Source organism: Hymenobacter sp. BRD67, assembly GCF_013256425.1.
Taxonomy (GTDB): Bacteria; Bacteroidota; Bacteroidia; order Cytophagales; family Hymenobacteraceae; genus Hymenobacter.
Genome location: NZ_CP053904.1, coordinates 57,672 through 115,342, shown reverse-complemented (window position 1 = coordinate 115,342; position 57,671 = coordinate 57,672). Strand labels below are relative to the sequence as shown.

Sequence of the window (57,671 nt, the reverse complement as noted above, 5' to 3'; positions counted from 1 at the left end):
CCGTTACGTAGCGGGGGCAGCACCAACGTTTGTACGCGACTCGTTAATGAGGTCCTGAGCTTGCTGGCCATTGAGGACAGCTAATTCTTTACGAACCTGCTGCACACCACCATACACGTCTAATGAAATTCGGGTCTTTCCCTGCTGGCCATGCTTGGTTGTGATGAGTACGACACCATTGGCAGCCCGTGAGCCGTAGATAGCAGAAGCGGAAGCATCTTTTAGGATTTCCATAGATGCGATATCATTGGGGTTGATATCTGCCAGCGCATTCGTCTGCTGATTGCCTACGCCAATATCAGAGTAGCTACCAGTATTAATCGGCACGCCATCAATTACGTACAGGGGCTCACTACTAGCCGTGATAGAATTAGCGCCGCGAATACGAACAGATACCCCACCACCCGGCGTGCCTGAACTAGACGTAACCTGAACGCCAGAGGCCCGACCTTGCAGAGCTTGGTCAAGGCCAGTTACCGGCTGGTCCTGAAACTGCTTGGCATCTACGGTCGCTACTGCTCCAGTGACAAGAGCCTTGCTTTGAGTACCATAACCTACTACCACAATTTCGTTAAGTTGCTTGCTGTCAGCACCCAAGGCAATATTTACTACTGATGCACTGCCAATAGCTTGCTCCTGAGTAGTAAATCCAACGGAACTAACAACCAAAACACCACCCGTATTTGGTACATTAAGCGTGAATTGGCCATCGGCATTAGAAGAAATACCGGTTGTTGTTCCCTTAAGTAATATGGTTGCACCCGGTAATCCTTCACCGGTTTTTCTATCTGTTACTCGTCCCGATACTGTCCGCGTTTGGGCCAGTACTGCTTGAAACAGAGTAACTATGAGCAATAAGCTCAGTAGTAGACCTTTTTTCATGTAGCGAATGGTAATAAAAAAGTGACTAAAAGGGAATGATGATGTGAGGTCACGAAAGTAGTGAGTAGCAAGTAATAAAGCTCCAGCTTATTTGCAATTTTTAGATTTTTTTATGAAAAATCTTCTAAAAAACTGACCTTGTTCTTGACGCTATTCGAAAATCATCTGGTATGCCATGCTTCTGCAGTCAGAGGTGTATAGTACCAGAGTATGATGCATTTTTCGGGTTGGGATTTTGTAGTCTATGGGACTATACAGCTACAAGCCTTTTTACTGCCTATAATCAGGTCAAATAACTCAAGACCATACGTGGCTTGACATCACACGACTTTGCCTGTGTTCAGTGGCAAAAGGCCCCTGCTAGCGTTACCCGTGACCCGACCCAATTCATGATGGGACCATGCAGTTAATTCAATAGAAAATATATTATATTAGAATTTAACGCATTTATACCAATATAAAAGGCCCTCACCTGCAAGCAGGTGGGGCCTTTTATATTTTTAGCAGCTAGCTGCTAAGGGAAAGCTGCTATCGACTAGGGCTGCACGCGTACCCGCGCCGGCTGCGGAATGATAGTCGTACCGTCCGACAAAGTCATCAGAAAGTAGAACTGAATCTCCGTTGGCGTTTGCGAAGCGGTGGTAGTAGGCGCAGGCAGGCTAACCGGAGTAGTGGTAGTGGTAGCCGGACCAGCGGAAGCCCCATTGGCCTGCCGGAAGGCCAGATACTGTGCCAGAGTAGAGCTGAATGTAATCGTATTGGTATTATTACCAGCAATGGGAGTCACAACACGATTAGCACCAGTACCCGTAGCGTTATAAGCGAACGCGGCACCCGCTCCCGACATGGTAATGTTATTTAGCTGGGTCAGCGAGCTGCCGGCCGCAACGGCAGTGGTCGTCACCTTCGTGATTTCCTTGATGGTAGGCCCACCGGCCGGAATCTGGAAATCGAAGTGGAAGGCCCCCCCATTACTAATGGAGGCATTCACGATAGGAAAGCGCTCGAAGTAATCGTAGTTGGTTACCGTTACCGGAATGGTCGCCACCAGGTCGCCCAGGGGGTTGATATTCATGCTGTCGTACTTCTTTTTGCAAGAAAATGAGCTTGCAGCCAGAAGTAACAACGTGACTACTTTAATTAAATTATTCTTCATATCAAGAGCTGAGAAAGAAGGAGTGGGTAGGAAGATGTGCGCTTAGCGCACATCCCACCATACATGCACGTTGGTTTTTACGAAAGCCGGAGCGTTGGCCGCGTTGTTGCTGAGTTCGGAGGTAGGATACGGGAAACGCGAAGGAATCGTGTTCTGGTCGTCCGGGCTAGCATTAGGTTGAACCACTGCCAGGCGTGGGTAGCCGGTACGACGATAGTCGTTATAGGCTTCGTACCCATTACCTACCCAGGCAATCCACTTTTGCGTGATAATCTGGTCGAGCATTCGGGCATTACCTCCCTGTAAAGTAGCAATGCTGGGGTTAGCTGCCAGATAAGCAGTTACCTGAGCAGCCGTTAAGCCTACTTTGGTCATCGAGGCAGTAATGCCTTCGGTGTAGTACCGCTGGGCGTTAACTACATCGTTCTGACTCAGGTAATACTCAGCCAGAATAAACGCCCGCTGGAAGTTGGTTATCATCCGGATGGGCGCTTCTCCCTTCGTGGCAATCTGATACACGCCAGCCGTCGAACGGTTAGCTTGTACAGGAGTCCCGGCACCGCTGTTATTTTGATAGCCGGTGAAGGTATAGAAGGTAGCACCGGCGGTAGCTGGGGCACAAGCGGGTTAACCGGTATTTTAGTGTTCGTGCCCGAAGTATTTACCGTAGCAGTCTGCGTAGGCGTATTCGTGAAGAAGAACGGCAGGCGCGGGTCGCTCTTCACGTTCATGCTGTCAAGCAGGCGCTGGCTCAGGAACTGGTCAGCCGGCCGGTTTACGTAGTTAAAGTAGTAAATCGGGTTCTGGTTACCAACTGCACTGCCAAAAGGAACTTGGAAGTCGTCGGTGTTCGAAGTGATGTAAGCATTGGTACCCTTCGCCAGCACTTCGGCGATAACTGCATTAGCCAGCGTAGGATTTTTACGGCTGATAGTATTAGCCAGCTTGAGTAGCAGCGTGTTTCCCATACGGTTCCACTTGGCCAGGTCACCCGAATAAACCGGGTCATCGACCGCCGAAGGCGTTACAGCCGAGGTTTTAGCCAAGTCGGCCAGGCCTTCGCGCACCAGGTCAAACAGGCTCTGAATGCCCAGCGTAGCGTTACCCTGGTAGATGTCCTGCTGGGCATCGAAGCGTGGCGAAAGATTGTTAAGCGCCAGGCCTGCCTGCGAATAAGGCACATCTCCCCATAGGTCGGTGAGGACAGCAAAAGCGTACGCCTTGTGCAACTTGGCAATACCGGAGTAAGCGGGGCTGGAAGTGTTCGCAGCAACCGTAATCAACCCATTGGCATTGTATATCGTGCCCTGATAATACAGGTTCCAGGCGGCATCAGCAAAGCCCGACTGCTGCAGCTGATAGTTATCAACGTTCGCAATCTGGTTGCCGACACCTGCGTAATGCTGTATCAATACGGAGCTGGTCCGGTCAACATCGTTGCCGGTGTTGAAAGCGTTTACTACTTCCAGGTTAGTAAGTACCACACCGGGAGGAGCCGTTTCAAAGCTATTCGGGTTCTGGTTTACATCCAGAAACGAGTTAACCTTGCACCCCGTGCTGGCCACCACCAAAGCAGCGGCCAGCGTTAAGAGTTTATAATTATGTTTTTTCATGAAATAAAAAGCAAAGCAGATTAGAAGGTAAGGCGCAGGTTCACACCATAGTTGCGCGTATTTGGCGCACCTTGCAGCTCGAGGCCGCGAACCGTGCTGCCGCTGGCGCTGCCACCGTTGCCAGCGCCCTGAGTGCTAACATCCGGGTCGAAGTTGCAGTTCGGAGCGTAGTAGAAAAGGTTACGACCCGTGAGCGAGAGGCTGGCATTGCCGAAAGGAGTGCTTTCGAGCAGCGACTTCGGCAGCGAATAGCTCAGCGTTACTTCGCGCAGACGGTAAACCGTGGCATCGTACACGTTATTCTCGCTACCCGAGCCGTTCGACAAAGAAGCCCAGTACGTCTGCGCATCGATTTGAATGTTGTTGGGTACATAGCCCGTTGTGCCATCCGCATTCTTCACTGCAATCACACCCGGCAGCTGACGGGGCAGGTTACGGTCGTTAACCGCCGTTTCGTAGAGCATACCCCGGATTTTCTCTACGTAGTTGGTGTAAGAGAAAATGCCACCGCCCTGGTTGGTATCAATCAGGAAAGACAGGCCAATGCCTTTGTAAGAGAAGCTGTTCGTGATACCGGCCGTCCAGGCTTGGTTGGGGTCGCAGATGGGCGAAAGGCCGGTGCTCGAAGCAAACGCGCCGGTAGCCGGGTTGATGAGGTACTGGCCGTAATACTGGCTGGTTACATCCGTTACACGGGGAGTAACGGCCGAGCCCAGAATAACGCCGTAGGGCTGGCCTACTACGATAGAAGGCTGAATACCCGTGAAGTAGTCGGTATTGATGCTGGACTGGGTAACACCGGGCGCAATCGAAACCACTTTGTTACGAATGCGGGTGAAGTTACCCGTGATATCCCAACGGAAACCTCCCGCACGTACCGGGTTGATGTTTACCAGGGCCTCGTAGCCTTGGTTGTCCATGCGGCCCACGTTCGTAACGCGAGCAGCCAGACCAGTTGAGCCAGCAGTAGTTACCTGGAAAATCTGGTTTTCGCTGATGGTTTTGAAGTATGTCAGGTCGAAGGTGACGCGGTTGTTCCAGAAACCCAGGTTGGTACCAAACTCATACGAGCGGGTGAACTCGGGCTGGAGCGTCTGGCCACCACCAGCTACGGTACTGAGGCTATAGCCAGCGTAGGTTCTCGAAGCACTGGAGTTGTTGGGGCTGGTCGAGAAGGGGAAGTTTACGTTGGCAACGTTGTTGCCATATGCCCCCACTACGTAAGGCGTGTTCAGGTCGTACACCGGAGCATCCTTACCCACTTTGGCATAGTTGGCGCGAACCTTTCCATAGGAGAAGAATTTCGACTGAATCTTAAGCGCATCCGTGAATACAAAGCCCAAGGTGGCCGAAGGGTAGAAGAACGTGTTGTTCGCAATCGGCAGCGTCGACGACTGGTCGGCGCGGCCGGTCAGCTCCAAGAACAGGTAGTTGTTGTAAGACAACGACAGCTGACCATAGTAACCAAGCAGACGACGCAGCGACGAGCTCTCACCCGTACCGTTCGAGAATACCGTAGCTACGCTGGAGTTTGGGAAGCCCCCAAATACTAGGTTGTCGGCCTGCGATTGGATAGTTTGGCTACGACGCTGGTTGATGTTCTGGCCCAACAGCAGGTTAGCGTTGAAGCCTTCGGTGAAGATGTTATCCTTCTTGAGGTTGATGAGCAGGTCACCATTAAGTTCGCTCCGGAAGAACGAGGCATCCTGCACCTCACCGGATGGTACCCGCGTTGCACCGATAGCAAACACCGTCTTACGGCGGTCGGTGTACACGTCATAACCGGCGCGATACTGGATACTCATCCAGGGAGCAACATCATAGCTCAGGTTGGCCGTGTTGATGAAGCGCGTTAGGTTAGAGTTAAATGAGTTAGAATAAACGCTGAAGTAAGGGTTTTCCGTACCATAAACCGGATTCGCACCGGTGTAGTTAGAGCCCAGGAATAAGTTGTAGCCGTTAGCGTTTACATAAGGCAGCCCCTGCAGGTTGTAGCTGCGCGGCAAGCTGGACAGGCTGGCGAAAGCCGAGCCACCGTTGCCCTGCTGCGGGCCGTTCTGGGTAGTCTGAATGAAGTTGACCGAACCACCAGCACGCAGCTTGTTGGCCAGCGTAGTGTTACCGCCCAGCTGTACGCTCGTCCGATTGAGCGAAGAGTTTGGCGTGATACCAGCCTGGGTCGTATTTACTACGTTGAGCGATACGTTCTGCTCAGCAGTACCACCCTGGATATTTACGCCATTGGTGAAAACGTGACCCTGACGGTAGAAGTCCTGGATATTGTTGTAAGGTTGATAGTTAATCGGAATAGGTTTGCCGTTAGCATCCAGGGCCAGGCCCGAAGCCGAGCCGGCGAGCAGGCCGTTAAACAGCGTAGGCGTAGTACCGTAAGCCGGACCGAACGAGGCAGAGGAACCAAAGTTTGGGTCGCCGGGTGAAGTCATGATGTTACGTCCACCAGTACCCTGGCCATAGTTGTTCTGCAGCTTCGCCAGGCCATATACGTTTTGCAGGGTATAGCCCGAAGTTACCGTTACTTCCGTTTTCTTGTTGGATGCGCCATGCCCACCCTTGGTTGTAATGATGATAGCCCCGGAAGCTGCCCGCGAGCCGTAGAGGGCCGCCGCCGCCGGGCCTTTCAGAATGCTGACGCTGGCCACGTTCTCCGGGTCAATGTCCAATGCCCGGTTGGAGGTCTGAGCTGCGCCCAGTGAGCCGTAGCCACCGGCAGCGCCAAGGTCAACCGTGTTGCTAATCGGAATACCATCTACCACAAACAGCGGCTGGTTGGTACCCGAGAACGAGGTTACGCCGCGGATGTTGATGTTGGTAGAAGCACCCGGCAGGCCGCTGGCCGTCTGTATGGTTACGCCCGACACCTTGCCCTGCAGGGCGCTGAGCACGTTAGGCTCTGATTTTTGTGACAGCTGGTCAGCATTAATCTGCTGGGTAGCATAGCCCAGCGAGCGGGTATCCTTCTCAATACCCAAAGCCGTTACTACTACTTCGTTCAACTGCTTTACATCGGCACCCAGGGCAATGTTGAACTGGGTTTCTTTGCCGATAATGCTCTCCTGCGGCACGTAGCCGATAGAGCTGAATACCAGTGTGCCATTCGTTTCCGGTACCGTAAGGCTAAAGGAGCCCTCCGAGTTGGTAGAGGTTCCATTGGTAGTTCCTTTCAGCAGTACTGTTACTCCCGGTAAGCCTTCACCGGTCTGTCGGTCAGTTACCCGTCCCGATACCGTTCGCGTCTGAGCCAGCACCGTATGGAAGAGGGTAAGCATGAGCAGCAAGCTCATGAGTAAGGTTTTTTTCATTGAAAATAAAGAAGGTGAAAAAGATAAAAAAGGCTTTGTGCTGTACGGCACAGAAAAATTGGTGTGGCAAGTTAATCAGATAGCGTCAAAGTACGTAAGGTATTTTCTATGCGCCTGCCATAAAGTTAAACAATAACTACCACACGCAAACGCAAGAAATTGACTTTCAGAAATATAATTTCAGAGCATCAAAAAAAATCTTTGGGTGCTTCATGTTTCGCAGTTCATTTTTTTTTCATAAAAAAGAGTTTGGCCGAAGTAAAGGGCAAGCTTAAATAATTATATATAATATTATTTATATTACTTATTTAATACCTACGCATTTTATTACATACAGCTCATAAACACAAAAGCATTGCTTGGTTAAGCAGCGCTTTTGTGTTTATGAGCTGTATGTAAAACTTATCCCAGAAAATCCTGGTGGTCACCTTAGCACCACCAATGGGCAGCATAGCTAGTGCTATTAATATTCTGCTCATCATACGGATAGGGGAGACGCACTGGCATTGCAGATACGGTACCCGCCGTCGCTCCGCCTTTGGTTACCCGCCCCACCAACCTGAAGCGAACCTGCTGAGTTAACTACGCTAGTTCACTGCCCATTCCGGCCAGACTGCCCCACCCGTGTTTTTCAAGCTGGATAATTGCAAACCGCTCAACTATCTAGCTCTAGATTAGTCAAAAGAAACCCCTGCTTCTGAGCTCAGAAGCAGGGGTTTGTGCTGGGCTGCAAGAAAGCTAGTACTTATCCCAGAAAATTTTGGTAGAAACTACGTCGCCCCAATTGCCGTCGCAGCCGCTTGGCGGTTAGCGTTGTTCAGGTTCTGCTCGCTATTCGGGTAGAAGTAGCGCAGCGGAATACCCGAGCCTTGGTAGGTGACAGCTGGCGCTTGCAGCTTAGGATAATCGAGGCGACGCCACTCCGTCCAGGCCTGGGTAGGCTGGTTGTAGAGAGCAATCCACTTTTGAATTCCAATTTTTTGTTTAAAATCACCCGTTGCCGTGGCATAGGTCACGCTGGGTTGAGCCAAATAGGCCGGAGCATCTACGCTCGGGTTGCCCACACCAGCTATGTTTTCCCAGTAAGTAATGGAAGCCGTAACAGCGTTGTTGTACAAGTCAGAGGCAGAACTGCCGACATTGATGCCACGGGCGGCAGCCTCAGCCAGCAAAAACTGCACTTCATAATAGGACAGGAACATTGCGGGAAGGGTGGGCTGGTGAAGAATCACGCCAGGGTTCGACCACAAGCTGTAGTTAGTGGCAGGCCCGTAAGGTGCTCCTGCGTAAGTAGCTTTCCCACCTACCGGCTGGAAGTAAATCGGTAACCGCGGGTCACTAGTAGGCACCAACTGTTTATCAATAAAAACGTTCGTACCTACATAGTCGTAGCGACCACTCTGCACCAAGTCCTCATAGAGGGGATTCGTATTAGGGTTAGTGGACTCAAACGCTAGTTGGGCAGCGTCACTATTTGAGTGAAACACATTGGGGGCAGCCTGCTGAACCAAGGTACTAGCCCGAGCCGGGTCTACATCGTAGGTCGTCATGGCTAAGCGCAGCTTCAGCGAGTTGGCATACCTAATCCAGCTTGGAATGTCCCCATTGTAAATAAGGTCGGCCGAACCCAGGCTGCCGGCGGTAGGATTCGCTTTAAGCGCAGCGATATCAGCATCAAGGCGCTTGAGCAAGTCGGTATAGATGGTAGCGGCGTCATCGTACACCGGCGTTTTATTGTTTATATCCAGCGCCTGGGTGTAAGGTACGTTCCCAAAGGTATCCACCAGGTTATGCCAGGCGTGAACAGCTAGCACATCTACACAAGCCAACTGATTGGCCTTGGTACCCGCATCAATACCACCGTTTGCCGAAATCAGTCGCTTCGCCTCATTAAGGTTACCAAGCGCGCCTTGATAGTAGGCAGTCCAGACGTTATCCGGAATAGTACGGTTGGCCAGGTTATAGGTGGCCTCGTCGTTGTAGGTTGTCTCCGTCCAGTACTGCACCAGCAGCCGGGAAATATAGCCGTTTTGGTTAGTGCTGCTCAGGGAGCGAGCCAGGCTGCGCTCGGCCGAAGTAACCAGGTACACGCCCGGCACCGCGCTAGGACTTTTCAAGTCAACGTTAGGCAGCGTTTTGGCACAGGACGCGGCCAATAACAATGCCGGGATGGCCAGAATTAAAGATTTCTTCATGATAGATAGCAAGGAAGATTAAAAGCTGAGACGAATGTTAGCCCCTATCGTGCGCATAGCCGGGTAAGCTCCCGACTGGAAACCTTGGCCAGCAAGACCATTGCTGCCTCCGCCCGCCAGTCCGCCACCGCCGGTAGCCAGGTCTTCGGGGTCGGCATCAGGCAGGTTCTTGTGGATAATCCACAGGTTCCGGCCCACGATAGAGAAATCAATCCCTTTCACAGCAATTTTACTGAGCAAGGTGCTCGGCAAGGCAAACGTCAGTGCCACCTCCCGAAGTTTCACGAAGCTCGCATCATATACAAATCCGGCGTTCGGGTTGTGCACGTAGCCATACAAACCGTAGTCGGCGTTGTTAACGCGGACTGTATTAGGCGTACCATCAGCCATTACGCCGGGCTGAATGATGCCGCCGCCGGTAGCCAGGGTATTGCGCGAGGGGTTGCCCAAGTCGTTGTTACCGGCTGTTTCGGCGGCCAGGCCGGTGGCCAGGCCATAGGCGCGGTCGAGCGAGTATATCTGTCCACCGGTGCGGATGTCAATCAGGAAACGCAACGACACCGCCTTATAGGTAAACGTATTGGTGATGCCTGACCGCCAGCGCGGGTTAATATTACCGATGTTGGCATTAGCCGTCGTCGTTTGCAGGTACTGCCCGTTGGCGCCTACCGTGCGCTGCCCATTCGTATAGATATAGTCGGTACCGCGCAGCTGCCCTACTGGCTGCCCAACGGTCGCGTTCAGCGACACCCCTTGCTGGTAAGTAGCGAGCTGGAGGTTATCGAAGCCGGCGGGCAGTGAAAGCAGTACGTTCTGGTTGTGAGTAAAGTTGGCGTTCACCGTCCACTTAAAGCCTTCGGTTTGCACCGGCGTAACGAAGGCGCCTACCTCCACCCCACGGTTACGAATCTCGCCGGCGTTCACTACCTGATACAGGTAGCCAGTAGTGGCGGGTACGTTCACAGGCAGAATCTGGTCGAACGAGCTTTGCTGATATACCGTGGCGTCGAAGCCCAACCGATTCTGCAGGAAAGCCAATTCCAGACCAGCTTCGTAGCTGCGGGTGCGCTCCGGCCGCAGATCAGCGTTGTTACGCGTGGTAGGCAAACGATAGACCGGGCTGGTACCAAACACCGGCTGCGACGTATAGGTAGAGTTTACATACAACGCGGGGGCAAAGTTACCCACCTCCGCGTAGTTGATACGGGCCTTACCGTAGGACAGCCACGGGGTTTTGTCTTTGAGCGCTTCGGAGAATACGTAGCCCAGCGCTACCGAGGGATAATAGTAAATGTTATTGCCGGTAGGCAGCGTCGAAGCCAGGTCGCGGCGCACCGTCAGGTCCAGGAACACTTGATTCTTGAAGCCCAGCGTGGCGTTAGCGTACACAGCATCTACCCCGTAGTTGGTTTGCGTTTCAGGAATAGACGGGATAGGCGAGGCGCTGTTGTTGAGCGAATAGAGCCCGGGAATAACTAACCCCCCGTTAGTGGTACCCTGAATACTTGTCGTACTGATACGCAGCATGTTGGTACCAATTAGACCGTTGAGCGAGAAGGTCGGCGACAGGTCAAATTTAAAATTGCCAATCAGGTCGTAGTTGAATTCGCGACGGGTAGCGTTGTACCGGCTGTAGTAAGGCACGTAAGAAGCCTGCGTGCTACCTACGGCCGAGCGCTCTTCCTGTAGCTGGTCGTAGCTGTCACCCGTTACGCGGCCCAGCACATTAAACCAGTTGGCGAATTTATAATTAGCCACTACGTTGCCGAAGGTGCGGTAGCGCGTGTCTTGCTCGTAGTTCTGGTAGCGCACCCAGTAGGGGTTGTTCCAGTAAATGGCCGACAAGTCGCCGCCCGAAGGGTTAGAGAAGTTCCAGGTTACGTTGCCGTTATTGATGCCGCTGGCTGGGTTGTTGGGGTCTTGCCCCATATCATAAGCCTGCTTCAGCTGCTTCATGTCCACGTTCATCTCCCACCACTGGCGGAAGTTGGTCATCAGGTTCTCGGAGCCGTAGCCTGTGCCATAGCGGCCGAGGCCAGCCGTGCGCGAGAAGTTAAGGTTGGTGCTGACTGTCAGCTTAGACGACAAGTTGAGCGTACCGGCGAAATTGAGCTGGTCCTTACGAACATCGCTATTCGCCAGGTAGCCTTTGTCATTGTTGTCGGTGAAGCCTATCTTGAACGTACCGCGGTCGTCACCCCCGTCCACAAATACGCTGTTCAGGGTCGAAACGGCGGTCTGGAAGAAAGTGGTCGGGTCGTTAGCCGCTGCAACCCACGGCGTGGCTTTACCGAAATTGGCCATGCCCGGCACATAGGAATCCCACTGCCGTACCATCAGGTTCGGGTTGAAGGCGGCCCCGTAGGAGGCATCTTCGTAGGTAGGTACAACTAAAGCGCCGCTGCCGTCCACATCGAAGCGGTTATTCAGATTCGGGTCGGTGCTGGGATTCGAGTAATAGCGGCCATAGCCGGCGCCATACTGCTTTTGATAATGTATAAAGGTGCTTAGGTCAGCGCGACCAACCGTTGTGGTCGTGTTAACTGTTACCCCCAGCCCCGTCTTACGGCCCCGCTTAGTCGTAATCAGGATAACGCCTTGCGCCCCGCGCGAGCCGTAAAGGGCCGTAGCAGCCGAACCTTTAAGCACGGTCACGGTAGCAATATCGTCGGGGTTTACATCCGAGGCCGCATTACCGTAGTCATAGCCAGTAGCCGAGCCGCCGCCGGTGCTGGTGTTGCTGTTGCTAATCGGCACCCCGTCAACCACAAACAACGCCGAGTTATTACCGCCGAGCGACTTAATACCACGAATAACAACGTTGCTGGAGCCGCCCAAGGCGTTGCTTTGCACAATGTCCAGACCGGCTACTTTGCCCTCCAGTCCCCGTACGGCGTCCGGGTTGCGGCCTTGCGTTACTTCGCCCCCTTCAATCTGGGTGGCAGCGAAAGCCAGCTGGTTGCGGTTCTTCTCCACGCCCAGGGCCGTTACGACTACCTCATTGAGCTGTTTTGTGTCCGTAGCAAGCGCTACAGAAACAGTATTTACGCCCGTGATAGTGGCTTCCTGGGTAGCGTAACCCACGAAGCTGTACACTAGTGTAGTGGCCGTTGAAGGCACACTTAGGGAATATGCCCCATCAGCATTTGATGACGTGCCGATGGTAGGCATGCCCTTCACGATGATAGTAACCCCTGGCAAGCCTTGACCGGTGGCGCGGTCGGTTATCTTACCCGAAATGTTTCGGTCTTGTGCCCAAGCTTGATGGCAAAAGCCTGCAAGAAGCAGAATGACCCAGAATAAGTGTTTACTCATGGTGGAAAAGTGTAAGTGGGTGTCTCAAAATTTGATTTTGTGAAACGGATGAGGCAAGTATAAGCAAAAAATAACAGCCAAGAGGGCCTCCTGAACCAGCCATCCCAGCCATTACGAAGTTGTTAATTTATCAATACCAAACCTTTTAGCAAGTGAATCAAGTACTTACGGCTGATTTTAAAATGTATAGAATATTGGCTTCGGGCAGCTAAAAAAACACAGGTTAAGATGCATGACTACTATTTTTTTCGGTCATCTCGGCAAAATTGCCCTCTTGCACAAGCAAAAAAAATCCTCACCGATAGGGCGAGGATTTTTTAATGAATTTATTATGAAGCAATTAGTTTAATTAACTCTGCATCAGAAATCCTTTAATATATTCATCTAAATCTCCATCCAGCACATTCTGCACGTCGGTGCGCTCAATGCCGGTGCGCAGGTCTTTGATGAGCTTATAGGGATGCAGCACGTAGTTGCGAATCTGGGAGCCAAAGTCGATGCGCTTCTTGGTGGCTTCCACTTTATCGCGCTCCAGGTTGCGCTTGTCCATCTCCTGCTGATAGAGGCGCGACTTGAGCATGCGTAGCGCATGTTCTTTATTCATGAGCTGCGAGCGCTCAATCTGCACGGCGATGATAATGCCGCTGGGCGCGTGGGTGAGGCGCACGGCAGTTTCGACCTTGTTCACGTTCTGGCCGCCCGCGCCGCCGGCCCGGAAGGTATCCCAGGAGATATCGGCCGGGTTTATCTCGATGTTGATTGTATCATCGACCACGGGGTAGGCAAACACGGAGGCAAATGACGTGTGCCGCCGCCCACTGCTGTCGAAGGGCGACATGCGTACCAGCCGGTGCACCCCGATTTCGCTCTTGAGATAGCCATAGGCAAATGGCCCGTCGATTTCGAGCGAGGCCGACTTGATGCCCGCGCCTTCGCCGGGCTGGTAGCTCAGCTGCTTCACCGTAAAGCCTTTGCTTTCGCCCCACATGATGTACATGCGCATGAGCATCTCGGCCCAGTCCTGGCTTTCGGTGCCGCCGGCGCCGGGGTTTATGTCAATGATAGCCGGCAGCTGGTCTTCCTCATCAGAAAGCATCCGCTTGAACTCCAGCGCCTCTACCTTCTTTTGCGTGGCGTCGTACTCGGCTTGCAGCTCGGCCTCGGTGGCTTCGCCTTCCTTATAGAAGTCGTAGAGCACTTCGGTATCGGCCATGGACTGCTGCACGGCTTCGTAGTCGTCGGTCCAGGTTTTGAGGCCTTTGATTTCGCGCAGCTTGGTTTCGGCGGCCTTGGAATCGTCCCAGAAATCGGCGGCCATTGTTTCGGCTTCCGCCTTGATTACCTGTCCTTTACGGTTATCGTAGTCAAAGATACCTCCTCAGAGCCTCGACGCGGCCCCTCAAGTCCTTTATCTGGTCTTGGGTCATGTAGTGTATGGGTGATGTAAAGCACTGGAAACAGCTGCCAACGCAAAGGTCGGCAGAAAGCGAGTGTCATTGCGAGCGCCACGCAGTGAAGCGCGGCAATCTTTCCTCATCGCTAGGTTATTTCTCCTAACGACCAAGGAAGGATTGCCGCGCTTCACTTCGTGGCGCTCGCAACGACAAATAATATAGTATAAATACTATATTATACAGCCACCATCCAGCCGTGCGGGTCGGGGGCCTGGCCATTGCGAATGGCGTCGAGGGCCACTCCTACCCGGCGCGAAAAGGAAGCGTCGGTCAGCGCGGGCAGGTCGTAGTCGTGGCCTTCGTAGCCCATAGTGGCAATAGTGGCAATGGTAGCAGCCGTGCCTACGCCAAAGGCTTCGGTAAGGCGGCCGGCGGTCAGCGCGTCAATTATTTCGCGGCCCGATACGCGGCGCTCTTCCACGGGCAGGCCCCAGTCGCGGGCCAGCTGCAGCACCGAGCGGCGCGTGATGCCGTCGAGGATGGAGGTGGAAAGCGCGGGCGTAGTCACTTTACCATCAATCATAAACATTACGTTCATGGCGCCCGACTCTTCGACGTACTGGTGCTCGGAGGCATCGGTCCAGATGAGCTGATGGTAGCCTTCCTGCTGCGCCAGCTTGCTGGGGAGCATGGCCGCGCCGTAGTTACCGGCATTTTTGGCGTAGCCCGCGCCGCCGGCGGCGGCCCGCACGTACTTCTGCTCGAAGCGCACCCGCACCGGCTTGGTAAAAAACGCCGCTACCGGGCAGGTGATAATGCCAAAATGGTAGGTATCGGAAGGCCGCACGCCCAGCGCCCCGTCGGTGGCAAACATAAAGGGCCGGATATAGAGCGAGCTGCCGCTCATGTCGGGTACCCAGGCGGCATCGAGCTTCACGAGCTCGCGCAGGCCCTGCATAAAAATATCTTCCGGAATGGTCGGCATGGCCATGCGCTCGGCCGAGGCGTTGAGGCGCTGCCAGTTGTCGAGGGGCCGGAACAGGGCCACGCTGCCGTCGGCCTGGCGGTAGGCCTTCATGCCTTCAAAAATGGCCTGCCCGTAGTGCAGGGCCGAGTTGGCGGGGCTGATATTCAGCGGACCGTAGGGAACGATACGCGGCTGCTGCCATTCGCCCCCGGTAAACTCTACCGTCAGCATATGGTCGGCGAAGAGCTTGCCAAACTCCATGTTGGCCGGGTCGAGCTTGGTGAGCCGCGACGCGGTGGTGGGCTGTACGTCGATGGTTAAGGTATCCAGCATAGCGAATCGGGAAAAAGCTTAAAATCGGCGGCCTGGCAACAGGCCGTCAGTGGGTGGGATGGGGAGAGAAGAAAAAAGAATAGTATACGTAAGCAACTGCTAACCTAGACACGCGGTTTCCAGGTAACCTCGGCCACACCGAGCGCGTGCGCCATAGCGCGGCTGAGCACAAAGAGGTAATCGGAGAGCCGGTTGAGATACATCACCACGAGGTCTTCCACCGGCGACTCTTCCCGCAGGTGAATAACCAGCCGCTCGGCGCGGCGGCACACGCAGCGCGCCACGTGCCCAAACGAGACGGACGCATGCCCGCCCGGCAGCACAAACTCGCGCAGGGGCGCCAGCACCTCATTGAGGCGGTCCATTTCCGCTTCGAGCAAGGCCACGTCGGCGGCGTGCAGGTCGGGCAGGCGCTGGCGCTGGTCTTTACCAGGGTCAGTGGCCAGGTGCGAGCCGATGGTGAAGAGGCGGTCCTGAATTTCCTTTAGAAAGTCGCGGTACGGTGCGTTTACTTCCTGGTCGCGCAGCAGCCCGATGTACGAGTTCAGCTCATCTACCGTGCCGTAGCAGTCGATGCGCAGGCTCGACTTAGGCACCCGCGTACCGCCAATGAGTGAGGTAAGGCCCTGGTCGCCAGCCTTCGTGTAGATTTTCATTTAACAGGCAAGGTTTAGTAGTCAACTGTGCTTTAAAGCGGTTTCCAAGTCAGTATACGGGGCGGGCTGCCGGCTCAACCTATACACTTACCTGGAAACCTTTCTAGCATTAAATATATCTTAAAATACTTATATATTTTATTTTAAAACAGCTAACCTCTCTACCCAGGTAACCAGGAAAAGGCAGGAAGCATGCTCGGCTTTTCTGAGCGGCTTTACTGACTAAAGGAATTGATGGCTGGTTGCGTCACACTATGATTGGAGTCGTCCGTTTCGATGAGGCCATCGCGCAGGCGCACAATGCGGTGGGCGTAGTGCGCGATATCCTCTTCGTGGGTTACCATAATAATGGTATTGCCCTTGGCATAAAGCGCCTCAAACAGCCCCATGATTTCGTAGCTGGTTTTGGAGTCGAGTGCGCCCGTAGGCTCATCGGCGAGCAGCACGCTGGGGTTATTAACGAGCGCGCGGGCGATGGCCACGCGCTGGCGCTGGCCGCCGCTCAGCTCATTGGGGCGGTGGCCGGCGCGGTCGGCCAGGCCTACCGAGCGCAGCGCCTCCAGGGCCCGCTCGTTGCGGTCGCGCTTGCTCAGGCCGGCGTAGATGAGCGGCAGAGCCACGTTTTCGAGCGAGGTGGAGCGCGGCAGCAGGTTAAAAGTCTGGAAAACGAAGCCAATTTCTTTGTTACGCACCTCGGCCAGCTGGTTGTCGCTCATGCGGCTCACGTCCTGCCCATTGAGAATATACTGGCCCTGAGTAGGCGTATCGAGGCAGCCCACAATGTTCATGAGCGTACTCTTGCCCGAGCCCGAAGGCCCCATAAACGCCACGTACTCGCCGCGCTTGATGTCGATACTCACCGAACGAAGCGCGTGGATGTGCTCAGTCCCCATCACGTATTCCTTGGCGATGTTGGTGGTCTGGATGACGAGGGGGATGGAGTCGGTGAGGAGCATACAGCAAAAAGTAAATTAGCGAGCGGGCACCGGCGGCTGGTCGAATGACGCGGCCGCCGCCGCATGGGCTGCCTGATGGGCCGCAAATTGGCTCAGCAAGTTAGCGTAGGCCGCGGGGCTGAGGTGCGGCCGCAGCGGCCCGAGCGCCGACTGGCCGAGGTCAGCCAGCCCCGCATCGGCGGCGGCCAGCACGTAGGCTTGCCGCAACGGCACGGAGGCCGGGTTTTCGGTAAGGCCCTTATTGAGCGCGTCGTAAGCATCGGTGTACGCTTTTTGGGCGGTGAAGTAGCGGGCGGCAGCCAGCACGGCTGTTTCGTTGAAGGGCGTTTCGTTGACAATGCGCGTGTAAAGCTTGCGCTCAACGGCAGGTTGGTGGCGCAGCCCGGCGAGCGCAGCCTGGGTGTAGAGCAGCGAGCCTTGTGGCAATGCCCAACGGTCCTTATTCTTCACCCAGTCTTCGGCTCGCCTTACCTCATTCGCCATCAATTCGAGTTGGTTGGCCTGGGCTAGGTCAGTTAACTTTCTCGCTAGCCAACGTGCCGTTTCTACTTCACCATCCTCCGCTTCATATTCATTAACCTTATAAAGCAGTTTGTTAACAAACTTTTTGGCGGCCGAGTCTTGGACTGAAGCCATAGCCCGGCGAAAGGCAAGGGTAGAGTCAGGTGATAAAGGAATAATGAAGCGGGTGAATAGCTGCGCCGGGACAGCTTCTTTAAAGCCACTTTGCACTGCTCGCCCAAATTGCGCCGTTGCCGTGGCGTACTGCTGCTGCTGCAACTGCCACAGGCCCAATATATACTGATAATACCCGGCCGTGGGCGTACTGCCCGCCGTAAGTGGCGCCAGCGTTTGGCGGGCAGCCAGCTCCTGGCCGGCCGCGTGGCGCAGCAGCGCCTGCAGAAAAAGCAGCTGCTCGTAGTAGGCTTCGTTGCCCGCCCGCGCAGACAGTCGGGCCAGCGCTAGGACCATATGCTGACAATCGGCCGGCCTGGCCGCCCGGATGGTTAGCAGGGCCGTTTGATAAAGCTGGGCAAAACTAGCCGCGTCGAGGTCAGCAGCAGGAGCCGGCAGCGCGGGCAGCGGGGCGGGCGCGTGGGTCAGGAGCTGCACCAGCTGCTTGTTGGCCAGCAAGGCCGGCTCATCAGGCGTGGCTGGCGAGCTGGCGGCCAGCTTTTGGGCAGCCGGCCCCAGGCCCTGGCTAAGCAGGAAGGCAAGCTGATTGGTACGGCTCACGTAGCTGCCCGGCTTCAGCTGCTCGGCTTTATCAAGGTAAAACGCCACCGAATCGGTAAGCGCCGAGCGGGTAAATAGCTGCGCCATATCGGAGGTGAGCGCAAAGCGGCGCGGCGCGGCCCGTCGGGCCTGGCGCAGTACCTCCAGCGCATCCAGAAAATCGGTAGGCTCGCTGAGCAGGGCGTTCAGGTGCAGCGACACCTTTTCGTCGGGCCCGCGAAGCAGCGCCCGGCGCAGCGCATTCAGCTCGTTCTGGCGCTGGCTCCGGAAACGGTACAGGGCGGCCCGCCCCAGCTGCGCCGGGCGGTTGAAGCGGTCAAGCACGTCGCCGCTTTCGGCGTAGTAGCGCTCGGCCAGCAGGGCCAGCGGCAGGTCATCGGGCCGGGCCTCGCTCTGCTGGCGGGTGAGGTCGCCGAGCTGGTTGTACTGCCCGGCCTGCACCAGGTTGAGCAGGGGCCAGTTGCTGCGCAGCTCATATAAAAACAAGCTGCCAATACCTAGTATATACACCAGGTAAAAGGGCAGCCGGCGCGGCTCAAATACCACCCGGTACACGCGCAGCCGCTGCCGGATAAGCGTACCAAAATTGACCAGTACATAAAGAAAGAAGGCCGCGCCCACGGCCAGTAGCGTCTGCCCACTGAAGGTACGGGCGGCGGTGAGCAGCGGGGTATTGGCCGTGGCCAGGGCGTAGCTCAGGGCGCCCGCAGACGCAGCCACCAGCAGCCAGTAAAGCGGCCGGGCAGCCGCGTAGGGCAGCCAGCCGGCGTAGCTGGGCGCCCGCTCGCGCAGGCCCAGCCCGCCCATCAACACGGCCGGCAGTAGCAGTAGCAATGGGTCGAGGTGCAGGCCGGCACCCAATGCCAGCGTACTATCATTCCAGCAATAAAGCGCCAAAGCCCCAGGTAAAGCAGGCTGGCCAGCCCGAAGGGTAGCAGTCCAAACCGACTTTCGGGGCGTTCGGCCTGGGTGTTAAACCATAGTAAAGCCCGAATATTCTCCCCTCCTACCCATAGTACCAGCGCCGCTACCAGCACCGCGCCGGCCGGCGTAGCGTAGGCGGCCAGGTGCAGCGCCGTTTCGGAGAGCGGCAGCCTGGTACGGGCCACCACGAGCGCCGCCAGCCCAGCCACTAGTCCGCTAAACAGTGCCACCCGCCACCTAGCCCGCACCTGCTCGCCAAAGGCTTGCAGCCCCAGGGCAGCCCCGCCCAGCACTGCCAGCATGAGGTATAAGAAGTACTGCCGGGTATCGTCAAAAATGCCCAGCGCGTCCACATTCAGCGACATGAGCAGGAAGATGACGGGCATCGTACCGGCCAGAAAGGCGGGCCGCCGCAGCATACTCACTACGGCCAGCCACCCGGCCAGCGCCATACCCAGCACCGCCAGCCACAGCGCCGCCGCCAGCGGCTGGGTATAGGGGCCGCCCACCTCGTGCGTCAGCGTAGTAATAAAGCCGTTGACGGGCACCGGCAGCCGGGCCGGACCTACGACTACCGAGTCGAGGGTGAGGGGCACCGGGGTCAGGTGCGGCACCAGCCGGATGGGCAACACGGCATTGTCGCCCGCCACATAATAATATACTACCCCAGCAGAGCCAGCCCGGCCAGGAGGGCGGGCAGCCCCGGCAAGCGGCGCAAAAAGGCAGAATCAGGCAAGAGTTGGCAGCATTACAGGTAGAAAGCAACAGGGCGCGGGCGCCCACCCACGCTAATCCAGTACCTTGGGCACGCGGAAGTAGTCCGAATCTTTGCGCGGGGCATTGCGCAGGCCATCCTGGTGGCTTACGGTATTGCGGGCCTCATCATCGCGCAATACGTTGATTTCGTGCGACAAATGAACGAGCGGCGCTACGCCTTCGGTATCAACCTTCTCCAGCTGGGCCACCCAATCTAAGATTTTATTGAGGTCCGTGAGCATCTGACCTTCGCGGGCCGGGTCAAATTCGAGGCGGGCCAGGTGCGCCAGGCCGCGCAGGGTTTCGAGGTCAGCTTTCATTTAGTAGGGGTAACAAATGATGAGGCAATGGATAAGGAGAAAAATCGAAGTAGCGGGCAGATAAGTCGAAGTATACCAAACAACTACCTATCCCTCCTTACCTGTCACCAAAATTTACTGGGTTCCGGAATGCCCCGGCCTTCGGGCACGAAGTCATCGGCAATCTGGGCAGTCACTTTCGCTTTCAGGGCGGGTATGTCTTCCTGGGTAAGGCCCTTGGTACTAATAGGCTCGTGAAACACGACGCGCAGCCGGGCATGGCGCACCCGCAGGCCGGCAACCGAAGGCATAAACTTGTGGTTCAGGGCATGCTTACCGGCACAATCGGCACGCCGGTAGCAATAGCCAGCTGAAACGCGCCATCCATAAAGGGCAGCAGCTCCTCGCCGGGTTTGGGTCCGATGGTACCTTCTGGGAATATGGCCAGCGGCCGGCCATTCAGCAGTCCCTGCCGGGCCTGCGCCATGGCCCGGCCACGGCTTACTAGACTGCGGCGATTTACTGTAATATATGTTTTAGCAAATATTGGACCCCAGAATGGAAACTTTGCCAGCGTGTCTTTCCCCATCATATTCAGGAAGCCCGGAATTGTGTAAAAGAGCACCATAATATCAATGTAGGAACCGTGATTGGCTACATAAATGCACGGCTGAGGTACCGGTGCGGAGCTTTCGTGAATAATCTCCAAAGGCACGCCCCACATAAGCATGGAGAATTTGGCCCAGTTGCGATTGATAGCGTGCAGGTAAGGCTGCCACTCGGGCCGGCGCACTAAAATGAGCTGCAGCGGATAGGTGACGAAGAAAGGAACTACAAACCAAATCGTGGCCCAGGTGGTGTAGAGCCGATGACCAAGGTAGCGCAGGAAAGCTGGCATAAAGGCAAATTTACGGTGAATGATGAACACTGAGTAATTACCCGAGAGTTCTCACCGTAACTCGTCTCTCTCCTGCTGTTGGCTACTACCTCTTGAGGCCAGCGCCTTCTCGGCCTTCAGCAAGCCCGCCACACTGATAGCATCAGTAATGCGGTCGGCCATTACCAGCTCAATGGCCTGCGCCAGCGGCAGCTTCCAGAGGCGCAGGTCTTCGGTTTCTTCGGGCTCCCACTCGCTTTGGGTCAGGTCTTCGGCCAGAAACACAAACCCCTCTTCGTCGGTAACCGAGTTGGACGTGTGCAGGCGGGCGATGCGCGTCCAGCGGGCCGCCCGCAGGCCGGTTTCCTCGCGTAGCTCGCGCTGGGCCGATTCAAGCACGTCGAGCTCGACGGGGCCGCCGCCCATCGGGATTTCCCAGCTGTACTCGTTTAGCGCGTATCGGTACTGGCCCACCAGCCAGGTATTGCCTTCCGCATCGAGCGGCACAATCCCGATGGCTTTATTTTTCATGGATACCACGCCGTACACCCCCGGCCCGCCTGTGGGGTTGATAATCTGGTCTTCGCGCACCCGAATCCAGGGATTCTGGTACTTCACTTCCGAGCTCAGCGTTTGCCAGGGGTTGTGCGTTTCGTCGAGGTCATCAGGGGGCTGCGAATAAGTCATCAGGCGCGTGGCTAAGTGGAATACCGGCAAAAATAGCCCCGGCCGGCGGCCCGGCTGCCCAAACCCCGCGCCAAGCCGGGCCGTACTACGCTCAGCCCGGCGGCCACTCACCTTCCGGCCGCCGGGCTTGCTTCTATGGCTGATAAGACTCAAAAGCCCGCCGACGACTCGCTGCTTAATCTCAAGTTTGCCCAGGCCGAAGCCGACCTGGCCGCTAAAACCGGTGGCCTTGGCCCCATTACCAACGACTACATCTCGACCGACGAGGATGACGAAATAAGCCGGGCCGATGGGCCGCTCGATAGCCAGGGTCAGCGCCGGGGCGAAAACGACGCGCCCCTAAAAGGTGACTCCGCCGGCGCGCATAGCTAACCTCCCCTGTATGCATTTCATCGATAGTAGCCCAACCTGCCACCGCCCCCTGAGCACGCGCATCTGGCTTCAGCTGCTGGCCCTGGGCATTGCCATTGGCCTGCTGATGCTGAGTGGCTGCCGCGCCGGTGGGCCGGGTACGCCGGCCCGCACCGTATCGGCTTTTTTTGCCAAATACCGCGACCGGCCCGGCTTCCGCACCACCGAGTGGTCGGCCGACCTGCTACAGCGCCTGGCGCTCGTGCGGGTGGGTAAGCTACTGGGCGGCAATGACCTTACAAATGCCATCACGGGTATCCGCACGGCGCGGGTTATGAGCTTTACGCCCACCTCGGGCAGTGCGCAGGGCCTGGTACGCGAGGGCCTCAATAATGAAGTGAGTGGCCTGCTGCAAGCCGAGCGCTACACCTCACTGGTCAATTCGAATGGCGGAGCCGCCACCTACCAATATGTGGTAAAAGCCTCAGGCGACCAGGTAAGTGAGCTGGTCGCTACCGGTGCCCTACCCGATGCGCTGGGCTCGTTTGTATTGGTGCAGGTGCAGGGCAACTTTACCCGCTCTCAAGCCGAGGCACTGAGCAAAGTGCTGCCCGAAGTAGTGCAGCAAACGGCAGGAAAATAAGCGCGCTAATGCCACTAGCCGAAGCTTTTGCATAAAAAAGTCTCGCTCATGCTACTGAGCGAGACTTTTTTATATATTTCTTATATTATATATCAAACTTAATACCCTGCGCCAGCGGCAGCTCGGTGCCGTAGTTGATGGTATTGGTTTGGCGGCGCATGTATACTTTCCAGGCGTCAGAGCCCGATTCGCGCCCGCCACCGGTTTCTTTTTCGCCGCCAAAAGCGCCGCCGATTTCGGCTCCGCTGGTGCCGATGTTCACGTTGGCAATGCCGCAGTCGGAGCCCGGCGCGGCCAGAAAGGCTTCTGCCTCGCGCAGATTCAGCGTAAAGATGGCCGACGACAGGCCCTGCTTCACGCCATTTTGCAAGGCAATGGCTTCCGTCACGTCCCCGCTATATTTGATGAGATAGAGAATGGGGGCAAACGTTTCGGCCTGCACCGTGGCATAGTGGTTTTCAGCTGCTACCAGCGCAGGCAGCACGTAGTGGCCGCCGTGCAGCTCGGCGCTACTTACTACCTGGCCGCCAGCCAGCAGCGTAGCGCCTTCTTTCTGCACGCTTTCAAGGGCCGTGGTAAAGAGCGTCACCGCATCGGCATCGATGAGCGGGCCTACCAGCGTGCCGGCCTGTAGCGGGTGGCCCACCGGCAGCTTGGCGTAGGCAGCCAGCAGGCGCTGCGTTACCTCCTCATAGATACTTTCGTGAATAATGAGGCGGCGCGTGGTAGTGCAGCGCTGCCCGGCCGTGCCCACCGCCCCGAAGACAATGGCTCGCATGGCCATATCCAGGTCGGCCTGCGGGGTAAGAATAATGGCATTGTTACCGCCCAGCTCCAGCAGGGCGCGGCCCAGGCGCTGGCCTACGGCCGCGCCTACCGCCCGGCCCATGCGGGTACTGCCCGTGGCCGATACCAGCGGCACGCGCTCATCGGCAGCCATAGCGGCGCCTACGTCGGCGTGGCCCAGCACCAGGTTGAAGACGCCTTCCGGAATATCGTTTTTTTCTAATACTCCGCGAATGATGTGCTGCACGGCCACGGCGGCCAGCGGCGTTTTCTCCGAAGGCTTCCAGATGCTGACGTTGCCACACACGGCGGCCAGCATGGCATTCCAGCTCCACACCGCCACCGGGAAGTTAAAAGCCGAAATAATACCCACCACCCCAGCGGGTGGTACTGCTCGTACATGCGGTGGGCCGGCCGCTCCGAGTGCATGGTGAGACCGTGCAGCTGCCGGCTCAGGCCCACGGCAAAGTCGCAGATATCAATCATCTCCTGCACCTCGCCCAGGCCTTCCTGCAATATTTTACCCATCTCGTAGCTTACGAGCTTGCCCAGCGCCTCTTTGTGGTGGCGCAGCTCGTTGCTTATCTGGCGCACGATATCGCCGCGCTGAGGGGCCGGCACCAGCCGCCATCTCAGGAAGGCCTGCTGGGCAGTTTGCACCACGGCGTCGTAGTCGGCTACGGTAGCCAGGGTTACGGCCGCGATGCGCTGGCCATCGGCTGGCGACACAATAACTTTTTCCGGGCCAGTGGTAGTACTCCACTGGCGGCCCGTGCTGGTGGCAGGGTTTTGGGGCTTGATGCCGAGCTGCCGCAGCACATCCCGGATGCCATGCGGGTCGGCATGGGGGTGGGCTACGGTTACATCGGGCTGGGTGGCTTCTTCCAGAGCTTGCTTCATGGGGTGGGAATATGGGACTGCGTCTGCCAAAGGTAGCAGCGCCGGCCAAGTGTGGGCCGGCACTGGCCCGGCTCAGCCGCCCGGCCTCAGGACTGCTGTGCCAGCCAGGCCAGCGCCTCGCTCTCCTGATTGAAGTAGCAGTAATGCCCGTCTTGCAGCGAACCTAGGCGCATATTCTCTTTCAGGGCCGGGTTGGTGCGGGCCAGCTCCTGGTTGACCATGGCGAAGTAGGCCAGGGCTACCGGTCGGCCCAGCACCAGGGGCAGCTGCGGGCCAAACTCCTCCCGAAACCACAGGGCGGCGTCGGTATCGATGGCTACGCGGCGGCGCACATCGAGCAGCCAGTGGCAGCAGTTGTCGTGGGCGATGGCAGCGGCCAGCAATGCGTGGTAGTGCGCCTTCAGCTCGTCGAGCGTCACCGGGCGCAGCCAAAGCCCGATGAGCATCCGCTGCTCGGGGCGATATTCCAGCGAGAAGCTATCGGGAGAATAGGTAGTAGCGTGGGGTACCATAGCAGCAGCAAAATGGAACGACAGGCATAAAGATAGCCCCTACGCCTTGAGGTGCGCCCGCAGCTTGCCCTGAAACGGGCGCCCGGGCAAAGCTGCTGCCAGCAGCGCTTCGACAGCTGCCTTTTATGCCTTCTCCTGCTGGCGGTGATACAGCAGCCAGTCACGGGCCGCGCCCTCGTTGTTAAAGAAGTAGGGATAAAACTCTTCCTGAGCCTGCTGACGCAGGCGTACCTGGGTGGCAATGCTTTCGATATCGGCTCGGTTTTGCTCGGTCGCTACGCAGGCCAGAAATACCGGCCGACCCAGTACCTGCACCACCTGCTGCGACAAGAGGTTATCAAACCACTTCTGAAAGGTAGGCGGGTGCCAGGTGCGCTCACGCAGGTCGAGCAGCCAGAACCGGCAGTGGCCAGCTTTGAGGGCTGCTTCAACCAGCAGCTCAAATACTTCCGGAAGGTCGGGGTCGGAATGGTTGCGTCGCCAGCGGCCTACGAGCACTTCCTCTTCGGCCTCATAAGTAATGGCAAGCGACTCAGCAGGGGAAGCAGGCATAGCACAACGGAGCCGAATTCAGGCAATAAGCAACAAGGTACGACCAGTTCAGGCACGGGTCTTATTTTCAGCGTAAAAAGCATTTGTTACATATAATTTTTTCTATATTTAAAAAACATTCAACTAACCAAAAAACCCTTTGCCAAGCATTGGCAAAGGGCTTTTTGGTTTTAAGCTGGCTCACTTTCTACTCGCGGCCGATGGGATAGTACGCCTTGCGGCCATCGGGATACACCCCTTCTACGAGGGCGCCCGAGTTATCCTTGGCCTGGTCGAGGTAGGCCTGCACGTCGGCGGGCTTGCGCACCACGTTCTTATCAATGCGCGTGATGATAAAGCCATCGGCCATGCCGGTTTCCTTAAAATTGCTGCCTTTGATACCCGAAACCTGGGCACCGCCCTCGATACCGAGCATATTTTGCAGCCGCGAGGCTACCGGAGCCACTTTGGCGCCCTCGTAGCTAATAGCAGCATCGGCGGGTAGTTCGTGCACTACGGCCGTCGTATTGGCGGCATTGTAGAGCGTAGCCGTGGCTACCTCCTTGTTGCCGCCGCGCAGATACCCTACCTTAATGCGGTCGCCAGGACGGAAGCGGGCTACCTGCTCCTGCAGCTGCGAGGCCGTGTTTACGGGCACGCTGTTGATATCGGTAATAATATCGCCGATTTTCAGGCCGGCCGCCGCGGCAGCGCTCTTCTCACCCAGGCCCTGCACATACACCCCGTTCAGGGTATTAAGCTTCTTCTCGGAGGCCAGCTTGGCATCGACTTCCTGAATGCGCACGCCGAGCAGCGCCCGCTGTACTACTTTGTATTTGAGCAGGTCATCTACCACCTTGCTCACGATGGAGCTGGGCACGGCAAAGGCATAGCCTTCAAACGAGCCGGTGTGCGACGAGATAGCCGAGTTGATGCCGATGAGGTCGCCGGCCGTGTTCACGAGCGCGCCACCCGAGTTGCCAGGGTTTACCACGGCATCGGTCTGGATGTACGACTCTACGCCCATGTTCTGGTCGCGGCTCAGAATGCCGATGCTGCGGCCCTTAGCCGAGATGATACCAGCGGTTACCGTTGAGTTCAGGTTGAAGGGATTGCCCACGGCCAGCACCCACTGGCCCACTTTCACCTCATCGGAGTTGCCATACTTCACAAAGGGCAGGTTATCAGCCTTCACTTTCAATACGGCCAGGTCGGTGCTGGGGTCGGCCCCTACCAGCTCGGCATCGAACTTGCGCTTGTCGTCCATCACCACCGTAATTTTCGACGCTTTATCAATCACGTGGTTATTGGTGACGATGTAGCCGTTGGCGGCAATGATTACGCCCGAGCCGGAGCCTTCGCCCCCACCCTGGGGCTCACGCTGCCCGCGCAACTGCCCATCAAACTGGTCACCGAAGAACTGACGCAGGAAGGGGTCCATCTGCATCATGCGGCTTTGCTGCTGAGGCTCGGCCTTGTACTCGGTCATTACGTGCACTACGGCCGGCGTTACGGCCGCCGCCGCCGCCACAAAGTTGAGGCCCTCCGGGCCGCGTAGGCGCTGCTGCGCATAGCCGAGGTGTAGCGTACCTGGGGGTCGGAAGCTACGGTAGTTTGAGCCACGTTGCCCGGCTCGGATTCCAGCAGCTTGTATCCCCCACGGCCACGCCGCCGCCCAGAATGGCGGAAGTCAGCAGGCCGAGCATCATGTTTTTAGCTTGCATTGGGGTTAAGATAAAATGGTAAAAAAGAAAGTCAGGTTAAGAATATGCATCCGCCGACACAGCTATACTACCCGCACAGCAGGCGGGAAGTTTTCTAGCCAGACCATGCAACGCCAAAAAGAGGCGTTGTAGTGCCCAAAGGTTGCCAGCGAAGCGTTTATATGCAAGCCCCGGGCCAAAAAAGGCACCTTTTGAGGTGCCTTTTTGCCGGTTTAGCGCACTTCAATATGCTGCTTAGTCACCTTCTCGGTGTCGAAAGGCAGGGTCACGCGCAGCAGCCCATCGGTGAGCTCGGCGCTAATGTCTTTTACATTCACCGTCTCCGGCAGGCGGAAAGCCCGGTGGAATTCCCCAAACCGAGTCTCTACCCGGCGCAGCTGGGGCACGTTTTCGCCCTCGGTAGCCGGGGCCGGACGGTTGCCATTGACCACCAGCTGGCCGTCCTGAAAATCGATACTAACGGCCTCTTTGGCTACGCCCGGCAGCGCCAGGTGCAGCTCAAAGCCCTGGGCGGTTTCGAAGATGTCGGCGGCGGGCACAAAGGAAGCCGAAGGCTGGGGTGCGGCCGGCTGCGCATCGCGCAGTAGTTCGCTCAGCATGGAGTTGAAGGCGCGGGTGGGGCGCAGAACGGGGCGGTTATTATAAACTACAGCAGACATAATATAAAGAAGATGTGGAAGTGAAAAGCCACCAGCCTTTACCGGCGGGGCTACCTCTCCTCCTTAAAATCTGTGCCGAAGTAATCTACAGCCAAAAAGTCAGTTAATTTTAATTGCCACTTTTCGACCCCTATCCTTTCAGCTGCCAAATACACATTCATAGCCCAAAAAGGCACTTTAATCACTTCTCTAACCCAAGACACAAAGTCCGATTTCGTTAATTCTGCGTGGGTAGCTGCTGCCAGTCTGCTGCTGGCTGGTGGGCCAGGTAGGTGTAGCGTAGGTCCAGGCCTAGCACGGGCGTCGTGGTGTTGAGCTTGCCGTTGGATGTGGGCACGCCGTTTTTATCGGTCTGGATGAGGATGCGGCTGTAGTTGGCCTGTACGCCCACCCAGGGCGTAAGGGTAAGTTGGGGACCGGCCTGCACCCCGATTTCGCCGCGCAGGCTGGTAAAGTCTATCGTGCGCTTATCGGGGTCGAGGTCAGCCTTTTGCAGGCGCAGAAATACGGCTGGCTCGAAGCTCACACGCGGGCGCAAGGCAAAGCTACCGGGCCGGCTACCCAGCTGAATGGTTTTTTCCACGTCCAGGCGCAGACGCACCAGCGTGCGGCTAGCCACCAGCGTGGTCGGGAAGGGCGCCGCATTGTAGGCCGCCTCGCCCAGCGCGTACTCCACCCCCAGCCGCTGACCAAACTGCACCCGCCCCAGCGCCGCCCGGTGGCGCAGCAGCAGCCCCGGCACCACGGCGCTACGCCGCACAAACGTGGCCGGCTCGCTGGCATAGCGCAGGGTAGCGCCCCAGCTCCACTGCGGCTGCCAGCGGTGTTCGTAGCCAGCCGTGAGGTTGAGGTAATCGAGGCCCAATGCAGGGTTGCGGCCGGCAAAACCCTCGGTTTCGCGCCGCCCTCCCACGCTGAAATAGGCGTAGTTATCGGCTGATAGCGCCACGGCGGCTTGCAGTTCGGGCGCCAGCGCTACGGGGCGCCGAAGCTTTTCCGTACCCTGGGCGGCTACCTGGCCAGCGCCGGCCAGCAGCAGGGCCAACATCGCAGTTTTTTGCATCATAAGTCAAGGGCGGGCGAGCCGCAGTAAGTCGGTGTTTACTGGGCCAGCTCCTGCAAGGCTACCCAGGCCATTAGCCCCGCGCCGATGCTCAGCGCCTGCTCATCAATATCGAAGATGGGCGTGTGCACCGAAGCGGCAAAGCGTCCATCGGCGGCGCGGGTACCCAGGCGATAAAAGCACGCCGGCGCAGCCTGCGAGAAGTAGGCAAAGTCTTCGGCAGCCAGCCACTGGTCGAGCTCAATCACGTTTTCGGCTCCCAGGTAGTGCTCGGCAGCAGCCCGCACGCGGGCAGTTACGGTGGGGTTATTGTCGAGGCAGGGGTAGCCGCGCCGGATTTCCAGCTCGCACACGGCGCCCATGCTGGCCGCGAGGCCTTCGCACAGCTGCCGCAGGTGCTGATGGGCTTCGTCGCGCCACTGCTCGTCGAGGGTACGAAACGTGCCTTCGATAGATACTTCGTCGGGAATAACGTTGGTAGCGCCGTTGGCGATGACTTTACCAAAGCTCAGCACCGACGGCAGCTTGGGGTTGGCGCGGCGGCTCACAATCTGCTGGGCGGCCACGATGAGGTAAGCCGCTACCAGCACGGGGTCGAGGTTGAGCTCGGGCATGGCGCCGTGGCCGCCTTTCCCCTTGATTTTTAGATAAAGCTCGTCGGTACTGGCCATGTAGCGGCCCGAGCGCACGCCAATCTGCCCCACTGGCAGGCGCGGAAATACGTGCTGGCCGAGAATTTCAGCTGGTGCGGGGTTTTCGAGCACGCCGTCTTTTATCATCAGTGAGGCCCCGCCGGGCAGCAATTCCTCACCGGGCTGAAATATCAGCTTTACAGTGCCTTTGAAGTGAGCCCGCTGCTCGGTGAGCAGGCGGGCGGCCCCGAGCAGGCAGGTCGTGTGCACGTCGTGACCGCAAGCATGCATCACGCCGTGGTTCAGCGACTTATACGGCACTTCACTCAGCTCCTGAATTGGCAGGGCATCCATATCGCCGCGCAGCGCCACTACCGGGCCGCCAGGTTGTCCTTCGATGAGCGCCACTACGCCCGTACCCGCCACCCGGTAGGGCTGCAGCCCCATCGCCAGCAGCTGACTGGTAACGAAGGCCGCCGTCTCAGTTTCCTGGAACGACAGTTCAGGATGAGCGTGCAGGTGGCGGCGCAGGGCCGATAGCTCGGGGGCCAGGGCAGCGGCGCGGGCCCGGATTGTCTGAACCGCAGATTGGTCGGATTGGTCGGATTTCACAGATTTTGTGGGCGGCTCTTAACCGCAGTACTGAAGCTGTTTAAGAAGCATAGACAGGGCTTTACGGATTCTCTACGGAAAAGCAATTGTTTACAAAATCCGTGAAATCCGTTAAAATCCGCGCTAATCAGTGGTCTATGGCACCTTGTTGAGCAGTACCTGCATGGGCTCCAGCTCGGCGCGGGGCACAAACTGCCGCACGCGCTGCAAGCCGCGCTCAGCTTCGAGCCTGGTCAGGTAATCGCCCACATAGAGCCGGTACACGGGCTGCTTAAAGGTAATATAGTCGGTTTCGTCGGGGTAGCGGGCAATAATCTGCCGGCGAATGGTCATCACCTGGTCGCGCTCCAGGCCCAGGTAAGCACGCACGCGGTAGCCGCTGGCATACTTTACATTCTGGTTGGTAAAAGCCTGGTCGCGCAGGCGCTGCTCCAGCTGCGCATTCACCTGATTGGTGGGCGCAGGCGCGGCAGCTTTAGCCGAAGGCGCACCCGGCACAGCGGCCGCCGGTGTCGGAAGCGGGCCCGTAGCCACAGGCAGCGCAAATACCGGCCGGTACTTTGTCAGGTTCTCGACGGGGCCGGCCGGGCCGGGCTTATGCGTTGTATCAACCGGTACTTGGGCACGGGCGGTGGGGGCAGCTGGGGCCGTAACCGCGCAGGCCGCCAGCAGCGGCAAACTCAGCAGCAGCACGGCTTTACGAAGGCGTAGATTCATCTTCCTGCAAAATTGCCAGACTATTAGAAGTACCCAGCCGGTCGGCCCCGGCAGCCAATAGCGCCTCGGCCTGCGCCCGCGTGCGAATGCCACCACTGGCCTTAATGCGCACCCCGGCCGGCAACACGCGGCGCAGCAGCTCCACATCAGCCACGGAGGCGCCCCGGCTGGCAAAGCCGGTGCTGGTTTTCACAAAATGCGCGCCCGCCTCGGCGCAGAGCCGGGCGGCGGTTTCCATCTCCACCTCGGTAAGCAGGGCCGTTTCGATAATGACCTTGAGCACCGAGTTGTGCACGTCGGCCAGGTCGGCCAGGTCTTCGATTTCGGCTTTCACCGCGTCGAGCTGGCCCGACTTCAGGAGCGAGACATTCAGCACCACATCCAGCTCAGTTGCACCTTCGGCCATCGCGATTTCGGCTTCCCGAAACTTCACCCGGCTACTGCTGTAGCCCAGCGGAAACCCGATTACTGTGCACACGGCCACGCCCGAGCCGCTCAGCTCGCGGGCCGCCAGTGCCACGTGGCAGGGCGGCACGCAGGCGCTGGCAAAGCCATACTGGCGCGCCTCCTGGCACAGCTGGCTTATCTGGGCTTCGGTGCAGTCGGGCCGCAGCAAGGTATGGTCGAAGGTAGCGGCGAGGTTGGGCGTGGGCATGGCACAAAGGTACGGCGGGCTAACGGGCCTTACTCCACCAGCAGCTTTTGCGTAGCTAGCTCCTCGCCTACCTGCACCTGCACGGTATACACACCGGGTGTCAAACCGCTCAGCTGCAAAGCGTAATCATGCCCGGCGGGGGCCTGAGTGGTGCGTACTACCCGGCCCAGACCGTCGAGGATAATAAGTGTAGCTGCCCCCACCCCGACCGGTACGCGCACAGTAGCTATATAGCTGGCGGGGTTAGGATAGAGTTCAAGGCCCGTCAGCGAAGCAGTGTTGCCGACAGCCAGCGGACCAGCATCCGTGTTTGCGACTAAGGTGGCCAGGAAGGCTCTGGGGCCGCCGTCGGCCGAGCGGGTGGACGCGGCCGTACCCTTCAACGGCCCCAACGTGACAGTGGTAGCGGCCCTCTCGGCCCAGGGCATAGAGGCGGTCATGGAACTGGACGGCGCCGTGAACACGGCCAGCTTTGCCGTGTACCTGGAGCAGGTGCTCGGGCCGGGCTTGCAGCCGGGCGACGTAGTCGTACCGGATAATCTGCCCGTGCATAAGGCGCAGGGGCTGGCCGAGTTGGTCGAAGCGCGCGGCGCGTGGCTGCTGTACCTACCTCCCTACTCGCCGGATTTCACGCCTATCGAATTGGCCTTCAGCAAGCTCAAAACCCACTTACGCACCGCCGCCGCCCGCACCCGCCAGGCCCTGACAAGCGCCTTGCAAGCGGCGCTGACCTGGATTACGGCCGAGGATGCGCAAAACTGGTTTGACCATTGTGGCTATCACGTACCCTGATTACGAATCTGCTCTAATAAGCGCGATATAGAGGTTAGCATTGCGTTAGATGAGTGAGGAAAAGTTAGCCAGGGATGTGAGCGTCTGGGACATGCTTAGCGTTGCACAACAGGCCCTTAAAAGTAGGCCTATTTATTTTGTTCTATTCTATACAAATACAAAAGGCCCGCTTGCGCGGGCCTTTTGTATTTGTATAAGAAAATCGATAAATGCCTAGTCTACCAGCACGCAGCGCTGGGCCAGCACGTCCTGCTCTACGGTTTTATACTTCACGTCGCGCACTATGCGGCCGTCCATGTACTGCACGCTTACCTTATCGTTGCGGTTGGCAATTTTCTGGCTACGAGCGGGCTCCTGCCTGATGGGCGGGGCCAGGCCCAGCTCGGCAGCCTGGTCGAGGTCTTCCTGCCCGGCCCCGAGCGATACGTCCGACACCGCTTTCTCAGCCTTAAGCTTGGGCATGGGGCCGGAGCAGGCAGGTCGTCTTCGTAGTAGAACTCCGGCTCGGCGAAGCCCGCTTCGGCGGCCACAGGTACATCGGCCTTAAAGAGGAAGCCAGCGGTGCCGTGGTTCACCTTAGCCAGCATGCGCTTGAACAGCTCGAAAGCCTCGAACTTGTACACCAACAGCGGGTCTTTCTGCTCGTACACAGCATTTTGCACTACTTGCTTGAGGTCGTCCATCTGGCGCAGGTGCTGGGTCCAGGCTTCGTCGATAGTCGAGAGCACGGCCCCTTTTTCCATCTGCCGGATGATGTCGAGGCCGTTGCTGGCCTGCGCCTTACGCAGGTTAGCAATTACCTGGGTGTGCTTGTGGCCATCGGTAAATGGGATGGCAATGTTCTCGTAGGGCGTGTTCTGGCTCAGCAGGTCGTTTATCATCGGCAGCGAATTCTGGCCGATGTGCTCGTTCTTGCTTTCGTAGTAGCCGGTGGCCTCGTCGTATAGCTTCTGGGTTAGGCGCTCAGCGGGCAGGGCGCTGAATTCCTGGGCCGTGATGTGCGTATCGTAGCCGAAGTCCTTGATGATGGACAGCTTGAAATCCTCAAAATCGTTGGTCATTTTGTGACCAGCCGCGATGTCTTCGCTGACATCATATATCATATTTAATATATCCAGCTCCAACCGCTCGCCAAACAAGGCGTTGCGGCGGCGGCGGTATACTACCTCGCGCTGGGCGTTCATCACGTCGTCGTACTCGAGCAGGCGCTTGCGGGTGCCGAAGTTATTTTCCTCCACCTTCTTCTGCGCTCGCTCAATCGAGGAGGTAATCATCGAGTGCTGAATCACTTCGCCTTCTTCCATGCCCATGCGGTCCATGAGCTTGGCAATGCGCTCCGAGCCGAAGAGACGCATCAGGTTGTCTTCGAGCGAGACGAAGAACTGCGACGAGCCCGGGTCGCCCTGGCGGCCGGCCCGGCCGCGCAGCTGGCGGTCGACGCGGCGGCTTTCGTGGCGCTCGGTGCCGATGATAGCCAGGCCACCCGACTCCTTGGAAGTTTCGCGCAGCTTAATGTCAGTACCCCGACCGGCCATGTTGGTGGCGATGGTTACGGTGCCGGGGTAGCCGGCAGCGGCCACAATCTCGGCCTCGCGCTGGTTCTGCTTGGCATTCAGCACTTGGTGCTTGATGCCCCGCAGCTTCAGCATCCGGCTTACCAGTTCCGAGATTTCAACGGAGGTGGTACCCACCAGCACTGGCCGGCCGGCTGTTACAAGGGCCTGAATTTCCTCGGTTACGGCATTATACTTCTCGCGTACCGTGCGGTACACCTTGTCGTGGTCGTCTTTGCGCGAGATGGGCCGGTTGGTCGGAATCACCACTACGTCGAGCTTGTAGATTTCCCACAGCTCGCCCGCCTCGGTTTCGGCCGTGCCGGTCATGCCGGCCAGCTTGTGGTACATGCGGAAGAAGTTCTGCAAGGTCACCGTGGCATAGGTCTGGGTAGCATCTTCGATGCGCACGCCTTCCTTGGCCTCAATAGCCTGGTGCAGGCCGTCGGAGTAGCGGCGGCCTTCCATCACGCGGCCGGTTTGCTCGTCCACAATCATCACTTTGCCTTCCTGGCTCAGGATGTACTGGTCGTCGCGCTCAAACAGGGTGTAGGCTTTCAGCAGCTGGTTTACGGTGTGCACCCGCTCGCTCTTCTCCTGGTAGTCGCTCATGAGCTGCTCCTTTTGCTGGAGCTTTTCCTCCGCCGTAAGCGCTTCCGCCTTCTCGATGTTGGCAATTTCAACCCCGATATCGGGCATGATAAACAGGTGCGGGTCCTCGCCCTGTGCCGTAATCAGGTCAATGCCTTTTTCGGTCAGCTCAATCTGGTTGTTTTTCTCGTCGATGGTGAAGAACAACGGCTTGTCGGCCTCCGGCATCTGGCGCGAGTTGTCCTGCAGGTAGAAGTTCTCGGCCTGCTGCAAAATGACACGAATGCCGGGCTCCGACAGAAACTTGATGAGCGGCTTGCTCTTGGGCAGGCCCCGGTAGGCCCGGAACAGCATGAGCCCGCCGTCGCCAGTTTTGCCGCCTTCCTCGGCGCCGGTTTTACCTTCGGCAATGAGTTTGCGGGCTTGCACCAGGTAGTTCTGCACCAGCTTCTTCTGCTCATCTACCAGGCGCTGGATGCGCGGCTTAAGCTGCAAAAACTCGTGCACGTCGCCCTTGGGCACGGGGCCCGAGATGATGAGCGGCGTCCGGGCATCGTCAATCAGTACCGAGTCCACTTCGTCGACCATCGCGTAGTGGTGCTTGCGCTGCACCAGCTCCGAAGGGTCGCGGGCCATGTTGTCGCGCAGGTAGTCGAAGCCAAACTCGTTGTTGGTGCCGTAAGTAATGTCGGCCAGATAGGCGTTGCGGCGCGCATCAGTATTGGGCTGGTGCTTGTCGATGCAGTCCACGGTGAGGCCGTGAAACTCAAACAGCGGCGCATTCCACTCCGAGTCGCGCTTGGCCAGGTAGTCGTTCACCGTTACGAGGTGCACGCCCCGGCCACCGAGCGCATTCAGGAACGCGGGCAGGGTCGAAACGAGCGTTTTACCCTCACCAGTGGCCATTTCGGCAATTTTACCCTGGTGCAGCACCACCCCGCCAATCAGCTGCACGTCGTAGTGCACCATGTCCCAGGTGATTTCGGCCCCGGCCGCCAGCCACTTATTGCTCCAGATAGCCTGGTCGCCCACAATAGTCACGTTCTGCTTGGTGCGGGCAATCTCGCGGTCCATGTCGGTAGCCGTTACCGTCAGCTGGCCATTTTGGGCGTAGCGGCGGGCGGTTTCCTTTACAATAGCGAAGGCCTGGGGCAGTACGTCGGTCAGAGCAGTTTCGAGCTCTTTGTTGCGCTGCTTTTCGAGCGCGTCAATCTGGTCGAAAATCTGCTCTTTCTTCGTTACGTCGAGCTGCGGCTGCGCGTCAATCTGGCCCTGCAGGCCGGTAAGCTGGCTATCGATACCCGCCAGCCTGGCATCTACCTGCTGGCGGACTTCCTGCGTGCGCTGGCGCAGCTGGTCGTCGGTCAGGTCGGCCAGTTTGGCATATTCCGCATTAATGAGGGCCACGTAAGGCACCACGTCCTTGAGGTCCTTTTCTGCTTTGGAGCCAAACAGCTTGGCGACGGTTTTGCCGAGGAAATCTAACATTGGGTAAACAAATTGACTAAAAAGACAGCGCGTATCGGGCAAATTTAAGGCCTACCCGCCAAACCGACCGGCTAGCCCTAAACTATAAAACCCTGCCCTCTCAAAAAGAGTGCAGGGTTTTACGAAGAGGAAATATTGGCAGGTAATAGCGCAGACTCTATAATCCGCGTCCGCGCTAGCTTACTCCTTGGCTGGCTCGCGGTTCACGAGCTTTTCCACCAGCGAAGTGGAGCCGGCGATGGCCGGGCGCACCGGCTTAGCGGCCTCTTCCTTATCGGTTAGCTTCTTATACAGCGTGAGCGCCTGGGCCACCACCTGGTCCATATTGTAATATTTATAGGTAGCCAGACGGCCTACAAAATGAACGCCCGGCGTTTCGTCGGCGAGCTTTTTGTACTTGGCGTACAGCTCGGCGTTTTCGGGCATGGGCACCGGGTAGTAGGGGTCGCCCTCGGCCTGCGGGTACTCGTACACGATGGCTGTTTTGGGGTGCGTCTGCCCGGTGAGAGCCTTAAACTCGGTGATGCGGGTGTAGGCGTGCTCGTTGGGAAAGTTTACCACCGGGGCAGCCAGGTGTTGCTCTTTGTTGAGGGTGTCGTGCTTGAATTCGAGCGAGCGGTAGGGCAGCTTGCCAAACTTGAAGTCGAAATACTCATCGACCGGGCCGCTAAAAATCATCTCCTTAAACGGGATGAACTTAATCACCTCGTGATAGTCGGTATTGAGCATGATTTTGATGTTCGGGTGGTCGAGCATCTTCTCAAACATGCGGGTGTAGCCGTGCAGCGGCATGGCCTGGTAGGTATCCGTGAAATACCGGTCGTCGCGGTTGGTACGGGTGGGCACACGGCTCGTCACCGACTTATCCAGCTGCGAAGGGTCGAGGCCCCACTGCTTATTGGTGTAGTTCTTGAAGAATTTATTATATAGCTCGCGCCCTACCTTACTCACTACCACATCCTCCGATGTTTTGATAACGGGTACTTCCTCCGCCACCGACTCAAAAAACTGCTCTACCTCGAAGCTGGTTAGCTTCAGGCCATAGAGCTTGTTAATAGTGTCAAGGTTAATCGGCATCGGCACCAGCTGGCCGTCAACCGAGGCCAGCACGCGGTGCTCGTAGGGACGCCAGTCGGTGAAGTTGCCCAGGTAGTCAAATACATCTTTCGAGTTGGTATGAAAGATGTGCGGACCGTATTTGTGAATCAGAATACCGTCCTCGTTATAATGGTCATAGGCATTACCCCCAATGTGGCTACGCTTATCAATGATGAGCACTTTTTTATTGCTGCGGGTGGCTAGCCGCTCGGCCAGCACGCTGCCAGCGAAGCCGGCTCCAACGATGAGATAGTCGAACATGGGAAAATTATTATGAGGATGAGGTTTATGACTGTTTTACGTTGATTTGATTTTCGGCGGCCACTTCTGGCCCCAGGCAGCAGCAACAGCCTGCTGAAAGAGCAGTGCCAGCAGACTGATAATCAGGATTTTTTAGCAAGCAGGCGCTCTTGCATCAGGTTCACCATATTTTGCCAGGTGAGGTCCCAGGAAATAGTAGCCAGGTAGTCGTCGGTGCGGGTACGCCAATCGGCATCTTTACCCTGCTCCAGCGCGTAGGCGATGGCTTTCCCGAAGTCCTTCGGGTCGTCGGCAATCTGCACCAGCTTGAGGTCGCCGTAGGGCCGCACCACGTCGCGGATGCTGGTACTTACCACCGGCCGGCCGGCCGCCAGGTATTCGGGCGTTTTGGTGGGCGAGATAAACTCCGTGCTTTCGTTGCGGGCAAAGAGCAGCGTGGCTACATCCCAACCGCGCAGATAAGCGGGCAGCTCCTGATAGTTTTTGCCCCCCAGATAGTGAATATTCTCATTATGCGGCAGCGTAGCGGGGTCAATCTTCACTACTGGTCCGATGATAACGAACTGCCACTGGGGATGGTTCGTGGCGAGCTGGCCCAGTAGCTCTATATCGAGGCGCTCATCGACCACGCCAAAGAAGCCAATGCGCGGGTGCGCGATACCAGCCTGGTCGGCCGGCTCAGCCAACTCAGCGTTGCGGGCCTGGCCAAAGTGCTCTTTGTCGATGCTGCTCGGAAAGGCGTGGGCGTCGGGGTGCTGCTCGCGCTTGGCTTCGTACAGGCGCTGGCCGCCGGTAAAGACGAGGTCGGCCTGCTGAAACAGCTCCTGCTCGCGCTGGCGCAGCGCGGGCGGGGCAAACTTAAACTGGGCCAGCTCATCCATGCAGTCGTACACGGTGAGCACCGGGTGAAACTCCCGCGCCCGGCTCATGGCCATGGGCGTATAAATCCAGAAAGCGTAGGTATCGATGCGGTTATCGGCGAAAAATTTCTTCAGCACTCCAACCTGTGCCTGGTCACTGGCAGCTTCGTCGCCGCGCAGGTGATTGGGTAGATGTACAACCAATACTTTCACGCCGTTCTGGCGCGCCTTCACTTCCATGTGCGGCTCGATGAGGTCGTCGGCATGAAAGAAGGCATCTTCCACGTAAAAAACCCGGCCGTGCTGGGCAAAGCGCGAGAGCAGGTGCTGAGGGCGCTGCCACACAAAATCCCAATGCAGGTGCGCGAAGCAAACCAGGTCGGGTAGCAGATACGTAAAGGGGATAGCGTCGGCTTGGCCCGCAGCCGGAGCGGTGGCGGCGGCACGCACAGGTGCCTCCGCCGGAGTAGAAAGCGGCATGAAATAAGACAGGAAAGAGCTTCTAAGAGCCTCCGCAACCGGGGAAAATCGTCCGGTGGGTAGCGCCTTGCCTGTTTTACGGGAAGCTGTACTAAAAGGATATGGTGGAGCTTAAAATGGTAGTTTTTCCGCCATCTTACCCCTGCGCACTCAGTATAAGCTGCAATTCGACGGCATTTTCCCAGCCACCAGGGGTATTTTTACGCAGCCAGTCGCGCCGCACCCCTAGCTGCCGAAAGCCTGCTTTCTCAAACAGCCTGATGCTCGGCTGGTTACTTTCCGCCACGGTGCAGTATACCTGATGCAGCTGCAAGGCCTGGCGAGCATAGGGTAATAACTGCAGCAGCGCAGCCTGCGCATAGCCGCGCCGCCGGACGCTTTTCAGGACGGTGATACCCACGCCGGCCCGCTGGTGCAGTGCGGAGTACTCATATAAATCGAGCGTACCGACCGCCTGGCCAGCTTCAGCATTGATAATCAGCCGCATTTGGCCGGCTTCGGCCAGGCTGGCGGTGGCGTGGCGCAGGTATTCGCGTAGGGCATGGCGCGAAACCGGAGCCGGCAGCACATCCGACACGGCCCAAAGCTCCGGGTCGTTTTCGAGCTGGAATAAAAAATCCAGGTCGTCGGGCTCCAGCGCGCGGAGCGTAACCTGAGGCAGCATGCCGGGTGCTGACTGCTTATCCATAAGGCGTTGCGCTGGCCAAACCTGCCTAAATATATAAAATACTATATACTACCCTCAAAAACCCGCACGGCCGGGCCGCTCAGCCACACCTCGGTAAAGCGGCCATCGGGGTGCTTCTCGAACGATACTTCGAGCAGGCCGCCGGCAGCTTGCAGCTGCACGGGCGAAACCGCGCCGCGCATAGAGGCGGCCAGTGCCACGGCCGTAACGCCCGTGCCGCAGCTCAGGGTTTCGGCCTCCACCCCGCGCTCGTAGGTGCGCACGGGCCAGGGATGGGTGGGGTCGGCGGGCACTTCCACAAAATTGACGTTGATACCACCTGGGTCGTAGGCCTGGTCGTAGCGGATATCGTGGCCGTGGCCATACACGTCGAAATCGGTCAGCGTATGTCCTTCTTCGGGGTCGAGAAAATGAATATGGTGCGGCGAGCCCGTGTGCAGAAACACGTCGTGCTCCCCTACCCCGGCCGGCTGCGCGGGCGCCACGTCAATCATCTTCAGGCGCACGGTGCCATCGGCTTCCACGCGCGCCTCGTGGGGACCATCCACGGCCAGAAAATGGGCATCGTTTTTAATGACGCCCAAATAGTTGGCGAAGGCCACCAGGCAGCGGCCACCGTTGCCGCACATGGTGCTGGGGTGGCCGTCGGCATTAAAGTACACCATCTCGAAGTCGTAGCCGGGGCGGTTGCGCAGCAGCATCAGGCCATCGGCCCCGATACCGAAACGACGGTTGCAGAGAAACGCCACGCGGGCGTGGTCGGTGGTGTTGAACTGCTCGGCCCGGTCGTCGATGATAACAAAGTCGTTGCCGGTGCCCTGGTATTTGTAAAAGGTCATTTGTTAGTACGTAATACTTGGCGCGGGATGCGCTTGCAGCATCTAAAGCCGGGCCGCTGGCAAAAGGAAAGATTTGCGCTGCAAAGGTCGTGCTGTCGGCACCACACTTCTTCCCTCAACTCCCGATGCTAATGCCCCTGGCTGGCCAAATCGCCGCAGCGCAGCCAATATTCCCACTTTTTGCGCCGGGGCGCGATTTTGCCCTTCAGGTATTTTTCCATGATGAGGGCCGCGCAGGGAGCCGCCGACAAGCCGCCAAAACCAGCATTCTCAATATATACTGCCACCACAATACGAGGCTGATTGGCCGGGGCAAACCCGGCGAAGGTGGCGTGGTCGTCGCCCTCGTCGTTTTGCACGGTGCCGGTTTTGCCGGCCACCACGATGCCCACGTCGGCCAGGCTGGCCAGCTCGGCGGTGCCGCCGCGCTGCATGGCGGCTACCATGCCCGGCACGAGGGCCGCAAAGCTGGCGCTATCGACCAGCGTGCGGTGGCGCTCGGTGAAGCGCGGCAGGGGCTGACCCGTATTGCCAATGGCCCGCACGAAGTGAGGCGTGATATACCAGCCGCGATTCGCAATGATAGCCAATACGTTGGCCGTTTGCAGACCAGTCAGGTTGATTTCGCCCTGCCCGATACTGAGCGAGTAGATGGACTTGAACGTCCAGTTGCGGGTGCGGCGGGCCTTATCGTAATAAGCCGGCGTGGGCAGGAAGCCGGGCTGCTCATGGGCGATATCGACACCCAGCAGCGTGTCGAGGCCAAACGACCTAACCTGCCGCCGCCAGGTGGCCAGGTGCGCATGGCGCTGGGCTACAGTATCGGCAGGCGTGGCGGCCGAGTCGGGCCGCGGCTCAACTACCGCCCGCAGCACCTGGTAGAAGTACGGGTTGCAGCTGTATTTGAGGGCCATCGTGAGGTTGCGGGCGCGCGGGTGCGGATGCACGCAGTTGATGAGCGACTGGTCGCAGGGAAACGAGGTGTCAGTTTCAACGGCCCCAACTGAAGCGCCACGGCCGCATTGACGAGCTTAAAAACTGAGCCGGGCGGGTTGGCGGCCCCGACGGGACGGTTGAGCAGGGGCTGGTCGGCGTTGCGCAGCAGGGCCACGCGCTCGGAGTTGCGGCCAGGCGCGGTGAGCGCGGCGGGGTCATAGGTGGGGGCCGACACGCAGCACAGAATTTCGCCGGTGCGGGGGTCGAGAGCCACGAGGTAGCCGCGGCGCTCGCCCAGCAGGCGCTCGGCATAGGCTTGCAGCCCGGCATCGAGGCTGAGGTGCAGGCTTTGGCCGGGGCGATAAATAGTATCGGCGGCCCAGCGGCCGTGTACGCGGCCGTGGCCGTCGGTAAGCGGATGGTATGCCCCGCGGTGGCCGGCCAGCAGGCTATTATAATAGCCCTCAATGCCACTGTTGCGCAGACGGTAGTAGCGACCGCGCTCCAGCTTTTTGGCCAGGTATAAAAACTGCTGGGCGGCGGCCGGTTGATAGCCCAGCACTGGCGCCGCTACTTGCGTGAGGTAGCGGCGCTCGGGGCGGTGGCGCACTACCAGCCCCGGATACTCGCGGCGGTGCCGCCGCAGGCTGTCGGCTTCGGGGCGGGTGAGGGTCAGCTCGACCGGCCAGCGCTGGGGCCGGGGCGGGGCAGGAGCAGGCGGCGGCACAACCCCGGTCGAGTCGGGTACCGGGGCCGGCGGCAAGGGGCCGGCGGGGGGCGGGCAGCGGCCACCCTGGCCTGCAAGGCCCCGGCCGGCCAGCCCATTAAGGTATTGAAAGCTACCGAATCAAGGGGCGGCCCGTGCGGCAGGCTCAGCGTGTACTGCACCTCGTTGGTTACCAGCAGCGTACCGTGGCGGTCGTAGAGCCGGCCGCGCACCGGCTCATATACTTCGCGGCAGTTCAGGTAGCTTTCGGCCGGGCTGGTAGGCAAAGCAGGCGAGGAGCACGCCGCCAGCCCGGCCAGGAACAGGGCCAGCAAGCGCATAATTTTTTGGTGCAAAAAGCCGGGCATCAGGTAAAGCTAGCGCCCTGCTGCCCAGTGCAGCTTAGTTATTCGCCCAAGCAGGGAGCTGGCCTTATGAAAGAAGCCGGTGGCACGGTAGCCGTAACTTGCCTACCATTAAGTAACAGCGCCTTTTCACGCTTTCGCCCTTTACTATGTCGCCTGTTAAATATGTCGCCGCGCTCCTGCTGGCCGCCAGCCTGCCGGCCGCCGCGCAATCGCGCCAGGAAACACTTCTCAATACGAACTGGAAATTCACCAAAGGCGACCAGCCCGACGGGGCCAAGCCCGAGCTGAACGACGCGCAGTGGCAAACCGTGCGCATCCCCCACGACTGGGCCATCAGCGGGCCGTTTGATGGCAAAAACGACTTGCAGGCCGTTAAGATTGAGCAGAATAACGAGCAGCAGGCTACCCTGAAAGCTGGCCGCACCGGTGGCCTGCCGTTTATCGGGATGGGCTGGTACCGGCGCCAACTGGCCGTGCCGGCCTTGGGGCCGGGCGGCCAGGCCGTGCTGCTCTTTGATGGCGCCATGAGCAACGCGCACGTGTATATAAATGGCAAAGAAGCTATATTCTGGCCCTACGGCTACAACTCCTTTTCGGTTGATATTACACCCTACCTGCGCGCCAGCGGCTCCAACACGCTGGCCGTGCGCCTGGAGAATTTTTCGGAAGCCTCGCGCTGGTATCCGGGGGCGGGCCTTTACCGCAACGTGCACCTTATCACCACAAAGGGCCACACATTCCGGTGTGGGGTACTTACCTGACAACGCCCACTGTTACGCCCGCGTCGGCCACGGTCAAGCTGCAAACCAAGGTGCAGGCTACGGCCGGCACCAGGGCGCTACGGCTGCAAACCGACATCCGCGACGCGGCCGGCAAGGTGGTGGCCAGCACCACGACCCCGCTGCCGGCCAGCGGCAGTGAGTTTAGCCAAAGCTTCGCGGTGAAAGCGCCCCGGCTGTGGTCGCCCGAAACGCCGGTGCTCTACACGGCCGAGTCGAAGCTCTATGCGGGCCAGACGCTGCAGGACACGTACCAGACCCGCTTCGGCATTCGCTCCTTCAAGTTTGAAGCCGGGAAAGGCTTCTCGCTCAATGGGCAGCCGCGCAAGTTTCGGGGCGTGTGCAACCACCACGACCTCGGGCCGCTGGGCTCGGCCGTGAACAAGGCGGCGCTGCGTCACCAGCTCGCACTACTCAAGGAAATGGGCTGCGATGCTATTCGGACTTCGCACAACATGCCCGCCCCCGAGCTGGTGAGCTTATGCGATGAGATGGGCTTTATGCTGATGGTGGAGTCGTTTGACGAGTGGAAAGCGCCCAAGGTGAAGAACGGCTACAGTCAGTATTTCGACCAGTGGTCGGAAAAAGACCTGGTGAACATGGTGCACCGCGACCGCAACCACCCGAGCGTGATTATGTGGAGCATTGGCAACGAGGTGCCCGACCAGAGCACACCCGAAGGCCCGGCCATTGCCAAGCGCCTGCAGGATATTGTGCACCGCGAAGACCCCACCCGCCCCGTAACGGCCGGCATGGACCGCTTCGACGACGATTTTAAGTATGGCTTTGCCAAAGTGCTCGATATTCCGAGCTTCAATTACAAGCCGCACCGCTACGCCGAAGCCATTGGCAAGCTGCCGCAGGGCTTTTTGCTGGGCTCCGAAACGGCCTCTACAGTCAGCTCGCGCGGGGTGTATAAGTTTCCGGTAGTGCCAGGCAAGGATAAGAAATACCCCGATAATCAATCCTCGTCGTACGACCTGGAAGCCTGCAACTGGTCGCAGACGCCCGACGAGGAGTTTGTGGCCCAGGACGACCTGCCCTACGTGACCGGCGAGTTTGTGTGGACCGGCTTCGACTACCTCGGCGAGCCCACGCCTTATGATGAGAGCTGGCCCTCGCACAGCTCGCTGTTTGGCATGTTTGACCTGGCCGGCCAGCCCAAAGACCGCTACTATCTCTACCGCTCGCGCTGGAACACCGCCAAGCCCACCGTGCACCTGCTGCCGCACTGGACCTGGCCCGGCCGCGAAGGCCAGACCACCCCTTGTTCTGCTACACCAATTATCCGTCGGCCGAGCTGTTTGTGAATGGCAAAAGCCAGGGCCGCCTGACCAAGAGCCCGGCCGCCACGGCTGCCACGCCCCAGGCGCGCTACCGCCTCGAATGGAACGACGTGAAATATGCGCCCGGCACTATTAAAGTAGTGGCCTACGACGCCCAGGGCAAGCCCGCCGGCACCGAGGAAATTCATACGGCCGGTGCCCCCGACCACATTCGCCTCGTGGCTGACCGCACTAAGCTCAGCGCTGATGGCGAAGACCTGGCTTATGTGACGGCCCGCGTGGAAGACGCCCAGGGCAACCTTTGCCCCGATGCCACCAATCAACTGCACTTCGTGGTGAGTGGCGCGGGCCGCTTCCGCGCCGTGGGCAATGGCGATGCCACTTGCCTGGAGCCCTTCCAGGAGCCGCAGATGCACGCCTTTGGAGGGCAGCTGGTGGCAATTGTGCAGGCCAGCGAAAAGGCCGGCGCAGTGCAGCTGCAAGCCACTGCGGCCGGCCTAAAAAACGGCGTCATCCAGCTGACTACCAGCAAATAAAAACAACCCAGCTGATGTAAAGACGCATCTTTGCGTCTCGGTGTTGAACGACTACGGCGGCGCGGTCTAAACAACGAAGAGAAGCTAGGCCGCTGCGTTGGCGAGCACATAAAAAGCCCCGACTCCTACTCAGGAATTGGGGCTTTCTTGTCTTTGAAAGGCTGCTTTAGTTCACCTCGCGTGTAGCCTCAAACAGGAACCAGGCGCGGCGCTCGGCCTCGTCGATATAGACTTCGAGCAGGCTGGCGGTGGCTACGTCCTTGATGCTGTCAGCAATTTCGTGGGTATCGCGCATGTTCTTGGCCAGCAAGCGGTTCTCGTTCAGCACGTCCACCAGCATATCGAGCGGGTTTTCATACACGTCATCATTATCCTTCACCCGCTGCTTGCGGCTAATCTCCCCGATGGAGTGTACCGTCGGGTAGCCCAGCTTGCGCACGCGCTCGGCTACGGGGTCAATAATGGCAAAAATCTGGTCGGCCTGCTCATCCAGCAGCAGGTGGTAGTCGCGGAAGTGGCGACCGTTCATGTGCCAGTGGTAGTTTTTGGTCTTCACATAAAGCGCGAAGAGGTCCGAAACCAATATGTTAAGGCTATCGCTGAGCTTGGCGCGGCCGGTTTCGCTGAGGTCTGAGGGGGTATGCAGCAGAGCGGGCTTCTTTTGGGCGGTGGTGGGCATAAGATGGGTTTTGAATTAGTTTTTTGACTGCCAGTTATTTACTGGCAAATCATTTGTAAGCGACCTGTGTACGCAATTGGCGGCGGGTAGTTTAAGAAGACGCTGGCCGGCCACTTTTTCCGTCGGCTGCCCGACCTTTACAAGTCCTGCCCCACGGCTGCGCCTACCCAATCTGCTTTTTCTTCGTGTACGACTTTCTCACTACCTCGCCCTGGCCCGATTACGCGCTGCTCGACAGCGGCAATTTCCAGAAGCTGGAGCGCTTCGGCCAGTACGTGCTGGCGCGCCCCGAGCCGCAGGCCATCTGGGATGCGCACTTGCCCGCCAGCGAGTGGGCGCGCGCCGATGCCACCTTTGCCCGCGCCCCCGGCAGCACCGAAAAAGGCCAGTGGAGCCTCAAAAAAGGGATGCCCGAGCAATGGGTTATTGCCTACGAGCGGCCGGGCGGGCTGAAGCTGAAGTTCCGCCTGGGCTTGTCGTCGTTTAAGCACGTCGGGCTTTTTCCGGAGCAGGACCCGAACTGGCAATTCATTTACAACCAGACCAAAGCGCGCCAGGCCAGGATGCCGCGCGTGCTCAACCTGTTTGCCTACACCGGCGCGGCCACGCTGGCCGCCCGCGCGGCCGGCGCCGACGTCACGCACCTCGACTCGGTGAAGCAGGTCAATTTCTGGGCCCGCGACAACATGGAAGCCAGCCAGCTCGACGGCGTGCGCTGGCTGGTGGAAGATGCCATGAAATACGTGCGCCGCGAAGTGAAGCGCGGCAGCAAGTACCAGGGCCTCATCCTGGACCCGCCCGCCTACGGCCGCGGCCCCAACGGCGAGAAGTGGCAGCTCGAAGACGAGCTCAACGAGCTGCTCAAGCTCAGCCAGCAGCTGCTCGACCCCGAAGACCATTTCTTTGTGGTAAACCTCTACTCGCTGGGCTTTTCGGCGCTGATTCTGGACAATCTTACGCAGGCTATATTCCCCGGCAAAAAAGCCGTGCGCGAGCTGGGCGAAATATACCTGCACGATGCCGGCCAGCGTAAGCTGCCGCTGGGCACGTTCTGCCGGTTTGCTACGTAGCGCAGACTTTCAGTCCGCCCTGATTTCTCCTTCCGTTCAAAACGCGGACTAAAAGTCCGCGCTACTTTCTTTATGCACGCCCCCGTACTGCACCGCCGCCTGGCCCTTATCGACATGGGTACCAACACCTTCCACCTGCTGATTGTGGAAGACCGGCCCGGCCAGCCGCCGCACGTACTGGTGCGCACCAAGGTAGGCGTGCGCCTGGGCGAAGGCGGCATCAGCAAAGGGGAGATTGCACCCCTGCCCTACGCCCGCGCCCTGCAAACGATGCGCGGCTTCAAGGAAGAAATAGAACTGCACCAGGCCACGGAAGTGCGCGCCACGGCTACCAGCGCCATGCGCGTCTCGCGCAACGGCCCCGATTTGGTGCGCGATATTCTGGAAACGACCGGTATTCAGGTCGAGATTATTGCCGGCGACCGCGAGGCCGAGCTTATCACGAAGGGCATCCGCCAGGCCGTAGCCCTGGGCGCTGAGAAACACCTGCTGGTAGATATCGGCGGCGGCTCGGTAGAATGTATTATTGCTGATGCCGACACCATTTTCTGGAAGCACAGCTTTGAGATAGGCGCGCAGCGCCTGCTCGACCAGTTTTTTCCGGAGCCGGCCGGCGTGTTTCCGGCCACTTCCCTGCAAGGCGAGCTGGAGTTTTTGGCCGGGAAGCTGGCCCCGCTCACCGCGGCTGTGGCCGAGTTTGGCCCGCTGGCCGGGCTGGTAGGCAGCTCGGGCAGCTTCGACACGCTGGCCGACTTATCACTGGGCCAGGTGCGCCGCGAGGCCGACCTGCCCCCCAGCACTCCGCTGCCCGTGGCCGCTTTCGAGCAGCACTTTGCGCAGCTGCTCACGCTCGACCACGCCGGGCGGGTGGCCCTGCCGGGCATGTTCCCTATGCGGGCCGATATGCTGGTGGTAGCCAGCATCATCATCAAGTATATGCTGACTACCTATAACTTAACGACTATTACCACGTCGGCCTTCGCGCTTAAAGAAGGCTTGCTGGCCGAGCTGCTGGGCCGGAGTTAGGGCTGGTTTTTGAACATAACCGGCACCGTGAAGCTCACTGCTACTGCCTGCCCGCCTTGCTTGCCCGGTACGAAGCGAGGTAACTGCCGAATTGCTGCCACTACGGCTTCATTGTAGGCCGGAGCAAGGCCTTTCACGATTTTAGTATCGCCCACGCTGCCGTCGGCATTTACGACGAAGCTGGCGAATACCATACCCTCCTGGCGCGTGCCGATGGGGTGCCCGAGATTCTTCTGAATCTGCTTGACGATGGGTTCCATACCTCTTTCAGTAGGCAGTTGGGGCATCTGCTCGACAAACCTATACACGTGGCCGCGACGAGCTTCATCTAAGACTGCCTGTGGCAGTGTGGTAAGAGTTGGCGGGGGCGGTGGGGCCATTTCCTCAGTCCCCACCACAGGCGATTGCTTGGCGATGTCCGGCACCGGCTGGTTGCTGGTCGATTGGCAGGCCGTCATAAACACCCCACCTAGCATGGGCAGGACGAGCCACTGCTTCCAGCGGCGTACGGGATGTTGATTGTGTAACATGGCAATTCGGGTTAGAGTGAAGGAAAAAGTAAGCGGCTGAATTAAAGCAGCATAGCTATTGGCCGCCACCCCGCGCACGGCCAGCCGGGCCAGCAGAGCCGGGTAGGCCACGACGGCATCGGCCAGTGCGGCGGAGGTAGTGGCTTGGGCCGCCACCTGGTCGGCCAGTAGCTCGTGGGTGAGGCGCAGGGCCGGCAGCAACAGGTGGGCGAAGGGATTGGGCCAGAGCACAATGCGCCAAAGCTCAAGCCAGAGCACGTCGTAGGTATGGCCCTGGCGCACGTGGGCCAGCTCGTGGGCCAGCACCGAGGTAGCTTCGGCGGGCGTGAGGTCGGCAGTCTCATCCCAAAGAACAGTGCGACCAAAAGAGCTGGTCGGCAGCCGCCCGCCGGTGTAGGCCAGGACGTACCCCGGCCGCGCCTCGCAGGGCAGCCGGCGGGTAGCCCGATGCAACTGCCCCAGCTGGTAGGCCAGCCGGCCCAATAGCAGCCCCGCTCCCACTGCGTATAGCCCGACCGCCCAGCTCCAGTCGGGCAAAGACGCCCTAACAGTTGGCACTGTAGCGGATAGCGTCGGCAGCAGTACCGCAACGCTAGGTGCCTGCCCACCAGCTAGCCAGGCCGGCAGAGCCGGGTGCGGCAACAGCGGCAGCCCAACTGCTACCACCGGAGCCAGTAGCAGCAAGGCGCGGTTGTAGCTAAAGCAGCGCTCGCGGCGCAGCGCCAGGCGGTACACCAGCCACAGCGCACCCAGCGGCAGCAGCGTGCTGCCTAGCCAGGTCAGCAAAAAGGGCGTATTCATGGCTGGGGGTCGGGTGTGGGTGGCGGGGCAGCCTCGTCAGCGCTAACCTGCGCCTGTCGTAGCAGCGCATCGAGCTGTCCGGCGTCGAGGTTTTCGTCCTGGGCGAAGAAGGAAACCAGCTGCCCAAACGAGCCGCCGAAATAGCCCCGCAGCAGCTTGCGCAAGGAAAAGCGCCGGTAGTCATCCTGCGCCACCAGGGCGTGGTAGCAGTAGCCCCGTCCCACCGGCTCGTAGCCTACAAAGCCTTTCTGCTCCAGAATGCGCACGATGGTGGATACCGTGGTAAGGGCCGGCAGTGGGGCCGGCAGCGCTTCGCGCAGGTCCTTGACGTAGCTGGGGCCGCGCTGCCAGAGCAGCTGCATTACCTGCTCTTCAGCGCGGGTAAGCTCGGGGAAGGGAGGTTGCATCTATATGGTTTTTTAATTTTATTGGACAGAAAACGTCTGTTGCCAGTACCGGCGGCCGGGTGCGTCGCGCAGCTCGGCCAGGTAAGTACCGGGCATCAGGGCGAGGCGCACAGTGGCTTCGTTGGGGTGCAGGCAGCGCACGGCCACGGGCTCGGCACCGGGCTGAGCTTGTTTTTCGCGCTGCCAGTACACCAGCAGCACCTGCGGCGAGGCGCGCAGGCTATCGGCCGGCAGGGTGAGGCGCGTGGCATGGGCGGCCGGGTCGCCAAACCCATTGCCGGTTTCGGCCAGGCGCAGGCGGTTCAGCACGTAGAGGTCGCAGGTGAGCGCCCGGCCTGGCAGACTGGCGGGTGGCACCAAGTAGACCCCCGGCGGCAACGCCCGCCAGCCGGGCGGGTCGGTCAGCGCCGCTTGGGTCTGCTCGATGGTAAGTGGGTCAATGCCCGACAACTTGCGCACCCAGGTAGCCATCGTTTGGGGTGTGCTGTTTTCGTTGATGTGGCCGTGGCCGGCCAGTACTACTACCCGCGCCCCTGGGTGCGGCCCGAGTGTAGCCGCCAGCAGGTTGCGGGCTTCGTCGCGCTCGCGGTCGGCACTCAGGGCATCGTAGGCTACCAGGTGGAAGCCCAGCTGCTGCGCCCGCCGGATGAGGTTGCCAAAGTGCGGCTCGTTGGTGTAAAAGCCCGAGGCAGCCACCGGGTAGGCGCGCTGCCGCAGGCCCGCCGAGTCGGCGGCGTCCAGGGCCTCTAGTGCCAGGTAGCGAAAGCCCTGCTGGTAAAGCGCGGGCAGCAGGCTACCCACCAGCCAGCGCCCACGCGGCTGGGTGTGCTCCTCATTGAACATCACCACCTGCCGGTGCCGGGTTTGGGCCAGAATAGTAGCCACCGCCGGTGGCGGAACTACCACGGGCACGGTGGCCGGCTGCGTATAGCCGTTATTCTGCCGCCAGTAGTAAGCAATGCTATCCAGTTCGCCAGCCATTGCTGCGTAGGTTGACATAGCCTGCCAGTAGGTACCAACGTCAGCGGCATTGCGCAGGTAGGTCGGGCGCTGCCGACGCAGCTCCAGCAGCGGCAGCAGGTAATTGACCGAACCGGCCGGCCCTACCCGCACGGCTTTGCTAGACAAAGCAAATGGGTTTTCGGGCTCAACAACAGTAAATGCCGCGGCCAACAGCCCAATACCTAGCAGCCAGCCAGTCACTTGCGATTTCATGCTACTCGTTGATAATAGTGATAATAGTGAGTCCGAATATGTTGACGCTAAGTACGGTATTTTTAAACTAATAATTTAGTTTAAAAATACCTAAGGTGTTGACTATTAATAATATTATTTTGCAGAAATAGTAAAAATTCTAAGCTATCAGCCGTATCTAGTAGGTTTGTGCGCCCGCTGCCACCGCGTCTTCTAGCTGGCAGCGTGGGGCTTTTACTTATGTCGACTTTCTCCTACCAGCAGCTTTTCACCTTCGCCGAGCAGGTCTTTCTCGCCATTGGCTGCTCGCCCGACGACGCCACGCTGGCCACCGAAACCCTCCTTTCAGCCGATTTGCGCGGCGTCGACTCGCACGGGGTGGCGCGGCTTTCGGGCTACGTGCGGCTTTGGGAGGCGGGCCGCATCAACGCTCGGCCCCGCGTGGGTATTACTTATCAAACACCCAGCACGGCCGTAGTAGATGGAGACGGCGGCCTGGGCCTCGTGGTGGGACCTAAGGCTATGCGCATTGCTATGCAAAAGGCTGAATTGGTGGGCACGGGCTGGGTATCGGTGAAGAACTCTAACCACTTTGGTATTGCCGGCTACCACGCCATGCTGGCCCTGGCGCAGGATATGATTGGCCTGGCCATGACCAATGCCTCGCCGCTGGTAGCACCTACCTATTCACTCGACAGATTATTGGGCACCAACCCTATAGCCGTGGCTGTGCCGGCCGGCGAGCAGCCCGACTTTGTGCTTGATATGGCTACCACCACCGCCGCCAATGGCAAACTCGAAATCGCGCAGCGCAAAAATCTACCCATTCCGGAGGGCTGGGCACAGGATGCGCAGGGCCAGCCCAGCACCGACGCCAACGCCGTGAAAAACGGCGGGGCACTGCAGCCGCTGGGCGGAGCCACCGGCTCGCACAAGGGCTACGGCCTGGGCGCGGTGGTCGATATCTTTTCGGCCGTGCTGAGTGGGGCCAACTACGGGCCGTGGGTGCCGCCGTTCGTGGCTTTCCTACAGCCGCCGGCCGACCCGGTAGGCCAGGGCATCGGCCACTTTTTCGGGGCCATGCGCGTCGATGCGTTTCGCCCGGCCGACGAGTTTAAGACCCACATGGATAAGTGGATAGCTACCTTTCGCGCAGCTAAAGCCGTGGAAGGCAAAAAGGTCCTCATTCCCGGTGACCCCGAGCGCGAGATGGCGGCGCACCGGCTCCTGGCGGGCATCCCGCTGCTCGATACCGTGGTACAGGATTTGGAGAATACCGGAAATAAGATTGGCGTTAAGCTATAGACAGCCGCCGGCGCCTACCGGCTAGCGGGCGTTGCACAGGGGCGGCCGGGGTAGCGGGCCGCCGCCAGTTGCCCCAGTAATACCCAGCCCACGGCGCTGCTCCAGCCGGCCAGCACATCAGACGGGTAATGCACCCCCAGGTACATGCGCGCCCAGCCCACAGCCAGCGAAAACAATGGGGCCAGCAACCAAAGACCACGATGGCGCGGCAGCACAAAAAACAGCGCCGTCGCCAGCGCTGCCGTATCCATAGCGTGGCCGCTGGGAAAGCTGAACGTGTATTCGGGCAGTATGCTAACCCACAGCGTAGGGCGCGGCCGGGCCACCGCATACTTAATAACCTGCGTGAGCAGCATAGAGCCCCCGAGCCCAACCACAAATAGCCTGGCATCGCGGGCGCGCCCCGCCCAGGCCAGCGCTGCCGTAGTAAACACCCCAGCAGCTATAATCGGCCCAGTGTCGCCCACTCTGGTAAGCAAGCTGGCTAGCTGGTCGAGCAGCGGCGCGGTGTGGCGGTGCAGCGCCAATAAAACCGGCTTATCAAATGAAGCCCCGCCGTATTTCACTACCAGCCCTGCCATACTGCCAAATACTCCCCAGGCCAGCACCGCCGGCAGCCCCAGCCTATAGAAATGAGAGGATGTAGAAACCATAGCGGACCAGCGCATACGCCGGACCGCATACGGCAACAACGGGCGCAGGATGCCTCGTGCCTGAAGTAGTCATCAACTACTCGCTCTGCGTGCGGCCAGCTGGTGCCCGATTGCCCACCGCCGGGGCAGCTACCGGGCCTTTTATCAGCTAACTATGTTCTAATTTTAAGAAGCCGGCATAACCCAACGGGCTCGCTACCTTGCGGCATGCTTCTTCCCTTCCTTCAGCAGTCGGGGCGCGCTTTACTGGCCAGCCTGGGGCTGATGGGGCTGGCTGGCTGCTCGCACTCCACCCCCCAGGCTGATACTGCTATTCCGGCAGGTTGCCGGCCGCCCGCGCCGTTTACCATCCAGCACCCGGCCTGGGCTACCTCAGCCAGCCTCTACCAGGTAAATGTGCGCCAGTACACGCCCGAGGGCACGTTCCGGGCGTTTGAGAAGCACCTGCCGCGCCTGCAAAAAATGGGCGTCAGCATTTTGTGGCTAATGCCGGTGCAACCCATCGGCGAGGTGAAGCGCAAGGGCCGGCTGGGCAGCCAGTACTCGCTGCGCGACTACCGCACGGTGAACCCCGAGTTTGGCTCAATGGCTGATTTGCAGCATCTTATTAATGAAGCGCATAAACTGGGAATGCACGTCATTCTCGATTGGGTGGCCAACCACACCAGTTGGGACAGCAACCTGAGCAAGCAGCATCCCGACTGGTTTACCCACGATGCCAGGGGCAATTTTGTGCCGCCCGTGGCCGATTGGCAGGATGTGATTGACCTCGACTACCGCAAGCCTGGCCTACGCCGGTACATGACCGAGAGCATGGCTTTTTGGGTAAAAGACGCGGGCTTCGACGGCTTTCGCTGCGACGTGGCCGGGCTGGTGCCCACCGACTTCTGGAACGATACGCGGCCCGCGCTGGAAAGAATAAAGCCGGTGTTTATGCTGGCCGAGTGGGACGAATTGCACGACCCGCCCTTCCTCAAAAAAGGCGAATTCACGCCGCATACGCACCTGCTCGAAAAAGCATTTGATGCCACGTATGCGCTGAAGCTGCACTACCTGCTCGACAGCATTGCGCAGCACAAAAAGCCAGTGGCGGCACTGCCCGGCTACTTGGCGGCCGAGCGTAAGATGTACCCGGCCGGCGTATACCTGATGAATTTCACGTCGTCGCACGATGTAAATGCCTGGGATAACCCCGAAAGCGTACGTCTCGGAGCCGATGCCCAGGCAATGGCCGTGCTCACGGCGCTACTACCCGGTATCCCGTTGGTTTACAGTGGGCAGGAAGCCGCCTCCACTAGGAAGCTGCGCTTTTTCGACAAGGATACCATTCAGTGGAAGGGCTACCGGCTGAACGCGTTTTACGCGGCGCTGCTGCACCTCAAGCAAACCAGCCCTGCCCTGCGCAACGGCGATGCCTGCGCCAAATTCACTATGTTGCCCGCACCGCCCAACTGCTTCGTATTTGAGCGCGCCAGTGGCGACGGCAAGGCTAAAGTGTGGGTGGCGGTGAACCTGGGCGCACGGCCTCAACTCCTCGCCCACCCCGCCGAAACCGTGACCGATGCTTTTGCCGATGTGGGCGCGCCCATCACAGATGCGCGCGTGACGGTGCCCGCCCACGGTTGGCGCGTGCTGCGCACGCAGCAACCATAGCGCGGCAAAAGCAGTAGCGTGGACGCTGCGAGTGCGCGCGGAGAACGACCTACGCGCGGACTCGCAGCGTCCACGCTACTATTGCATATGTCCGACCATCTGCTCGCCTCCCGTTTTGTGGTGCGCCACCCCGAGTGGGCCGCCAACGCCACTATTTACGAAGTCAACGTCCGCAACTACACCCCCGAGGGCACTTTCCGGGCCCTTGAGGCGCAGTTACCCCGGCTGGCGAAGATGGGCGTCGTTATCGTGTGGCTGATGCCTATTCACCCCATCGGGAAGATTGGCCGCAAAGGCTCGCTGGGCTCGCCCTACGCGGTGCAGGACTACTTCGGCGTGAACCCGGAATTTGGCACCCTGAACGACCTCAAACACCTCGTGCAAACCGCTCACAGCCTGGGGCTGAAAGTACTGCTCGACTGGGTGGCCAACCATACCAGCCGCGACAACGGGCTCATCGCCGAGCACCCCGACTGGTACCGGCACGACTCTCAGGGCCAGCTTGTGCCGCCCGTAGCCGACTGGACCGACGTGGTGGCGCTCGACTATACCAACCAGGCCCTGCGTCAGTATATGGTAAATTTACTATGTTATTGGGTGCGGGAAGCCGATGTCGACGGCTTTCGCTGCGACGTGGCCGGGCTGGTGCCCACCGACTTCTGGGACGAAGCCCGGCTAGCGCTGGAGGCCATCAAGCCCGTATTCATGCTCGCCGAGTGGGACGAGCTGTACCCGTCGGGCGGCCTGACCTGGGAGGAGTTTAACTCCGAAACGCAGCTGTTGGAGCGGGCTTTCGATATGACATTTGGCCTGCGCCTGCATTATTTGCTCGACCGAATTGCCGAAGGCAAGGCCCAGCTGAGCGACATCGACGAGTACCTGGCGGCCGAGCGCGAAAAGTACCCGCCCTCGGTGTACCTGATGCACTTTACCAGCAACCACGACGTGAACAGCTGGGACGGCACCGAGTACGAGCGCCTAGGCGCGCTGACGCTGCCCTTCGCCGTGCTCACGGCCCTGCTGCCCGGCATGCCGATGCTCTACAGCGGCCAGGAAGCGGCCCTGAACCGCCGGCTGGCTTTCTTCGACCGCGACCCGATTGACTGGGCCGATTATCCGCTGCAGGATTTTTACACCAAGCTCTTGCAGCTCAAAAAACGCCACCCGGCCCTGCGCAACGGTGATGCGGCCAGCAACTTTCAGCGCCTCACCACGCCGGCCGGGCTCTACGGCTTTGTGCGCGAAAAAAACGGCTCGGCCGTGGTCGTGCTCGTCAATGCCACCGCCGGGCCGCTGGAGCTGCCGGGCCAGAAGATGCTGGTGCCACCCCAAAAAGGACTATTCGACGTGTTTAGCGGCGAGGCGCTTACCCTGGCGCAACAAAAAGCGCGCACCGTGCCGGCCCACGGCTGGCGGGTGCTGCGCACCCGCGACTAGCGCGGTTTCGGAATCAGAGTAAGGCTGGTCAAGTAGCGTGGACTTTTAGTCCGCGAGTGCTCAGCATAGCAACGCGCGGACTAAAAGTCCATGCTACCGTACAGCGACTCCGAAACCGCGCTAGGCCGCGCACTCCGTGCGCAGGTCCAAGTCAGGGGCATTTGGGTAAATCGTAGCTATCCAGAAAAACAAAAAGAGCCTCCTGCTCATCTGGCAGGTAGATGCCGGATGAGCAGGAGGCTCTTTATAGCATATTTGCTATACTTTTTTACAAGCTTCGCCTTACTCAGGCAGCTTCATGGCGCGCCAGGTATTGTTGGCCCGGTTCACGTCGGGTAGAATATTCGTCGGATTCAATACTACCAGCGTGAGCGGCGTGGTGGAGTTGTAGCGGAACGTCCAGGTGCCGCCGCGCTGCCATATTTCAACGGGCAGGTGCACGGTGCTCTTTTTGCCGCTGGCTTCAGTGATTTCGGCCGTTACGGGCATGGCGGCCTGGCCCCGGTTTTCGAGGGTAATGAGCGAGCCCTTGGCCGGTTCCTGGTTGACATAGGCCACCGAGGTTACGGCCTGGTCGAGCTGCCAGTTCTCGAAAAACCACTCGTGCCAGAACCACGTCAGGTCTTCGCCGCCGACCTCGTTCATGGTGCGGAAAAAGTCGCGCGGCGTGGGGTGCTTAAATGCCCAGCGCCGGATGTAGCTGCGGAAAGCATAGTCGAACCGCTCGGGGCCCAGAATCTCGTGGCGCAGCAGGTAGAGGCCAAAGCCGGTTTTGCTGTACGCCGCAAAGCCCAGGTTGCGGGCCTGCGTCACGTCGGGCACGGTGTAGGGCACGTCGGCGTTGGGGTCCTGCATGGCCCGGATAATGCCGGGCGTGATGCGGGCCGGCACGTCGCCCTGCTCCTTGTACTCGCCGTTGTTGAAGTTCTGGCTCGACAGGATGTTGATAAAGGTGTTGAAGCCTTCGTCCATCCACGGGTACTTGCGCTCGTTGGAGCCCACAATCATCGGGAACCAGTTGTGGCCAAACTCGTGGTCGATAACGCCCCAGAGGTTGCCTTTGCGGGCCTTCGCGCCGCAGAACACGATGCCCGGATACTCCATGCCGCCCACCACGCCGGCCACGTTGGTAGCCACCGGGTAGGTAAACTCGTACCACTGCTTCGAGTTATATTCTATACTCTTTTTAATATATTCGGTCGAGCGATTCCAGGCCGTGTCCTGCGCGGCCTCCACGGGGTAGAGCGACATAGCCAGCGACTTACGGCCGCTGGGCAGGTTCATCCGGGCCGCATCCCACACGAAGGCCGACGACGCGGCCCAGGCCACGTCGCGGGCGCGCTGGCACTTGAAGTGCCAGGTGAGGCGGCCGTTTTTGCCCGCCGGGCGCGAAGTCGCCTGCGTTACTTCGGCCGGGGTGCGCACGAGCACGGTCTGGTCCGAGCCGGCCGCTTTGGCCAGGCGCTGCTGCTGGCTGGCCGTGAGCACTTCGGCGGGGTTCACCAGCTCGCCCGAGCCGCCCACGAGGTAGTTGGCCGGCACGTTCACGGTGTAGTCGAAGTTGCCGTATTCGAGGTAAAACTCAGCCGACATGTAGGGCAGCGTGTTCCAGCCTTCTATGTCGTCGTACACGGCCATGCGCGGGTACCACTGCGCCACCTCAAAGATTTCGCCGTTCTGGGTTTTGAGGCGGCCCAGGCGGTCGGCCCCGTACTCGGGGATATTGAAGGCGTAGGCAATGCTGATTTTCAGCTTGTCGCCGTGCGGCTTCATGGCCTCGGGCAGAATAATCTGCATGCGCGTATCATACACCCGGTACTGCGCCTTCATTTTTTTGCCGTGCAGCTCAATCATCACGGTTTGCAAGGAGTCGCCACCCTGAAAGCCCCGCGCCGAGTTGCCGAAGCGCCCACCCGCCGGTGGGGTTACGGCCGCCCCACGCGAGTCGGCCCGAAACAGATTCTGGTCGAGCTGCACCCATACAAAGGGCAGCGCGTCGGGGCTGTTGTTGGTGTAAGTAATCGTTACGCTGGACGTTACGCGGGCCGCTTTCTCATCGAGCGAGGCCGCAATCTGGTAGTCGGCCGCGTTTTGCCAGTAGGTGGCGCCGGGCTGGCCGCCGGCCGTGCGCGTGGCCGGGCCCACCTGATTAAGGTAATCAGGCGTAAACAGCGCCCGGGCGTTGTAGGGCGGCAGGCCGGCCGGGGCCATCGGAGTGGTGGGCTGAGCCTGAGCCGCCCCCGCAGCCAGGAGCGCCGCACTAGCCAGCAGCTTGGCAAAGAAAGTTTTTTTCATGGAATACTT

The 57,671-nt window shown here is 58.9% G+C and carries 48 protein-coding genes and 3 pseudogenes; 11 read left to right on the top strand and 40 right to left on the bottom strand.

Translation table 11 applies throughout. The features are described 5' to 3' along the window. Positions 1-3: 3 nt before the first annotated feature. From GKZ67_RS00510 to GKZ67_RS00430, 17 genes are all read right to left on the bottom strand, one after another. Positions 4-882 carry a TonB-dependent receptor plug domain-containing protein gene (locus GKZ67_RS00510; RefSeq protein WP_173240680.1) on the bottom strand — a complete coding sequence of 293 codons (879 nt, stop codon included), beginning with the start codon at positions 880-882 and terminating at the stop codon, positions 4-6. Positions 883-1,417: 535 nt separating this feature from the next. Beyond that, the gene (locus GKZ67_RS00505) at positions 1,418-1,957 is read right to left on the bottom strand and encodes a hypothetical protein (RefSeq protein WP_173240679.1); all 540 of its coding nucleotides are present in this window, start codon (positions 1,955-1,957) and stop codon (positions 1,418-1,420) included. 123 nt (positions 1,958-2,080) lie between these two features. Then, positions 2,081-2,557 carry a SusD/RagB family nutrient-binding outer membrane lipoprotein gene (locus tag GKZ67_RS00500; RefSeq protein WP_173240678.1) on the bottom strand — a complete coding sequence of 159 codons (477 nt, stop codon included), beginning with the start codon at positions 2,555-2,557 and terminating at the stop codon, positions 2,081-2,083. Then, the gene (locus GKZ67_RS00495) at positions 2,515-3,651 is read right to left on the bottom strand and encodes a SusD/RagB family nutrient-binding outer membrane lipoprotein (RefSeq protein WP_173240677.1); all 1,137 of its coding nucleotides are present in this window, start codon (positions 3,649-3,651) and stop codon (positions 2,515-2,517) included. The genes GKZ67_RS00500 and GKZ67_RS00495 overlap by 43 nt, the downstream gene beginning before the upstream one ends. Before the next feature lie 20 nt (positions 3,652-3,671). Beyond that, positions 3,672-6,971 carry a SusC/RagA family TonB-linked outer membrane protein gene (locus tag GKZ67_RS00490; protein WP_173240676.1) on the bottom strand — a complete coding sequence of 1,100 codons (3,300 nt, stop codon included), beginning with the start codon at positions 6,969-6,971 and terminating at the stop codon, positions 3,672-3,674. A 770-nt stretch (positions 6,972-7,741) separates the two neighbouring features. Then, on the bottom strand, positions 7,742-9,166 hold the full coding sequence (locus GKZ67_RS00485; RefSeq protein ID WP_173240675.1) for a SusD/RagB family nutrient-binding outer membrane lipoprotein: 1,425 nt from the start codon (positions 9,164-9,166) through the stop codon (positions 7,742-7,744). Between the two features lie 18 nt (positions 9,167-9,184). Beyond that, entirely contained in the window at positions 9,185-12,481 is a 3,297-nt protein-coding gene (locus tag GKZ67_RS00480) for a SusC/RagA family TonB-linked outer membrane protein (protein WP_173240674.1), read from the bottom strand. A 349-nt stretch (positions 12,482-12,830) separates the two neighbouring features. After that, positions 12,831-13,908 (bottom strand): peptide chain release factor 2 gene (gene prfB / locus GKZ67_RS00475; RefSeq protein WP_173240673.1). Its coding sequence is split into 2 segments (ribosomal slippage): positions 12,831-13,847 and positions 13,849-13,908, totalling 1,077 coding nucleotides; the frame shifts between segments, so codons are not numbered across the junction. Positions 13,909-14,110: 202 nt separating this feature from the next. Beyond that, on the bottom strand, positions 14,111-15,175 hold the full coding sequence (locus GKZ67_RS00470) for a branched-chain amino acid aminotransferase (RefSeq protein WP_173240672.1): 1,065 nt from the start codon (positions 15,173-15,175) through the stop codon (positions 14,111-14,113). Between the two features lie 104 nt (positions 15,176-15,279). Then, positions 15,280-15,831, bottom strand: coding sequence for a cob(I)yrinic acid a,c-diamide adenosyltransferase (locus tag GKZ67_RS00465; protein ID WP_173240671.1), 552 nt, complete (start codon positions 15,829-15,831; stop codon positions 15,280-15,282). Between the two features lie 215 nt (positions 15,832-16,046). After that, positions 16,047-16,787 (bottom strand): ABC transporter ATP-binding protein, encoded by a 741-nt coding sequence (locus tag GKZ67_RS00460; RefSeq protein ID WP_173240670.1) that lies wholly within the window; start codon positions 16,785-16,787, stop codon positions 16,047-16,049. Positions 16,788-16,802: 15 nt separating this feature from the next. After that, positions 16,803-18,920, bottom strand: coding sequence for a hypothetical protein (locus tag GKZ67_RS00455; protein WP_173240669.1), 2,118 nt, complete (start codon positions 18,918-18,920; stop codon positions 16,803-16,805). Then, positions 18,830-19,597 carry a hypothetical protein gene (locus tag GKZ67_RS00450; protein ID WP_173240668.1) on the bottom strand — a complete coding sequence of 256 codons (768 nt, stop codon included), beginning with the start codon at positions 19,595-19,597 and terminating at the stop codon, positions 18,830-18,832. The genes GKZ67_RS00455 and GKZ67_RS00450 overlap by 91 nt, the downstream gene beginning before the upstream one ends. 138 nt (positions 19,598-19,735) lie before the next feature. Continuing rightward, the gene (gatC, locus tag GKZ67_RS00445; RefSeq protein ID WP_151087291.1) at positions 19,736-20,023 is read right to left on the bottom strand and encodes an Asp-tRNA(Asn)/Glu-tRNA(Gln) amidotransferase subunit GatC; all 288 of its coding nucleotides are present in this window, start codon (positions 20,021-20,023) and stop codon (positions 19,736-19,738) included. Between the two features lie 104 nt (positions 20,024-20,127). Next, positions 20,128-20,313 (bottom strand): hypothetical protein, encoded by a 186-nt coding sequence (locus tag GKZ67_RS00440; RefSeq protein ID WP_173240666.1) that lies wholly within the window; start codon positions 20,311-20,313, stop codon positions 20,128-20,130. 11 nt (positions 20,314-20,324) lie between these two features. Then, the gene (locus tag GKZ67_RS00435) at positions 20,325-20,900 is read right to left on the bottom strand and encodes a lysophospholipid acyltransferase family protein (RefSeq protein WP_173240664.1); all 576 of its coding nucleotides are present in this window, start codon (positions 20,898-20,900) and stop codon (positions 20,325-20,327) included. A gap of 51 nt (positions 20,901-20,951) precedes the next feature. Further along, the gene (locus tag GKZ67_RS00430) at positions 20,952-21,566 is read right to left on the bottom strand and encodes an NUDIX domain-containing protein (RefSeq protein WP_173240662.1); all 615 of its coding nucleotides are present in this window, start codon (positions 21,564-21,566) and stop codon (positions 20,952-20,954) included. 135 nt (positions 21,567-21,701) lie between these two features. Here GKZ67_RS00430 and GKZ67_RS00425 point away from each other — a divergent pair, with 135 nt between their 5' ends. Both GKZ67_RS00425 and GKZ67_RS00420 read left to right on the top strand, forming a co-directional pair. After that, complete coding sequence (locus tag GKZ67_RS00425; protein ID WP_173240660.1) at positions 21,702-21,938, top strand: hypothetical protein; 237 nt, start codon at positions 21,702-21,704, stop codon at positions 21,936-21,938. Positions 21,939-21,948: 10 nt separating this feature from the next. Continuing rightward, positions 21,949-22,560 carry a DUF4252 domain-containing protein gene (locus GKZ67_RS00420; protein ID WP_173240658.1) on the top strand — a complete coding sequence of 204 codons (612 nt, stop codon included), beginning with the start codon at positions 21,949-21,951 and terminating at the stop codon, positions 22,558-22,560. 85 nt (positions 22,561-22,645) lie between these two features. Here GKZ67_RS00420 and GKZ67_RS00415 read toward each other — a convergent pair. From GKZ67_RS00415 to GKZ67_RS00370, 10 genes and pseudogenes are all read right to left on the bottom strand, one after another. Further along, positions 22,646-24,246: pseudogene (locus tag GKZ67_RS00415) on the bottom strand (aldehyde dehydrogenase family protein). An 86-nt stretch (positions 24,247-24,332) separates the two neighbouring features. Further along, entirely contained in the window at positions 24,333-24,758 is a 426-nt protein-coding gene (locus GKZ67_RS00410; RefSeq protein WP_173240656.1) for a hypothetical protein, read from the bottom strand. Between the two features lie 123 nt (positions 24,759-24,881). Further along, positions 24,882-25,310: a hypothetical protein gene (locus tag GKZ67_RS00405; protein ID WP_173240654.1), complete on the bottom strand. Its 429-nt coding sequence runs from the start codon at positions 25,308-25,310 to the stop codon at positions 24,882-24,884. 187 nt (positions 25,311-25,497) lie between these two features. Beyond that, positions 25,498-26,820 (bottom strand): S1C family serine protease, encoded by a 1,323-nt coding sequence (locus GKZ67_RS00400; protein WP_254244980.1) that lies wholly within the window; start codon positions 26,818-26,820, stop codon positions 25,498-25,500. Positions 26,821-27,225: 405 nt separating this feature from the next. Further along, positions 27,226-27,672: an Hsp20/alpha crystallin family protein gene (locus tag GKZ67_RS00395; RefSeq protein WP_173240652.1), complete on the bottom strand. Its 447-nt coding sequence runs from the start codon at positions 27,670-27,672 to the stop codon at positions 27,226-27,228. A 217-nt stretch (positions 27,673-27,889) separates the two neighbouring features. Beyond that, the gene (locus tag GKZ67_RS00390) at positions 27,890-28,738 is read right to left on the bottom strand and encodes a hypothetical protein (RefSeq protein WP_173240650.1); all 849 of its coding nucleotides are present in this window, start codon (positions 28,736-28,738) and stop codon (positions 27,890-27,892) included. 35 nt (positions 28,739-28,773) lie between these two features. Then, the gene (locus GKZ67_RS00385; RefSeq protein ID WP_410505036.1) at positions 28,774-29,979 is read right to left on the bottom strand and encodes a M20 metallopeptidase family protein; all 1,206 of its coding nucleotides are present in this window, start codon (positions 29,977-29,979) and stop codon (positions 28,774-28,776) included. Positions 29,980-30,114: 135 nt separating this feature from the next. Beyond that, positions 30,115-30,696, bottom strand: a complete 582-nt coding sequence (locus tag GKZ67_RS00380) for a hypothetical protein (protein WP_173240648.1) — start codon at positions 30,694-30,696, stop codon at positions 30,115-30,117. Continuing rightward, entirely contained in the window at positions 30,677-31,351 is a 675-nt protein-coding gene (deoC, locus tag GKZ67_RS00375; protein ID WP_173240646.1) for a deoxyribose-phosphate aldolase, read from the bottom strand. Before deoC ends, GKZ67_RS00380 begins: the two co-directional genes overlap by 20 nt. A 29-nt stretch (positions 31,352-31,380) precedes the next feature. Further along, the gene (locus GKZ67_RS00370; protein ID WP_173240644.1) at positions 31,381-31,572 is read right to left on the bottom strand and encodes a T9SS type A sorting domain-containing protein; all 192 of its coding nucleotides are present in this window, start codon (positions 31,570-31,572) and stop codon (positions 31,381-31,383) included. Between the two features lie 85 nt (positions 31,573-31,657). Between GKZ67_RS00370 and GKZ67_RS22825 the strand changes: the two genes are divergently transcribed. Further along, positions 31,658-32,143: a transposase gene (locus tag GKZ67_RS22825; protein ID WP_173240642.1), complete on the top strand. Its 486-nt coding sequence runs from the start codon at positions 31,658-31,660 to the stop codon at positions 32,141-32,143. A gap of 213 nt (positions 32,144-32,356) precedes the next feature. Here GKZ67_RS22825 and secA read toward each other — a convergent pair. The 7 genes and pseudogenes from secA to GKZ67_RS00325 form a co-directional block, all read right to left on the bottom strand. After that, positions 32,357-35,775: pseudogene (secA, locus tag GKZ67_RS00360) on the bottom strand (preprotein translocase subunit SecA). A 180-nt stretch (positions 35,776-35,955) separates the two neighbouring features. After that, the gene (glf, locus tag GKZ67_RS00355; protein ID WP_173240640.1) at positions 35,956-37,134 is read right to left on the bottom strand and encodes a UDP-galactopyranose mutase; all 1,179 of its coding nucleotides are present in this window, start codon (positions 37,132-37,134) and stop codon (positions 35,956-35,958) included. Between the two features lie 122 nt (positions 37,135-37,256). After that, on the bottom strand, positions 37,257-38,474 hold the full coding sequence (locus tag GKZ67_RS00350) for a glycosyltransferase family 1 protein (protein ID WP_173240638.1): 1,218 nt from the start codon (positions 38,472-38,474) through the stop codon (positions 37,257-37,259). A gap of 136 nt (positions 38,475-38,610) precedes the next feature. Further along, a complete protein-coding gene (locus GKZ67_RS00345; RefSeq protein ID WP_254244979.1) occupies positions 38,611-39,162 on the bottom strand; it encodes a GNAT family N-acetyltransferase in 552 nt (183 codons plus the stop codon). A 41-nt stretch (positions 39,163-39,203) separates the two neighbouring features. Further along, the gene (gene dapF / locus GKZ67_RS00340; RefSeq protein WP_173240636.1) at positions 39,204-40,001 is read right to left on the bottom strand and encodes a diaminopimelate epimerase; all 798 of its coding nucleotides are present in this window, start codon (positions 39,999-40,001) and stop codon (positions 39,204-39,206) included. 128 nt (positions 40,002-40,129) lie between these two features. Then, positions 40,130-41,664 (bottom strand): annotated as a pseudogene (locus GKZ67_RS22820) (peptidoglycan D,D-transpeptidase FtsI family protein). Then, complete coding sequence (locus GKZ67_RS00325; RefSeq protein WP_173240631.1) at positions 41,610-41,999, bottom strand: hypothetical protein; 390 nt, start codon at positions 41,997-41,999, stop codon at positions 41,610-41,612. Before GKZ67_RS00325 ends, GKZ67_RS22820 begins: the two are co-directional and overlap by 55 nt. A 158-nt stretch (positions 42,000-42,157) precedes the next feature. On the opposite strand from GKZ67_RS00325, the gene GKZ67_RS22315 reads away from it, so the two are divergent. The 3 genes from GKZ67_RS22315 to GKZ67_RS22305 are packed head-to-tail and all read left to right on the top strand — an operon-like array spanning position 42,158 to position 44,612. Continuing rightward, positions 42,158-42,772 (top strand): sugar-binding domain-containing protein, encoded by a 615-nt coding sequence (locus GKZ67_RS22315; RefSeq protein WP_217278655.1) that lies wholly within the window; start codon positions 42,158-42,160, stop codon positions 42,770-42,772. Beyond that, complete coding sequence (locus GKZ67_RS22310; RefSeq protein ID WP_217278654.1) at positions 42,754-44,100, top strand: glycoside hydrolase family 2 TIM barrel-domain containing protein; 1,347 nt, start codon at positions 42,754-42,756, stop codon at positions 44,098-44,100. Before GKZ67_RS22315 ends, GKZ67_RS22310 begins: the two co-directional genes overlap by 19 nt. Further along, entirely contained in the window at positions 44,058-44,612 is a 555-nt protein-coding gene (locus tag GKZ67_RS22305; RefSeq protein WP_217278653.1) for a DUF4982 domain-containing protein, read from the top strand. Before GKZ67_RS22310 ends, GKZ67_RS22305 begins: the two co-directional genes overlap by 43 nt. A gap of 166 nt (positions 44,613-44,778) precedes the next feature. Here GKZ67_RS22305 and GKZ67_RS00315 read toward each other — a convergent pair whose 3' ends face one another. Further along, complete coding sequence (locus GKZ67_RS00315; RefSeq protein WP_173240629.1) at positions 44,779-45,291, bottom strand: Dps family protein; 513 nt, start codon at positions 45,289-45,291, stop codon at positions 44,779-44,781. 185 nt (positions 45,292-45,476) lie between these two features. On the opposite strand from GKZ67_RS00315, the gene GKZ67_RS00310 reads away from it, so the two are divergent. Together GKZ67_RS00310 and GKZ67_RS00305 are read left to right on the top strand one after the other, a co-directional pair. Next, positions 45,477-46,361: a class I SAM-dependent methyltransferase gene (locus GKZ67_RS00310; RefSeq protein ID WP_173240627.1), complete on the top strand. Its 885-nt coding sequence runs from the start codon at positions 45,477-45,479 to the stop codon at positions 46,359-46,361. Positions 46,362-46,433: 72 nt separating this feature from the next. Next, the gene (locus GKZ67_RS00305; protein WP_254244978.1) at positions 46,434-47,387 is read left to right on the top strand and encodes a phosphatase; all 954 of its coding nucleotides are present in this window, start codon (positions 46,434-46,436) and stop codon (positions 47,385-47,387) included. Here the strand turns inward: GKZ67_RS00305 and GKZ67_RS00300 are convergent. Genes GKZ67_RS00300 through GKZ67_RS00290 form a run of 3 tightly spaced genes read right to left on the bottom strand, consistent with a single transcriptional unit; the run spans position 47,384 to position 50,253 of the window. Then, a complete protein-coding gene (locus tag GKZ67_RS00300) occupies positions 47,384-48,718 on the bottom strand; it encodes a TonB family protein (protein WP_173240625.1) in 1,335 nt (444 codons plus the stop codon). The two genes, GKZ67_RS00305 and GKZ67_RS00300, sit on opposite strands and share 4 nt — an antisense overlap. Next, a complete protein-coding gene (locus GKZ67_RS00295; protein WP_173240623.1) occupies positions 48,715-49,125 on the bottom strand; it encodes a BlaI/MecI/CopY family transcriptional regulator in 411 nt (136 codons plus the stop codon). Before GKZ67_RS00295 ends, GKZ67_RS00300 begins: the two co-directional genes overlap by 4 nt. 18 nt (positions 49,126-49,143) lie before the next feature. Further along, positions 49,144-50,253: a hypothetical protein gene (locus tag GKZ67_RS00290; protein WP_173240621.1), complete on the bottom strand. Its 1,110-nt coding sequence runs from the start codon at positions 50,251-50,253 to the stop codon at positions 49,144-49,146. A gap of 306 nt (positions 50,254-50,559) precedes the next feature. Between GKZ67_RS00290 and GKZ67_RS00285 the strand changes: the two genes are divergently transcribed. Beyond that, positions 50,560-51,624 (top strand): Ldh family oxidoreductase, encoded by a 1,065-nt coding sequence (locus tag GKZ67_RS00285; protein ID WP_173240619.1) that lies wholly within the window; start codon positions 50,560-50,562, stop codon positions 51,622-51,624. A gap of 14 nt (positions 51,625-51,638) precedes the next feature. On the opposite strand, the gene GKZ67_RS00280 is transcribed toward GKZ67_RS00285, so the two are convergent. Further along, the gene (locus GKZ67_RS00280; protein ID WP_173240617.1) at positions 51,639-52,277 is read right to left on the bottom strand and encodes a phosphatase PAP2 family protein; all 639 of its coding nucleotides are present in this window, start codon (positions 52,275-52,277) and stop codon (positions 51,639-51,641) included. A 207-nt stretch (positions 52,278-52,484) separates the two neighbouring features. Between GKZ67_RS00280 and GKZ67_RS00275 the strand changes: the two genes are divergently transcribed. Further along, a complete protein-coding gene (locus tag GKZ67_RS00275) occupies positions 52,485-53,930 on the top strand; it encodes an alpha-amylase family glycosyl hydrolase (RefSeq protein WP_173240615.1) in 1,446 nt (481 codons plus the stop codon). Positions 53,931-54,017: 87 nt separating this feature from the next. Beyond that, positions 54,018-55,367 (top strand): alpha-amylase family glycosyl hydrolase, encoded by a 1,350-nt coding sequence (locus GKZ67_RS00270; RefSeq protein ID WP_173240613.1) that lies wholly within the window; start codon positions 54,018-54,020, stop codon positions 55,365-55,367. 282 nt (positions 55,368-55,649) lie between these two features. Here GKZ67_RS00270 and GKZ67_RS00265 read toward each other — a convergent pair whose 3' ends face one another. Continuing rightward, on the bottom strand, positions 55,650-57,662 hold the full coding sequence (locus tag GKZ67_RS00265) for a M1 family metallopeptidase (protein ID WP_254244977.1): 2,013 nt from the start codon (positions 57,660-57,662) through the stop codon (positions 55,650-55,652). Between the last annotated feature and the right edge of the window lie 9 nt (positions 57,663-57,671).

Bases quoted from the DNA above. Each gene is read 5' to 3' on its own strand.
- GKZ67_RS00280 (WP_173240617.1), bottom strand. From the start codon at position 52,277: ATGGTTTCTACATCCTCTCATTTCTATAGGCTGGGGCTGCCGGCGGTG.
- GKZ67_RS00470 (WP_173240672.1), bottom strand. From the start codon at position 15,175: ATGCTGGATACCTTAACCATCGACGTACAGCCCACCACCGCGTCGCGG.
- glf (WP_173240640.1), bottom strand. From the start codon at position 37,134: ATGTTCGACTATCTCATCGTTGGAGCCGGCTTCGCTGGCAGCGTGCTG.
- gatC (WP_151087291.1), bottom strand. From the start codon at position 20,023: ATGAAAGCTGACCTCGAAACCCTGCGCGGCCTGGCGCACCTGGCCCGC.
- GKZ67_RS00295 (WP_173240623.1), bottom strand. From the start codon at position 49,125: ATGCAACCTCCCTTCCCCGAGCTTACCCGCGCTGAAGAGCAGGTAATG.
- GKZ67_RS00510 (WP_173240680.1), bottom strand. From the start codon at position 882: ATGAAAAAAGGTCTACTACTGAGCTTATTGCTCATAGTTACTCTGTTT.
- GKZ67_RS00465 (WP_173240671.1), bottom strand. From the start codon at position 15,831: ATGAAAATCTACACGAAGGCTGGCGACCAGGGCCTTACCTCACTCATT.
- GKZ67_RS00505 (WP_173240679.1), bottom strand. From the start codon at position 1,957: ATGAATATCAACCCCCTGGGCGACCTGGTGGCGACCATTCCGGTAACG.
- GKZ67_RS00480 (WP_173240674.1), bottom strand. From the start codon at position 12,481: ATGAGTAAACACTTATTCTGGGTCATTCTGCTTCTTGCAGGCTTTTGC.
- GKZ67_RS00305 (WP_254244978.1), top strand. From the start codon at position 46,434: ATGCACGCCCCCGTACTGCACCGCCGCCTGGCCCTTATCGACATGGGT.
- GKZ67_RS00350 (WP_173240638.1), bottom strand. From the start codon at position 38,474: ATGCCGCTTTCTACTCCGGCGGAGGCACCTGTGCGTGCCGCCGCCACC.
- GKZ67_RS00430 (WP_173240662.1), bottom strand. From the start codon at position 21,566: ATGACTTATTCGCAGCCCCCTGATGACCTCGACGAAACGCACAACCCC.
- GKZ67_RS00390 (WP_173240650.1), bottom strand. From the start codon at position 28,738: ATGATGCAAAAAACTGCGATGTTGGCCCTGCTGCTGGCCGGCGCTGGC.
- GKZ67_RS00490 (WP_173240676.1), bottom strand. From the start codon at position 6,971: ATGAAAAAAACCTTACTCATGAGCTTGCTGCTCATGCTTACCCTCTTC.
- GKZ67_RS00405 (WP_173240654.1), bottom strand. From the start codon at position 25,310: ATGCCTGCTTCCCCTGCTGAGTCGCTTGCCATTACTTATGAGGCCGAA.
- GKZ67_RS00380 (WP_173240648.1), bottom strand. From the start codon at position 30,696: ATGAATCTACGCCTTCGTAAAGCCGTGCTGCTGCTGAGTTTGCCGCTG.
- GKZ67_RS22315 (WP_217278655.1), top strand. From the start codon at position 42,158: ATGTCGCCTGTTAAATATGTCGCCGCGCTCCTGCTGGCCGCCAGCCTG.
- dapF (WP_173240636.1), bottom strand. From the start codon at position 40,001: ATGACCTTTTACAAATACCAGGGCACCGGCAACGACTTTGTTATCATC.
- GKZ67_RS00460 (WP_173240670.1), bottom strand. From the start codon at position 16,787: ATGCTCCTCACCGACTCCATCCCCCTCGTCATCCAGACCACCAACATC.
- GKZ67_RS00495 (WP_173240677.1), bottom strand. From the start codon at position 3,651: ATGAAAAAACATAATTATAAACTCTTAACGCTGGCCGCTGCTTTGGTG.
- GKZ67_RS00270 (WP_173240613.1), top strand. From the start codon at position 54,018: ATGTCCGACCATCTGCTCGCCTCCCGTTTTGTGGTGCGCCACCCCGAG.
- GKZ67_RS00395 (WP_173240652.1), bottom strand. From the start codon at position 27,672: ATGTCTGCTGTAGTTTATAATAACCGCCCCGTTCTGCGCCCCACCCGC.
- GKZ67_RS00285 (WP_173240619.1), top strand. From the start codon at position 50,560: ATGTCGACTTTCTCCTACCAGCAGCTTTTCACCTTCGCCGAGCAGGTC.
- GKZ67_RS00420 (WP_173240658.1), top strand. From the start codon at position 21,949: ATGCATTTCATCGATAGTAGCCCAACCTGCCACCGCCCCCTGAGCACG.
- GKZ67_RS00315 (WP_173240629.1), bottom strand. From the start codon at position 45,291: ATGCCCACCACCGCCCAAAAGAAGCCCGCTCTGCTGCATACCCCCTCA.
- GKZ67_RS00485 (WP_173240675.1), bottom strand. From the start codon at position 9,166: ATGAAGAAATCTTTAATTCTGGCCATCCCGGCATTGTTATTGGCCGCG.
- GKZ67_RS00265 (WP_254244977.1), bottom strand. From the start codon at position 57,662: ATGAAAAAAACTTTCTTTGCCAAGCTGCTGGCTAGTGCGGCGCTCCTG.
- GKZ67_RS00425 (WP_173240660.1), top strand. From the start codon at position 21,702: ATGGCTGATAAGACTCAAAAGCCCGCCGACGACTCGCTGCTTAATCTC.
- GKZ67_RS00435 (WP_173240664.1), bottom strand. From the start codon at position 20,900: ATGCCAGCTTTCCTGCGCTACCTTGGTCATCGGCTCTACACCACCTGG.
- GKZ67_RS00300 (WP_173240625.1), bottom strand. From the start codon at position 48,718: ATGAATACGCCCTTTTTGCTGACCTGGCTAGGCAGCACGCTGCTGCCG.
- GKZ67_RS00410 (WP_173240656.1), bottom strand. From the start codon at position 24,758: ATGGTACCCCACGCTACTACCTATTCTCCCGATAGCTTCTCGCTGGAA.
- deoC (WP_173240646.1), bottom strand. From the start codon at position 31,351: ATGCCCACGCCCAACCTCGCCGCTACCTTCGACCATACCTTGCTGCGG.
- GKZ67_RS00345 (WP_254244979.1), bottom strand. From the start codon at position 39,162: ATGGATAAGCAGTCAGCACCCGGCATGCTGCCTCAGGTTACGCTCCGC.
- GKZ67_RS00440 (WP_173240666.1), bottom strand. From the start codon at position 20,313: ATGCCTTCGGTTGCCGGCCTGCGGGTGCGCCATGCCCGGCTGCGCGTC.
- GKZ67_RS00275 (WP_173240615.1), top strand. From the start codon at position 52,485: ATGCTTCTTCCCTTCCTTCAGCAGTCGGGGCGCGCTTTACTGGCCAGC.